At 54.0% G+C, this 57,671-nt stretch carries 54 protein-coding genes (1 of these 54 running past the window's edge); 24 read left to right on the top strand and 30 right to left on the bottom strand.

The genetic code is table 11. The features are described from left to right. From typA to OES20_12610, 4 genes are all read left to right on the top strand, one after another. A protein-coding gene (typA, locus tag OES20_12625; GenBank protein ID MDH3635534.1) for a translational GTPase TypA crosses the window boundary here: on the top strand, positions 1-934 show its 3' portion. Its footprint begins 914 nt before the window's first position; the window shows 934 of its 1,848 coding nt (coding positions 915-1,848); its start codon lies beyond the left edge, outside the window; its stop codon occupies positions 932-934. A 79-nt stretch (positions 935-1,013) separates the two neighbouring features. Further along, positions 1,014-1,556 (top strand): hypothetical protein, encoded by a 543-nt coding sequence (locus OES20_12620; protein MDH3635533.1) that lies wholly within the window; start codon positions 1,014-1,016, stop codon positions 1,554-1,556. Beyond that, on the top strand, positions 1,546-2,052 hold the full coding sequence (locus tag OES20_12615) for a gamma-glutamylcyclotransferase (protein MDH3635532.1): 507 nt from the start codon (positions 1,546-1,548) through the stop codon (positions 2,050-2,052). The genes OES20_12620 and OES20_12615 overlap by 11 nt, the downstream gene beginning before the upstream one ends. Then, the gene (locus tag OES20_12610; GenBank protein MDH3635531.1) at positions 2,049-2,771 is read left to right on the top strand and encodes a type 1 glutamine amidotransferase; all 723 of its coding nucleotides are present in this window, start codon (positions 2,049-2,051) and stop codon (positions 2,769-2,771) included. The genes OES20_12615 and OES20_12610 overlap by 4 nt, the downstream gene beginning before the upstream one ends. Here OES20_12610 and OES20_12605 read toward each other — a convergent pair. The 8 genes from OES20_12605 to OES20_12570 form a co-directional block, all read right to left on the bottom strand. Further along, a complete protein-coding gene (locus tag OES20_12605; GenBank protein MDH3635530.1) occupies positions 2,766-3,293 on the bottom strand; it encodes a hypothetical protein in 528 nt (175 codons plus the stop codon). The genes OES20_12610 and OES20_12605 overlap by 6 nt on opposite strands. Positions 3,294-3,332: 39 nt before the next feature. Beyond that, positions 3,333-5,006: a formate--tetrahydrofolate ligase gene (locus OES20_12600; protein ID MDH3635529.1), complete on the bottom strand. Its 1,674-nt coding sequence runs from the start codon at positions 5,004-5,006 to the stop codon at positions 3,333-3,335. Positions 5,007-5,179: 173 nt separating this feature from the next. Then, positions 5,180-6,088: a DMT family transporter gene (locus OES20_12595; GenBank protein ID MDH3635528.1), complete on the bottom strand. Its 909-nt coding sequence runs from the start codon at positions 6,086-6,088 to the stop codon at positions 5,180-5,182. 35 nt (positions 6,089-6,123) lie between these two features. Then, positions 6,124-7,440 carry a type III glutamate--ammonia ligase gene (glnT, locus tag OES20_12590; protein MDH3635527.1) on the bottom strand — a complete coding sequence of 439 codons (1,317 nt, stop codon included), beginning with the start codon at positions 7,438-7,440 and terminating at the stop codon, positions 6,124-6,126. Positions 7,441-7,497: 57 nt separating this feature from the next. Beyond that, positions 7,498-10,014, bottom strand: coding sequence for an FAD-dependent oxidoreductase (locus tag OES20_12585; protein ID MDH3635526.1), 2,517 nt, complete (start codon positions 10,012-10,014; stop codon positions 7,498-7,500). Beyond that, positions 10,011-11,987, bottom strand: a complete 1,977-nt coding sequence (locus tag OES20_12580) for a glutamate synthase-related protein (GenBank protein ID MDH3635525.1) — start codon at positions 11,985-11,987, stop codon at positions 10,011-10,013. Before OES20_12580 ends, OES20_12585 begins: the two co-directional genes overlap by 4 nt. Continuing rightward, positions 11,969-12,877, bottom strand: coding sequence for a class II glutamine amidotransferase (locus OES20_12575; protein MDH3635524.1), 909 nt, complete (start codon positions 12,875-12,877; stop codon positions 11,969-11,971). Before OES20_12575 ends, OES20_12580 begins: the two co-directional genes overlap by 19 nt. A 101-nt stretch (positions 12,878-12,978) precedes the next feature. Next, positions 12,979-13,572, bottom strand: a complete 594-nt coding sequence (locus OES20_12570; protein ID MDH3635523.1) for an XRE family transcriptional regulator — start codon at positions 13,570-13,572, stop codon at positions 12,979-12,981. 250 nt (positions 13,573-13,822) lie between these two features. Between OES20_12570 and OES20_12565 the strand changes: the two genes are divergently transcribed. Next, the gene (locus tag OES20_12565) at positions 13,823-15,163 is read left to right on the top strand and encodes an NAD(P)/FAD-dependent oxidoreductase (protein MDH3635522.1); all 1,341 of its coding nucleotides are present in this window, start codon (positions 13,823-13,825) and stop codon (positions 15,161-15,163) included. A gap of 55 nt (positions 15,164-15,218) precedes the next feature. On the opposite strand, the gene OES20_12560 is transcribed toward OES20_12565, so the two are convergent. Then, complete coding sequence (locus tag OES20_12560; GenBank protein MDH3635521.1) at positions 15,219-16,115, bottom strand: hypothetical protein; 897 nt, start codon at positions 16,113-16,115, stop codon at positions 15,219-15,221. A 105-nt stretch (positions 16,116-16,220) separates the two neighbouring features. Here OES20_12560 and OES20_12555 point away from each other — a divergent pair, with 105 nt between their 5' ends. Continuing rightward, entirely contained in the window at positions 16,221-16,592 is a 372-nt protein-coding gene (locus OES20_12555; GenBank protein ID MDH3635520.1) for a cupin domain-containing protein, read from the top strand. Between the two features lie 170 nt (positions 16,593-16,762). Here OES20_12555 and OES20_12550 read toward each other — a convergent pair whose 3' ends face one another. The 12 genes from OES20_12550 to OES20_12495 all read right to left on the bottom strand — a co-directional run bounded on the left by OES20_12550 (position 16,763) and on the right by OES20_12495 (position 28,066). Next, positions 16,763-16,972: a hypothetical protein gene (locus OES20_12550; GenBank protein MDH3635519.1), complete on the bottom strand. Its 210-nt coding sequence runs from the start codon at positions 16,970-16,972 to the stop codon at positions 16,763-16,765. 11 nt (positions 16,973-16,983) lie between these two features. Then, positions 16,984-18,288 carry an ammonium transporter gene (locus OES20_12545; protein MDH3635518.1) on the bottom strand — a complete coding sequence of 435 codons (1,305 nt, stop codon included), beginning with the start codon at positions 18,286-18,288 and terminating at the stop codon, positions 16,984-16,986. A 462-nt stretch (positions 18,289-18,750) separates the two neighbouring features. Next, positions 18,751-19,221: a hypothetical protein gene (locus OES20_12540; protein MDH3635517.1), complete on the bottom strand. Its 471-nt coding sequence runs from the start codon at positions 19,219-19,221 to the stop codon at positions 18,751-18,753. 82 nt (positions 19,222-19,303) lie between these two features. Further along, positions 19,304-20,182 (bottom strand): bifunctional methylenetetrahydrofolate dehydrogenase/methenyltetrahydrofolate cyclohydrolase FolD, encoded by an 879-nt coding sequence (gene folD / locus OES20_12535; protein MDH3635516.1) that lies wholly within the window; start codon positions 20,180-20,182, stop codon positions 19,304-19,306. Between the two features lie 208 nt (positions 20,183-20,390). Beyond that, on the bottom strand, positions 20,391-20,891 hold the full coding sequence (locus OES20_12530; protein ID MDH3635515.1) for a hypothetical protein: 501 nt from the start codon (positions 20,889-20,891) through the stop codon (positions 20,391-20,393). Positions 20,892-21,008: 117 nt separating this feature from the next. Then, positions 21,009-21,257: a hypothetical protein gene (locus OES20_12525; protein ID MDH3635514.1), complete on the bottom strand. Its 249-nt coding sequence runs from the start codon at positions 21,255-21,257 to the stop codon at positions 21,009-21,011. Positions 21,258-21,308: 51 nt separating this feature from the next. Beyond that, positions 21,309-22,715: an ammonium transporter gene (locus tag OES20_12520; GenBank protein ID MDH3635513.1), complete on the bottom strand. Its 1,407-nt coding sequence runs from the start codon at positions 22,713-22,715 to the stop codon at positions 21,309-21,311. A gap of 247 nt (positions 22,716-22,962) precedes the next feature. Then, a complete protein-coding gene (locus tag OES20_12515) occupies positions 22,963-23,352 on the bottom strand; it encodes a hypothetical protein (GenBank protein MDH3635512.1) in 390 nt (129 codons plus the stop codon). A gap of 13 nt (positions 23,353-23,365) precedes the next feature. After that, complete coding sequence (locus OES20_12510) at positions 23,366-24,706, bottom strand: FMN-binding glutamate synthase family protein (protein MDH3635511.1); 1,341 nt, start codon at positions 24,704-24,706, stop codon at positions 23,366-23,368. Positions 24,707-24,734: 28 nt separating this feature from the next. Further along, the gene (locus tag OES20_12505; GenBank protein ID MDH3635510.1) at positions 24,735-25,571 is read right to left on the bottom strand and encodes a GXGXG motif-containing protein; all 837 of its coding nucleotides are present in this window, start codon (positions 25,569-25,571) and stop codon (positions 24,735-24,737) included. After that, complete coding sequence (locus OES20_12500) at positions 25,559-26,497, bottom strand: glutamine amidotransferase (GenBank protein ID MDH3635509.1); 939 nt, start codon at positions 26,495-26,497, stop codon at positions 25,559-25,561. The genes OES20_12505 and OES20_12500 overlap by 13 nt, the downstream gene beginning before the upstream one ends. Before the next feature lie 99 nt (positions 26,498-26,596). After that, a complete protein-coding gene (locus OES20_12495; GenBank protein ID MDH3635508.1) occupies positions 26,597-28,066 on the bottom strand; it encodes a glutamine synthetase family protein in 1,470 nt (489 codons plus the stop codon). Between the two features lie 545 nt (positions 28,067-28,611). Between OES20_12495 and OES20_12490 the strand changes: the two genes are divergently transcribed. Both OES20_12490 and OES20_12485 read left to right on the top strand, forming a co-directional pair. Further along, entirely contained in the window at positions 28,612-29,355 is a 744-nt protein-coding gene (locus OES20_12490) for a FadR family transcriptional regulator (protein ID MDH3635507.1), read from the top strand. Between the two features lie 3 nt (positions 29,356-29,358). Beyond that, positions 29,359-31,725 carry an aminomethyltransferase family protein gene (locus OES20_12485; protein MDH3635506.1) on the top strand — a complete coding sequence of 789 codons (2,367 nt, stop codon included), beginning with the start codon at positions 29,359-29,361 and terminating at the stop codon, positions 31,723-31,725. A 198-nt stretch (positions 31,726-31,923) separates the two neighbouring features. Here the strand turns inward: OES20_12485 and OES20_12480 are convergent, their stop codons facing one another. Then, a complete protein-coding gene (locus OES20_12480) occupies positions 31,924-32,367 on the bottom strand; it encodes a universal stress protein (protein ID MDH3635505.1) in 444 nt (147 codons plus the stop codon). Positions 32,368-32,533: 166 nt separating this feature from the next. Further along, the gene (locus OES20_12475) at positions 32,534-33,010 is read right to left on the bottom strand and encodes an Lrp/AsnC family transcriptional regulator (protein MDH3635504.1); all 477 of its coding nucleotides are present in this window, start codon (positions 33,008-33,010) and stop codon (positions 32,534-32,536) included. A 141-nt stretch (positions 33,011-33,151) separates the two neighbouring features. On the opposite strand from OES20_12475, the gene OES20_12470 reads away from it, so the two are divergent. Both OES20_12470 and OES20_12465 read left to right on the top strand, forming a co-directional pair. Continuing rightward, on the top strand, positions 33,152-36,631 hold the full coding sequence (locus OES20_12470; GenBank protein ID MDH3635503.1) for an indolepyruvate ferredoxin oxidoreductase family protein: 3,480 nt from the start codon (positions 33,152-33,154) through the stop codon (positions 36,629-36,631). Positions 36,632-36,695: 64 nt separating this feature from the next. After that, positions 36,696-38,486, top strand: a complete 1,791-nt coding sequence (locus OES20_12465) for a HAMP domain-containing protein (GenBank protein ID MDH3635502.1) — start codon at positions 36,696-36,698, stop codon at positions 38,484-38,486. On the opposite strand, the gene OES20_12460 is transcribed toward OES20_12465, so the two are convergent. Then, on the bottom strand, positions 38,480-39,133 hold the full coding sequence (locus OES20_12460) for a histidine phosphatase family protein (protein ID MDH3635501.1): 654 nt from the start codon (positions 39,131-39,133) through the stop codon (positions 38,480-38,482). The genes OES20_12465 and OES20_12460 overlap by 7 nt on opposite strands. A 26-nt stretch (positions 39,134-39,159) precedes the next feature. Beyond that, positions 39,160-39,882, bottom strand: coding sequence for an HAD hydrolase-like protein (locus OES20_12455; GenBank protein MDH3635500.1), 723 nt, complete (start codon positions 39,880-39,882; stop codon positions 39,160-39,162). A gap of 94 nt (positions 39,883-39,976) precedes the next feature. Between OES20_12455 and OES20_12450 the strand changes: the two genes are divergently transcribed. From OES20_12450 to OES20_12440, 3 genes are all read left to right on the top strand, one after another. Further along, positions 39,977-40,492: a hypothetical protein gene (locus OES20_12450; protein ID MDH3635499.1), complete on the top strand. Its 516-nt coding sequence runs from the start codon at positions 39,977-39,979 to the stop codon at positions 40,490-40,492. Positions 40,493-40,561: 69 nt separating this feature from the next. Further along, positions 40,562-41,878: an MFS transporter gene (locus OES20_12445; protein MDH3635498.1), complete on the top strand. Its 1,317-nt coding sequence runs from the start codon at positions 40,562-40,564 to the stop codon at positions 41,876-41,878. Further along, positions 41,871-42,806: an aldo/keto reductase gene (locus OES20_12440; GenBank protein MDH3635497.1), complete on the top strand. Its 936-nt coding sequence runs from the start codon at positions 41,871-41,873 to the stop codon at positions 42,804-42,806. The genes OES20_12445 and OES20_12440 overlap by 8 nt, the downstream gene beginning before the upstream one ends. A gap of 67 nt (positions 42,807-42,873) precedes the next feature. Here OES20_12440 and OES20_12435 read toward each other — a convergent pair whose 3' ends face one another. After that, complete coding sequence (locus tag OES20_12435; GenBank protein ID MDH3635496.1) at positions 42,874-43,494, bottom strand: cupin domain-containing protein; 621 nt, start codon at positions 43,492-43,494, stop codon at positions 42,874-42,876. Beyond that, positions 43,495-45,444: an FAD-dependent oxidoreductase gene (locus OES20_12430; protein MDH3635495.1), complete on the bottom strand. Its 1,950-nt coding sequence runs from the start codon at positions 45,442-45,444 to the stop codon at positions 43,495-43,497. A gap of 93 nt (positions 45,445-45,537) precedes the next feature. Here OES20_12430 and OES20_12425 point away from each other — a divergent pair, with 93 nt between their 5' ends. After that, positions 45,538-46,719: an aromatic ring-hydroxylating dioxygenase subunit alpha gene (locus OES20_12425; GenBank protein ID MDH3635494.1), complete on the top strand. Its 1,182-nt coding sequence runs from the start codon at positions 45,538-45,540 to the stop codon at positions 46,717-46,719. Positions 46,720-46,803: 84 nt separating this feature from the next. On the opposite strand, the gene OES20_12420 is transcribed toward OES20_12425, so the two are convergent. Together OES20_12420 and OES20_12415 are read right to left on the bottom strand one after the other, a co-directional pair. Continuing rightward, the gene (locus OES20_12420) at positions 46,804-47,586 is read right to left on the bottom strand and encodes an arginine deiminase family protein (protein MDH3635493.1); all 783 of its coding nucleotides are present in this window, start codon (positions 47,584-47,586) and stop codon (positions 46,804-46,806) included. Between the two features lie 99 nt (positions 47,587-47,685). Further along, positions 47,686-48,510: a 3-methyl-2-oxobutanoate hydroxymethyltransferase gene (locus OES20_12415; protein MDH3635492.1), complete on the bottom strand. Its 825-nt coding sequence runs from the start codon at positions 48,508-48,510 to the stop codon at positions 47,686-47,688. Between the two features lie 168 nt (positions 48,511-48,678). On the opposite strand from OES20_12415, the gene OES20_12410 reads away from it, so the two are divergent. From OES20_12410 to OES20_12370, 9 genes are all read left to right on the top strand, one after another. Further along, positions 48,679-49,017, top strand: a complete 339-nt coding sequence (locus OES20_12410; protein MDH3635491.1) for a GYD domain-containing protein — start codon at positions 48,679-48,681, stop codon at positions 49,015-49,017. A 285-nt stretch (positions 49,018-49,302) separates the two neighbouring features. Continuing rightward, positions 49,303-50,049 carry a TerC family protein gene (locus OES20_12405; GenBank protein MDH3635490.1) on the top strand — a complete coding sequence of 249 codons (747 nt, stop codon included), beginning with the start codon at positions 49,303-49,305 and terminating at the stop codon, positions 50,047-50,049. Positions 50,050-50,275: 226 nt separating this feature from the next. Further along, on the top strand, positions 50,276-50,878 hold the full coding sequence (locus OES20_12400; GenBank protein MDH3635489.1) for a hypothetical protein: 603 nt from the start codon (positions 50,276-50,278) through the stop codon (positions 50,876-50,878). A 507-nt stretch (positions 50,879-51,385) separates the two neighbouring features. Next, positions 51,386-52,231 carry an adenylyl-sulfate reductase gene (locus OES20_12395; protein MDH3635488.1) on the top strand — a complete coding sequence of 282 codons (846 nt, stop codon included), beginning with the start codon at positions 51,386-51,388 and terminating at the stop codon, positions 52,229-52,231. 38 nt (positions 52,232-52,269) lie between these two features. Further along, positions 52,270-52,752 carry an adenylyl-sulfate reductase subunit beta gene (gene aprB, locus OES20_12390; protein ID MDH3635487.1) on the top strand — a complete coding sequence of 161 codons (483 nt, stop codon included), beginning with the start codon at positions 52,270-52,272 and terminating at the stop codon, positions 52,750-52,752. Continuing rightward, positions 52,749-54,665: an adenylyl-sulfate reductase subunit alpha gene (aprA, locus tag OES20_12385; GenBank protein MDH3635486.1), complete on the top strand. Its 1,917-nt coding sequence runs from the start codon at positions 52,749-52,751 to the stop codon at positions 54,663-54,665. Before aprB ends, aprA begins: the two co-directional genes overlap by 4 nt. A gap of 230 nt (positions 54,666-54,895) precedes the next feature. Beyond that, the gene (locus OES20_12380; protein ID MDH3635485.1) at positions 54,896-55,246 is read left to right on the top strand and encodes a hypothetical protein; all 351 of its coding nucleotides are present in this window, start codon (positions 54,896-54,898) and stop codon (positions 55,244-55,246) included. Between the two features lie 11 nt (positions 55,247-55,257). Then, positions 55,258-55,773, top strand: coding sequence for a peptidylprolyl isomerase (locus tag OES20_12375; GenBank protein MDH3635484.1), 516 nt, complete (start codon positions 55,258-55,260; stop codon positions 55,771-55,773). 35 nt (positions 55,774-55,808) lie between these two features. Next, on the top strand, positions 55,809-56,225 hold the full coding sequence (locus tag OES20_12370) for an HIT family protein (GenBank protein MDH3635483.1): 417 nt from the start codon (positions 55,809-55,811) through the stop codon (positions 56,223-56,225). Positions 56,226-56,386: 161 nt separating this feature from the next. Here the strand turns inward: OES20_12370 and OES20_12365 are convergent, their stop codons facing one another. Next, positions 56,387-56,548 carry a hypothetical protein gene (locus tag OES20_12365; GenBank protein ID MDH3635482.1) on the bottom strand — a complete coding sequence of 54 codons (162 nt, stop codon included), beginning with the start codon at positions 56,546-56,548 and terminating at the stop codon, positions 56,387-56,389. 252 nt (positions 56,549-56,800) lie between these two features. On the opposite strand from OES20_12365, the gene OES20_12360 reads away from it, so the two are divergent. Then, positions 56,801-57,430: a hypothetical protein gene (locus OES20_12360; GenBank protein MDH3635481.1), complete on the top strand. Its 630-nt coding sequence runs from the start codon at positions 56,801-56,803 to the stop codon at positions 57,428-57,430. The last annotated feature ends 241 nt before the right edge of the window (positions 57,431-57,671 follow it).

Here is a 57,671-nt window from a genome sequence, read left to right as displayed (position 1 = left end):
CTTGCCACAACTGACGGTGGACGAACCGACTGTCAGCATGACCTTCAGCGTAAACAACTCACCATTTTCCGGTAAGGATGGAAAATTCCTGACTTCCCGGCAGATAGAGGAAAGATTGTGCCGCGAATGCCTGCACAATGTCGCGCTTCGCGTCGAGCAACTCGAAGATGCCGACCGGTTTCGCGTCAGTGGACGCGGTGAACTGCACCTCGGCATCCTTATTGAAAATATGCGGCGCGAGGGTTACGAGTTATCCGTCTCGCGTCCCGAGGTCATCATACGGGAAATCGAAGGCGTCGATTGCGAGCCCTACGAACAGCTGACGGTCGACGTCGAGGAACCCTACCAGGGAGCAGTCATGGAGGCGCTCGGCAAGCGCAAGGCTGACCTCAAGGATATACTGCCAGATGGTCGCGGGCGGGTTCGCCTGGACTACGTGATACCTTCGCGCGGATTGATCGGATTCCAGGCCGAGTTCATGACGCTGAGCTCGGGAACCGGGCTTATCTATCATATTTACGATCATTATGGTCCTCGCATCGAGGGCGCCATCGGCCAACGGCAGAATGGTGTCCTCATTTCAACCGCAACCGGTAAGGCGCTTGCGTACGCGTTGTTCAACCTGCAGGAACGCGGCCGCCTGATGATCGGGCATGCGGAGCCGGTTTACGAAGGCATGGTCGTCGGTATTCACAGCCGCGCCAATGACCTCGTGGTAAACCCGCTCAAGGCCAAGCAACTCACCAACATCCGGGCTGCCGGCACCGACGAAAACCTGGTCCTGACAAGGCCGGTGAAAATGACGCTCGAGCAGGCACTGGAATTCATCGACGACGATGAGCTGGTCGAAGTAACGCCGAAGAGCATTCGCATTCGTAAAAAACTGCTGCTCGAGCACGAGCGCAAGCGCGCTTCACGCAGTAGCGCCGCCTGAATCCCCTGAGTTAGTGTGCTTTTGTTGAAAAGCATGCCCCTTTATAATTGTGCGGTATCAAAAGACTGAAACTCCGCGCATGACATTTTTTCTCAAACTGCGCCACTGGGAACTGTTCCTGATGCTGGCGCTGCCGACCATCATGAGCCTGATGTTCGATATCCCGATGGAGCCCCTGGTAGTGGCCACTATCGGTTTGTTCATGATGCTGGTCCTGTTTGGCTGGATGTTCAGTGTTGGCGCCTGGTCGAACCGGCAGCTACCCGAGGCGCGTCAACGCAGCCCGTTACCCTGCGCGGCCGGTTTCGCGCTTCCGATCGTCTACCTGTTGATGTACATCTTCCTCTATATCCCGCAACTCCAGCACGGCGCGCCATCAAGGCCACCGATATGGCTGCTGCCGATGCACATGGTTTCAATGGTGGGCATCTTTTACGGTCTCTGGTACACCGCGCGCCAACTCAAATCGCTGCAGGAAAACGAGGACGCCGATTTCATGATCTTCAGCAGCACCTTTTTCCTGCTATTCATCTTCCCGCTCGGTATCTGGCTAATCCAGCCGAGCGTCAACCAGCTTTATTCCAGACGGGAACAGGCTGCGGCAGATACCAATGAAGATTAACTATTTCGCCTTCGGCTCCAATCTGTCGAGTACGCGCCTGCTGGAGCGAATTCCCGAGGCCACCAAGCATTGCGTCGCCATTTTACAGCAGCATCGGCTTTGCTGGCACAAGAAAGGCCAGGATCTATCGGGCAAGTGCGACATTGCCTTTACCGGCAACCCGGAAGATGCCGTCTACGGTGTGGTTTACCTGGTGACGCACGACGAAAAGCTGGAGCTCGATGCCTACGAAGGCGCCGGGATCGGCTACGAACGCAGAGAAATCCAGGTTACCGCGCTACATGGCGAAGTCATCGAAGTCTTTACCTACTATGGAATCGAAATCGATCAACGGCGACAGCCATATCACTGGTACAAGGAACACGTACTGCGCGGTGCGCTGGAACACGACTTGCCGCTACACTACGTCGAACATATTCGCGTGACGCCGTCGATCGATGATCACGATGCGGAACGTCACCATCGCGAGCTTGCAATCTATCCGGAGAACCCATGAAAAATATACTGGTGTTGCAACATATCGCAGTCGAGGATCCGGGCTACATCAAGGACTTGATGGAAGCTGATGGCTGGCAACTGACCCAGATAGAACTAGACGAAGGCGAAACCATACCGGCCGACCTGTCCGGGTTCGACGCGATGCTGTGCATGGGCGGTCCGATGGACACCTGGATGGAAGACGAACACCCGTGGCTCATCGAAGAGAAAAAACGCATCCATGAATGGGTCGTCGATATGGGTAAACCCTTCCTCGGGTTTTGTCTCGGCTGTCAGTTACTCGGAGAAGTCCTGGGTGGCAAGGTGGTCAAGTCCGAACCATCCGAAATCGGTGTACTGGATATCGACATGACCCCGGCGGCACGGCAGGACCTGCTGTTCGGTGGCTACCCCGAATCCATCAAGGCGGTACAGTGGCATTCCTACGAAGTGCGCGATCTCGAATCCAACACCGGGGTGACCGTGCTCGGTTCATCGGCCAGTACCCGGTACCAGATATTCAAGTATCGCAACCACGCCTACGCGGTACAGTTTCACGTCGAAGTGCGCGCCGACACGGTAATGCAGTGGGGCTGTATCCCGGAGTACAGGGCTGCGCTGGAAGACAGCCTCGGCGCCGACGCCCTCGAAGCATTCGACCAGACGGCCCGTGCCGAGATGCCGGAGATGAACCGGCTGGCGAAACTACTCTACGAAAACTTCAAGCAGATCTTATAAACGCGGCGAGAAAGCGAGCACCCGCACCTTGCCCGGCAGCGTCGGGTTGAACAGGTGATTATGCCAGTAGGTCGCCTGGAACAGTTCGTCGTTCCGGTCCAGCGACCTGACATCAAAATCGAAGGCATGCTCGATACTGGCCTCCGCAAACCGCAGTTGGCATCGACCCGCCTTGAGCAGCGCGTAAGCGATTGAAGAATCGTGACTGAACACGGCGGTCAATTCATTCACGAACTGATCGGTTTCGTGGTAGTGCAGTTCGGCGAGTATACGCAGGCCATTCTTGACCCACTGGCTCGAATCGTGTGTTTTACGAATGATATGGCGGAACTCGCTGGTGCGATCGGCAGAATCTGCGCGATTGATCAGGAAGTTGATCCGCGCCTGCTCGTCACCACCCACGACCGCATGGATGCCGGCGCTCATGCCCGCACTGGGGCGACCATCCCGTTCGCGCATGGCGAGCTTCCGCAGCCGGCATTGCCAGGCGATAAAATTTTGATACTGTTCGTTGGCGTCCATAAATGAATACGTTCCAACTTCGGGGACAGTTTCGTCTAACTAGAACAATCCCTCGACCTGGCCATCCGCATTCAGATGAATATTGTCCGCCGACGGCACCCGTGGCAATCCTGGCATGGTCATGATGTCGCCACAGACCACGACGATGAACTCGGCCCCCGCCGACAGGCGAACTTCGCGGATCGGTACTTCGTGCCCGCTAGGCGCCCCCATCAGCGCAGGGTCGGTGGAAAAGCTGTACTGGGTCTTGGCCATGCAAACCGGGAAGTGACCATAACCATCGGCTTCAAATTTGGCAAACTGATCGCGGACTTTTTTGTCGGCGATAATATCGTCCGCGCCGTATAGCGAGCGTGCGATGTGACGTGCCTTGTCCCATAACGGCATCTTGTCATCGTACAACGTATGGAACTGCGCCTGGCCGGAATCGGCAACCTCGGCCACATGTTTGGAAAGTTCCTGGGTACCCTTGCTGCCCTCGCCCCAGTGGTTACAGTCAAAGGCCTTGACACCGAACTCGTCGCAAAACTCGCGGATTGCTTTTAGTTCACCCTCGGTGTCGGCGGAAAAACGATTGATCGCGACCGTTACCGGTACGCCGAACTGTTTCAGGTTGCGGATATGGCGACCCAGATTATCGCAACCCTTGACGATGGCCTCGACATTTTCACCTGCAAGCTGGTCCTTGGGGACACCACCGTGCATTTTGAGCGCTCGCGCAGTCGCAACCAGCACCACCGCATCCGGACTCAAACCTGCCTTGCGACACTTGATGTCGAAGAACTTTTCAGCACCCAGATCGGCACCAAACCCGGCCTCGGTAACGACGTAATCGGCCAGCTTGAGCGCGGTTTTAGTAGCAATTACCGAGTTACAACCGTGCGCGATATTGGCAAACGGGCCGCCGTGGATGAAGGCTGGATTATTTTCGAGCGTCTGCACCAGGTTCGGCATGAATGCATCCTTGAGCAACACGGTCATCGCGCCCGGGGCATTGACGTCACGTGCATGTACCGGTTTCTGATCACGCGTGTAGCCGACAACAATATTGCCGATGCGGCGTCCGAGATCGTCGAGATCGGTGGCGAGACAGAAAATAGCCATGATTTCGGAGGCAACCGTGATATCGAAACCACTCTCGCGCGGGGTACCGTTGCCGGGACCACCGAGGCCAATGGTGATGTCACGCAACGTACGGTCGTTCATATCCATGACGCGCTTCCAGGTGATACGGCGTGGATCAATCCCCGATTTATTATCCCACTGGACATGGTTATCAACCAGCGCCGACAGCAGGTTATGCGCCGCGCCGATGGCATGAAAATCCCCGGTGAAATGCAGGTTGATATCTTCCATCGGCACGACCTGGGCATATCCTCCGCCCGCGGCGCCACCTTTCATTCCGAAGCAGGGGCCCAGGCTCGGTTCGCGCAGACACATCACGGCTTTCTTGCCGATGCTGTTAAGCCCGTCACCCAGTCCGACCGTGGTCGTGGTTTTGCCCTCGCCTGCCGGAGTCGGAGAAATCGCGGTAACCAGAATCAACTTGCCGTCCTTTTTTCCCTGCAATGAATTAATAAATTCTGAAGTCAATTTCGCCTTGTCGTGTCCGAAGGGCTTGCAAGCTTCGGGTGGAATATCGAGCTTTTGCGCAATTTCGGTAATCGGTTTCAGGGTTGCTTCACGTGCAATTTCGATATCGCTTTTTGCCATTATTTTCTCCAAATCATGGAAACAAACGGGTCGATGCAGCACTGTGCACCGACATGCCTCAATCCCAGAAAGCTGATGGCTCACTGGATTTCAGGACGCAATATCATAGGGGCTGGCAAGATGCGAAAGTATCTCGAAAGCGACATATCAGAGGCAAATCGCGTGCCGATTAGCTAGCTATCGCGCCATAACGCCCGGCGCATCGGCGTATAGATAAATTCACTCAAGCCCGCAAGCGTGATTAACCCGATTCCAGTCAGTTCGCGCACGCCGAGCGGTTCGTTGGCCCATATCGCAGCGGTAATCCCACCCACGCTGAGTTCCGTCATGAACAGTAAACCAACTACTCCGGGGTTCAAGTGCGGCGCACCCCAGAAAGCCGCGTAAGCACCGGGAATTACGATAACTGCGATTGGCAATGCCCAGGGCAGGACATCGACAACGACAGACCAGTCTGGCATCTCGATTTCACCGGCCATCGGTGATATCGCCATTACAATCGCGGCGATGACGCCGTAGAAAAAATAGACCGAACATATTTCCATGCTGCGACTGCCATCATCCTTGCGCAGCAATACCGCCGCTACCGCCCAACCGACGGCGCCAATCAACGCCATCCAGTCACCTGTGTTTCTCGGCCACGGAAAACCGACATCAATCCCGAACATTACCAGCATGCCGGCCAAACCAAATGCAATGGCCAGAACCCGCGGTGCGGTTATCGTTTCCCCAAGTACGATACGGGCCAGTAACAACGACCAGACCGGGGTCGTGTAATACAGCACCAACCCCCGAATGACCTCGGTATAGAGTAGCGCGTTGGAGTAAAACGCAAGCGCAACCCCGGTTGTGATACCGATGAAATGCAGCTGCCAGCCACAGCTGGTAATGCGTCGCCAGTTCCTGAATATCCACGGAGAAAACAATAGCAACGGTATACCGTAGAACAGCACCGTGGCCCAGGCATCGGTCACCCCGGCGTTGTCCATGCCCCGTAGCGGAATCCAGAAAAGACCCCAGGCGACGCCGCTATAGGCACAGGCCAGGCTGGCCCGTGCTTTCAGGCTCAGACTGGTAAACATCAGGCTTTTGAAAACGAGTGTCTAGAATAATGCGCTTAGCAATCGAGCGTGTTTTCGCGTTCCCAGCTACTCAGGTGCGTTGCATAGCTATCCCAGGCCTGCATCTTGAGTTTGACGTAGGCATCGACCAGCTCATCGCCAAGACCTTCGCGGACGACCTTGTTTTTATCGAATTGCCTGATCGCATCGAGCAGGTTCAGCGGCAGCATGCGCGGACTCTTGGCGCGATGGCCTTCTTCGTACATATTGAGATGCGTCGGCTCTCCCGGATCGCGCTTGTTGTCGATACCATCGAGTACCGCCATCAGCACGCCCGCCTGCAACAGGTAAGGATTTGCCGCACCATCCATCAGGCGCAGCTCGAAACGTCCGTCCTCAGGTACGCGGATCATGTGGGTACGGTTGTTGCCGGCATAGGTGACGGCGTTCGGCGACCAGGTCGCGCCGGACATGGTGCGCGGTGCATTGATACGTTTGTAGCTGTTTACGGTCGGGTTGAAAATCGCGGCCAGGTCAGAGGCAGAATGCATGATACCGCCGAGCGCCTTGTAGGCCAGTGGCGACAAGCCCAGCCCGCGCGGGTCCTTGCGATTGGTCTCGAACAGGTTTTTCTTGCCGGCGCGATCCCACAACGACACGTGCGCATGACAGCCGTTACCGGTCAGGTGCTTGAACGGCTTGGGCATGAAGGTCGCGCGCATGCCGTGCTCTTCGGCAATCGATTTGACCATGAACTTGAAGAACACGTGCTTGTCGGCAGTTTTCAGGGCATCGTCGTAATCCCAGTTCATTTCGAACTGGCCATTGGCGTCCTCGTGATCATTCTGATACGGATTCCAGCCGAGTTTGAGCATACAGTCGCAGATATGGCCAACCACCGGGTACTGACGCATCAATGCGAGCTGGTCGTAACAGGGTTTGGGCTGGGTGTCATGGCTGTCGGCAATGTTTTCGCCATCGGGCGTGATCAAGTGATACTCGCATTCAACCCCGGTTTTCATACGGTATCCCTTGCGGCTAGCCTTGGCCAGCTGACGCTTGAGCGCGACGCGCGGCGAAGCCTCTACTTCCTTGCCGTCCATCCACAGATCCCCTGCAACCCAGCCAATTTCAGGCTTCCAGGGCAACTGGATCAGGCTGTCAGGATCGGGAACCGCAAACATGTCCGGATGTGCCGGCGTCATATCGAGCCATGCGGCAAATCCGGCAAACCCGGCGCCGTCCTTCTGCATGCCCTTGATGGCGCGTGCCGGTACCAACTTGGCGCGCAACACACCAAACAGGTCAACCCAGCTCACCAGGAAATATTTTATTTTTTTGGATTTCGCAATCGCTTCTAGATCTTTAGCCACTTTTTAGCCCCCTTCGGATATTATGGTTATGTCTTGGCCGGTAATTCTAATGACAGATCAATGCTGATTCAAACTTCCCGCCATGGGCACGCCCGCCGCTTGCGATACCGCGATCGTGATCGCGCGCAGATCCTCGGGCTCGAGGTTGTGTACGTTGGTTTTGCCGGTGCAGCGCGCCATCATCGCGGCTTCCGCATTGAATGCCTGCAGCAGGTTGTAACTGCGCTCCTCGCGATCATCCCGCTTCAGGTCGGCATTGAAGAGCGGCTCACCGGCGGCAATATCGGCGCCGAGTGCGATCGCCGCAGCCGCACCGATGACCACGGTATTGGCGCCCAACGCAAGCATCTTGGCGCTATCGGTGCCGGTGCGCAGACCGCCGAAATAAACCAGGTCGATATCTTCTTCCCGGTTCATCGCCCGCAGCTGGCTGACCGCGTGGTTTAAAATCGAAATATCGGGTGCGCTGGTCAGTTCGGAAGCAATTTCCGGCAGGCCGTCACCCGCATCGAGCACCAGAAAATCGAGTTCCTGCAACAGCGCAAACGGCAGCGCCTGTGCGAGGTTGTGGCTGTCGACCAGCAGGCCGGTCGGTTGAGCTTCCACTGCCCTGGTTACCTTGCCTGCCTTCAGCGCCGGGTCAGCCCTGAACACGACCGCGTCGGCCGCGGCATCGGCGTCGCCGTCGGCAATCTGTATCCACCGGGCATCCCCGCCGAGCGGTGCAACTCCAATATAGGCGGCGCCATGTTGCGCTATGGCGCTGGCATAGGCATCGCGGATTTCATCCGGGGCATGATCGAGACCAGTGACCGCAAATGGAATATCGAGCTGCAGGCTGTTGATTGCACCCAGGTCGGTCGCGGTTTTACAGTCCTCGCGGTAGGGATCGATCACCAGGCGCGACAGGTTCGCCGGCAGAAATACCAGGTCATCGAGCGTGGCCTCGTGATCTTCGCCAAACGGATTGTCGCGGTTTTCCAGGCGCCCCTGCAGGATACTGGCTTCTAGCTCGACGTCTTTTGGTGTGACGCGCGACATCGCGAAAATCGACTCGCGGCTGGTCACGGTGTAATCCGCTGACCCGGTTTCGGCATCGCAGCGGAAACAGCGCGCGGCTTCGAACTTCGCCTCGTCGGCGGTATAGGTTGATTCGATCTCGGGAAACTCGATCGGAATCTGACCGAGTCCATGAAATTTCTGGTCGACCCGGGGATTCAGTTCCCAGGCCGGATCGTTGCAAATCGGCACCCGCCGCGTGCGGTACGGGGTGCGGTATGGCAGTGGCTTGTCGTTACCCTCGAGATGGGCTTTGATGTAATAGGCGGCGCGATGGCCCTGGTACATGGCCTCGACGATGGTCGAGCCGCCAAAAGCGCCGTCACCGGCCGCAAACACCTTTGCATCCGTGGTTTGCATGCCCTCGAGCTCGGTTCTGACGCGATCCCAGTCCATCATTCCGAGGGCGTCGAGTTCGTCGTTTTCGGCCTTCTGTCCGACCGCGGCGATCACCAGTCCGCACTCGATATCGTGCTCGGAACCCGCGATATTAATCGGTCGGCGACGACCGTCCTCATCGGGCTCGCCCAGCTCGGTGCGCACGCAACGCAGCGCCTTGCCGTCGATGACCTCGACTGGCTGCGTGTTGTATACCACCTCGATGCCTTCGTCGATTGCGCCGTGCAGTTCCTCGCGCCGCGCCGGCATGGCTTCGAAGTCGCGACGGTAGATAACCTTGACCTGCTTGACACCCGGCAGGCGTTTGGCTACGCGGCAGGCATCCATCGCGACATCACCACCACCAATGACGAGCACGGTTTCCGGCAAGGTCGGGCGCTCACCGTCATTCACGCGGTATAAAAAGCTGACGCCGTCTTCGACGAAGGGTGCTTTTTCACCGGGAATACCCATCGGCTTGCCGACGAAAGCGCCGATCGATAACAGCACCGCGTCATGCTTTTGCTTCAGTTCATCGAGCGATACCTGTTCGCCGAGCGCGCTGTTGAGATGAATCTTGATGCCGGGGCAATGCGCCAGCATGCGATCGATATCCTGCTGCATGGCCGACTCAGGTAGGCGAAAGCGCGGAATACCCCAGTACATCATGCCGCCGAGCTTGTCGGTGGCCTCGTAAACGTGCACCTCGTAGCCGGCTTCGGCAATGTCATGCGCGGCGGTCAGTCCGGCCGGGCCGGCGCCGACGATGGCAACGGACTTGTCCTGGGTAACCTCGACCGGTGGCAGCGCAAATCCGGGACCGAGAGCTTCGAGCACGTAACGCTTGAGGTTGCGGATCGCGATTGCACCGTCGCTATCGGCACGGCGGCAGGCAGGCTCACAGGGCGCATCGCATACACGGCCGCAGATCGCGCTGAACGGGTTGGTCGCGGTAATGGCTTCCAGCGCTTCCTCGTTCTTGCCTTCCCAGATGTAGGCAATGTAGGACGGCGCATCGGTGCCGATCGGGCAGGCCACCTGGCACGGTGCCGGCACGAAATGGATATCGTTGGTATCGTCATCGAGATCCGGTGTCGCGGTGATCGAGAACTGGTAGTCAGCGTCGTTCAGTTTCATCCGGCTTTCCGGTCCAGTAGTTCGAGACCGGTCAGCGGTCGCCGGGTTTCCTTGTGTTCGGGCGCATACGGCAGGCTGGTGATATCAGCTGCCTCCGGTGTCAGTGCGACCAGGTCGCCGCGGTTTACCCGGTGCACGTCATCGTAACCGAGCGCCTTCGTGATCGCGGCAATTTGCCAGCGTAGCGATTCGAGGTAACGGTGGATATTCATCGCCTGGCGATCGAGGTCGTAGCGTGCCTCGTGCACCGGATCCTGGGTGGCAATGCCAACCGGGCAGGTACCCACGTGGCACTGCATGCAGGCGATACAGCCGCCAGCGATAATCGCCGCGGTGCCGACTGAGGTACAATCGGCGCCCAGCGCCAGCATCTTGATCACGTCGACGCCATCCTTGATACCACCCATCATGACCAGGTTCATGTCGTCGCCGGCATTAATTTCATTGAGGCCGTCGACCGCTTCCTGCACCGCAGACAGGGTCGGGATGCCAACGTTTTCGAGCACCTCGGTGCTGGCGGCGCCGGTGGACCCCTGCAGGCCATCGAGTTCAACGAAGTCGAAACCATCCTTGTAGGCGATCTTGATATCGTCGTTGACGCGGCCCGCACCCATCTTGATGCCGATCGGCACCTTGTGAAAAGTCGCTTCGCGAAATTCCTGCAGCTTGATGACGAGGTCATCGGCACCGAGCACGTCCGGGTGGCGCGACGGTGAACGCAGGTCGATACCCACCGGGATACCGCGAATCGCCGCCAGTTCCGGGGTAACCTTCTTCGCCATCAACTGGCCGCCGAGACCCGGCTTGGCACCCTGCGAAATATAAATCTCGATTGCATCGGCGCGCTGCATGTCCTTGACGTTCCAGCCGAGCCGGCCTGACAGGCACTGGAAGATCAACTGGTCGGCCTCGGCGCGTTGCTCGTCGAGCATACCGCCCTCGCCGGTATTTTCCGAAATGCCGGACAAGCGCGAGGCGCGTGCGAGTGCGATCTTGACCTTGCGGCTCAGTGCACCGAAACTCATCGGCGCAATCATGACCGGCATCGACAGGCTCAGCGGCCTGGCGCCGAAGCGCCCGCCGACCGTTGTTTTGAGGTTGATGTCGGTTAATTCATCGGGATTCGGCGCAACCGTGGAAATGTCCCTGGTAAAAGCGATGTCATTCAGATGCGGTACCGGCTTGGATGCGCCGTAACCGCGAATGCGGTAGCGCCCGACCTCGCCCTTGATCCAGATATCTTCCTGCACTTTAGAATTCCAATAGTTGCTGGACTTCGACGAGACGAAGAAAGGTTGCGGCCGGGAGCGCGGTTCGACATTGGCATAACGCAGTTTCTTGCCGGCATTGACTACCTTGGTGAAGTCACCGTTAAATTTAAGCTTGTAGCGCTCGAGGAATTCCATGAGGTCATCGCGTTCGTGGGATTCCATGTCGACGATCATGGTGTCGTTGCCGAGGCTTTCGATCTTGCCACCGACGAAAATTTCACCCGCGCTCATGTCCTGTCCCACCTTGGCAGCGGCGTCACCGAGAATGATGATGCGCCCTCCATACATCATGTAACCCGACATGAAGGCAGCGTTACCACCACAGCACAACGTGCCGGCCTTCATGACCTGCCCGGCACGGCTGCCCATGTTGCCGCGCACGACAATTTCTGCGCCGCGGATCGCGACCCCGGGGATCGCGCCGGCGTTACCACCGACTACGACCGAGCCGGAGTAAATATTGTCGCCCACGGCCCAGCCCACATTGTGCTCGATCTCGTAATGCGCGCCGTCAGACAGGCCACCACAAAAATAGCCGGCGGAGCCCTTAACGTGCACCGTGATCGGTTCGACCAGGCCAACGCCGATATTGTGGCGCGCATCGGGATTTATGATTTCAACATCGAGGCGATCGCGCCCGTAGGCGCAGATCTGCTCGTTTGCCTCGGTGATGCTGACCTGGCTTAAATCGATCGTGACCATGTCTGGTGGGTCCCCGGCGCCGGTTCGGTGGAATTGATGGATTGGCCGGGAAACAGCCGGTTCAGGCTGACTTCCTCGGAGGCGATTGCGATCATGTCATCGGTTTCGTACAACACCATCGGTTTTGCCGCCAGATTGTCCTTGGCATAACCGATTTCATTCGGAGTCGATACCAGGAATGAAAAGGTGCCGTCGAGATCATCGATCGCGGTTTTAAGCACGCTGTCCAGGGTCTCGCCCTGTTCAAGCTTGTCGGCGAGATAAACCGCGACCAGCTCGCTATCGTTGTCGGTATGAAAGGTGAAACCCCGGCGTTCCAGGCGACGGCGCATCTTCCAGTAATTGGTAATCTGGCCATTGTGTACGATCGCGATATCCTCGAAACCGGTCGCCCAGAACGGGTGTGCAGCCTCGGGCCGCACCGCCGACTCGGTGGCGAGGCGCACGTGACCGATGCCGTGGGTACCCCTGACATCGCCAACCTGGTAAATCTCGTCGAGTTCGTGCGCGGTGCCGTCATCCTTGATGATATCGAGCGTGTGGCCCACCGAAACCAGCTTGGCGTGTTCCTCTATATGCTTGGTGAAATCAAGCAAATCACCTTCGAAATTGACCGCGATCTGATAAGAGCAGCCAACCGATTGTTCAGATTCTATGGTCGCATCGTAACGTGCCAGCAACGAAGCAATATTATCGATCGCCTTCTGTCGCGCTGCCGTCTCAGTCGGAACGATAAAACGCAGTTGAAGTTGGTCCTTCTCTTCACCATACAATGCGAAACCCGTGCTGTCCGGGCCGCGATGCTGGCAACCGTCGAGCATGTCGAGCAGCGTTTTGCCAATTTCATGGGTGCCCGCCTGCTTGTATAAAATACCCGCTATACCGCACATGTCATACACTCCTGGACCAGGATTTATCAACCGATTGAGCTTACTGAAGCGGGCTTAAGCTGTCAACTGAAATGAAATTTTGTTTCCTACCAGGAAACAATTTAGATGCTTGTTGCCTCCGAAACGATAATCGAAAGGTAGCGACAGGGTAATTTTTGTATCTCATCCGGACCATGCGAGGCCTCGGCATCGAAGAAAAGGGTGTCACCCGGCTCGAGTGTGTAGGTTTTGTTGGCGTGGCGGTAAGTAACCCGGCCTTCCAGCATGTAAATCAGCTCGGTTCCGGCGTGTTGAAACACAGGAAACACTTCCGACTCATCGTCGATCGTAATCAGGTAGGGTTCAATATTATAGGGCTTGCCAATAGTGTGCCCGAGCAGCTGGTACTGGTGCCCGGCACCCGAACCACGACGCTCGATCGACAAACCTTCGCCGGCCTTGATGTAGGTTACGTCGCGTTGTTCCTCGTAACCACGAAAGAACGAAGTCACTGGCACCTGCAGCGCATTGGCGAGTGAAGTCAGCGTCGCCAGCGACGGCGATGTCTGACCGTTTTCAATCTTTGACAGCATCCCGGTCGATAGTTGCGCCTGCTTGGCGAGCGCGGCCACGGTCAGGTTAAGTCGCTTGCGCGACGTGCGCACCTGTTTGCCAATCGCAACTTCCAGCGCGTCAACACTGTGTTGCTGCTGCATCAAATCGTACTTAGATTGCTGGTTATCCTGATCAGGCATCGACTTTCGTTACGGTCCATGGCGGGAGACATATCAAACCTCACCGGGCATCCGAATGCAAATCGGCTTTAGTGCATGTCCGGTTAAAATTGATATTGAATACCTGTCATTTGGTTGACCATCGCACCGTTATTCCCTAACCTTGACGGCTAGCAATTACAACCGTTTTCGAATAATAATATTTATCAAAATCAATTAGTTGGAGGATTAGATGAGCAAGCGCGTTGCAGTGATAGGAGCCGGTCCCAGCGGCCTGGCTCAGTTAAGAGCCTTCCAGTCGGCGAAGGAAAAGGGAGCTGATATTCCCGATATCGTCTGTTTCGAGAAGCAGGACAACTGGGGCGGCTTGTGGAATTACACTTGGCGCACCGGCCTCGATCAATACGGCGAACCGGTTCACGGCAGCATGTATCGGTACCTCTGGTCTAACGGACCGAAGGAAGGCCTGGAATTTGCCGATTATTCGTTCGAAGAACACTTCGGTCGTCCGATCGCCTCTTACCCACCCCGTGCGGTGCTGTACGATTATATCGAGGGGCGCGTGAAGAAAGCTGGGGTACGAGACTGGATACGATTTAACTCGCCGGTGCGTCATGTGGCCTACGACGAGCATGAAGGCATGTTTCACGTTACTGTCCAGGACGAAAAAAAGGACGTCGAGTACACCGAGGAATTCGATCATGTCATCGTTGCAAGCGGTCACTTCTCGACTCCGAACGTGCCCGAGTTTCCCGGGTTCGACAGCTTTAACGGGCGTGTACTGCATGCGCATGACTTCCGTGATGCCATGGAATTCAAGAATAAGGATATCCTGATTATCGGCACTTCCTATTCGGCCGAAGACATCGGATCGCAGTGCTGGAAGTACGGCTGCAAATCGGTCACAGTGTCGCATCGTACCGCGCCGATGGGGTACAAGTGGCCCGATAACTGGCAGGAAGTGCCTCTACTGGAAAAGGTCGAAAAGAATACCGCCACCTTTAAGGACGGCAGCACCGCCGAGGTCGACGCGATTATTCTATGCACCGGCTACCTGCATCACTTCCCGTTCATGGCAGAGAATCTGAAGCTCAAGACCAACAATCGACTCTATCCCGTCAATCTCTATAATGGCGTGGTCTGGGAATACAACCCCAAACTGATGTACCTCGGGATGCAGGACCAGTGGTATACCTTCAATATGTTCGACGCCCAGGCCTGGTATGCACGCGACGTGATCCTTGGACGGCTCGATGTTCCTTCGCAGGCTGAGATGCACGCGGATATCGACAAGTGGCGCGAGACCGAAGATAACCTGCCCGACGATTACGCCTGCATTGAGTTCCAGGGCAAGTACACCATGGACCTGATGGCGCTGACCGATTACCCCGAGTTTGATTGTGCCGGTGCGAATGAAGCCTTCTTCCAGTGGAAAAAACACAAGAAGGAAAACATCATGACCTTCCGTGATAACGGCTATAAGTCAGCCCTGACCGGCACCATGGCGCCGGCACATCACACGCCATGGAAAGACGCGCTCGACGATTCGCTGGAGAGTTACCTGCAAACCTGACGAACGCTGTCAGGATCAACTAATAAAAAGCGCGGCCCAGGGGTCGCGCTTTTTATTACATCCCGGGATACCAGAACACCGACTTGCCGGTTGCACTGCGACCCGAGTACATTCCGCCGGCAGCCGTACCGCGGGCACCGTAGGTCGAATCATAGCCATGTGTCACCGAGCCGCCAATCCCGTCCGATTGCGCTGCCTGCGAAGCTTGCAGGATATTGACGATCGCCGGGCCACCGACATAACCCAAATTGCCCTGTGAATCCATCCAGAAATCACCCTGGTACGTGACCCCGAATAGTTGATACAGTGCCTGCTGATCGAGTGGATGTATTTCTCGTCCATTGATGAAGATCCCGGTGCCGCCTCCGGAGATATCAGGCGGCATCGGTGTTGGTAACGGCAGACCCGGATAAATCAGCCCGGCGGTTGGCCCACCCTCTACACCCCAGGCACCCGTGTCGATGTCATACCAGTAACGACCATCGGCAATCGGCAGGTCGTTGTGTGCTTCGAGTTCCTGCAGTGAGAACAAATCCAGCTGCACGCGATTGACGTAAACCAGCCGCTTTGCCTGGGCGTCGCTAGCGGCCCGATCGGATCCAGCGTCATTGCCACTATCGATATCACGTTGAAATGTAATCGATACACCTTCTTCATCCTCGAAAATCAACGCACTACCCTGCAAATTCGCGACGAAGCCGAAACTCTCATCTGCTCCTCCGATCTGACCAGCAATTCGATCACCGAAACGTCGGGCATTGAGTAACAGCACAACACCGGCAACCTGCAGTTCGCCCTGATATTGACCAGTTTCGTTCTGCGAGATTGAAAGCTGGTATTCCTCACCCTCCAGCCAGCCACTGAAAGTTCCGGTATAGGCATCCGCTATAGCGGATTCGACGGACAGCAAGACCAGTAACAGGTAACCCAACCTCGCCAGTTTTCTGTTCATTTCCCGCCTCCCTTATGCCTGAATATGCAGGAGCGAATGTGTTATTGTGCGCCTCGCAAATTACAAATAAAAGTGTGTCAGTTCACCGAGCGAGGTCAAATATTTATGTTAGATACCAGGCTGCGAGAGATAATCAGCACCGACGCCGACGCGTTCAAGCCCTACAACCGTTATGGCGAACCGATCCCGGGCATGTCATGGATTACCCTGAGCGGAGAACTGCTAAACGGCGAATTCGAGTGCTTCATGTTGCGCATGGAGGCCGGCGCACAATCCAGGCCACACGAACACATGGGCTTTGAAGAATTCCTGATCATGGAGGGAGAATTGATCGACTGCGATGGTACCACTTACCGCAGTGGCGATTTCGTGCGCCTGTTGCCGGGTTCGAAGCACGGTTCACACACACCAGATGGCTGTGTCCTGCTGGTGATGTTGCGGGGCAACAACCGATCCCTAAACGACGACGAGCTCTAAGCCTAGAGTCACCATTCCTGGATCCCGGCTCGAAGGTCGGGATGACGGAATTGCACCCGGCACGAAGAAACACATTGGCTCCTCTGGCAAGACACAAATTCGCTGCCTACAGAATAAAAAAGGCTCCACCTGTCGCCAGACGGAGCCTTATAGAGTTACCCCCGCTTGCGCTATCTTTGTACGCCGTGGGTGCTGTCGGTATCATCACTCCTGAACTTGTGTATATTTTCGTGATGGTTTTCAGTCTTCAGGGTTACGAACAACGGAACAATGCACAATAGCACCGCAATCCAGAACCAGAAATCAGTCATTCCAGTTTGAGCGAAAGAGTAGAAAACGCCTGCGCCATCCCAGCTTTCAATTGGACTTGAATTAAACATTTTGATACTCCTCAATTAATAGTCTTGATGTCTTCAGGATAGGCCATGGCTTCGATCTCGACGTCCATACCCACTTCCTGAACCCCGTCACTGGCGCGCAGAATACCCATCACCTTGAACAACCAGGCGAATACGAAACCGGGAACAAAACCCAGCAGGATCATGACGATCATGCCCTTGAACTGACCACCGAAAGTGATGGTCGGGACGTTATCGGCAAACTGCGGGTAGCCGCCCAGGAAGATACCGGCAAACAGCAGGCCGAGCATGCCGCAGAAACCGTGTACCGAGACCGCGCCAACGGCATCGTCGATGCCCATCTTTTCGATCAACTGAGCCGCCATCGGCCCAAGAACACCACCGACAAATGCGAGCGTAAAGGTGAGGCCCGGATAGTAGAGATCCATGCCTGCCGCAACCGAGATGACACCACAGAGTGCGCCCGACATCATCCAGAATGGATCACGGGTCTTGGTATAGGCGCCGATCATGCCACCGGCAACACCCATCAGGGTGTTAAAACAGATCGTCGACAGGGTTGTCGGCATACCGTAGATGTTGGTCCACTGGCCGATACCGGCCGGGCCACCACCGCCATAGAACAGGCAGCCACCAAGAAAACCGAAGAAGCCGGTCACGATCAGCATCAATCCAACCATCGTCATCGGCAGGCTGTGCCCGCGAATCACGTTGGCCGAACCATCGGCGTTGAACTTGCCAATACGCGGGCCGAGATGGATTAATACACCGAGCGCGAAGAAACCGGAAATGATATGGACCACGCCGGATGCACCGAAATCATGGTAACCCCATTCGACCACCATCCAGCCGGCATAGTGCCAGCCCCAGGCTGCCGAGAGAATCCACGCAACCGAGCCGAGGATAACCGCGAGGATGATGAACGCGGTCATACGGATGCGCTCGATTACCGCTCCAGACATGATCGATGCCGTGGTACAGGCGAACAGCGTGAACGCGCCATAGAAAACGCCGGAGGCATTATCCTGCAGGTTCGGTCCCATGCTTTCGCCCCAGGGTACGCCACCGGCACCCGCTTCCCAGTCGGGCGTGAATCCGTTGTACATAGCCAGGTAGATCCACCATCCGAACATCCAGAAGGTCGGAATCATGTAGGCAAAAGCAAGGACATTTTTAGTTCCGGCTGCCAACGTATGCTTGACTCGAGACGCTCCCATCTCGTACATCATGAAGCCCGCGTGAATCAGGATCATGATGGCCGTACACCAGTAATAATAAACCTCCAGGTTTATCGTGTTGGCCCACGTTAACGCGGCCTCTAGTTCTGCAGGTGTCATTGTTGATCTCCCCCTTAGAGTTAGTTAGAAAACCCCTGTTTCTCCAACAGTATTTCAAACTACGTCCTGTGGTTATGACTCGTTTCCTTAATTATTATCCCCGAACATCCGGGAGCTGCAGTTAGTCCCTGGGTCGCATTTTTATCTGGTTTCATCTACTTGTGGATGAAATCATGCCCAATCATAACCAATCTCTAAAACGATAGCTATGCTCCTGTTTTATAAGAAACTTCTGCACCAACTTAGTGCTTTTTGAATTTTGCCTCAGCGACTTGCCGTGGTTATCGGGCCATTAAATTGAAGTTAGCCGGTGGCTTTATAAGCATGGTTTGCGTGGTAAATGCTAAATAAATCAACATAATGCTACTCGCCATCAGTTGATCGATGTCTCTCAATTACGCCCACCAATTAGTGGCTGCGGCGGAAGCTGGTTAGCCCTGATTTGATCGGTTTTGGACGGCTTTAATTGGCTGTCTGCTGGTCGGCGAAAACTTCGGAGTGAATACCGAAATGCTGGATATAGTATGATTTTCCGTCGACGACGAGATTTATCTTGATAGTTGCGGGACCAGAATCGAATTCCAACGGTACCTGGTAGCCGATAATCTCGATATCTCCCAACGACTTGCTGGTGGCGGAACGATCCCACAGATATTTTGGTTTACCCGTCGATTTCAACTGCCCGAGTCGGCTGAGAGATTGATAAGCCTGCTGGACCTTTTCGTTTTCAAATTCAAGCCGCGCTGTGGGCGATAACAATGGCCTGAGCTGCTCAAATTGCCAGCTGGTCACGATCGGCAGGGTCGATTCCAGATAGGGTACGGCGGTATCATCGTAACGATCCGCCCTCATGCCGAACCATAGCGCATAGATTAACAGCCCGGCCGCCAACAGGGTGATAAATATCAGGCTACGTCGCAGAATCAAGGGCATAATCAGCCTGGCTCGAGTCAGACAGGCGGCGAAATTATCACGTTCGCCACCTCAAACAAACTCGAACGAATGTAATCTCGCTTTATTCCGGTATCTCGACATGGTTCAGGCGACAGGCTTGCTGCAAAGTGTTGTGCAACAGGCAAGCGATTGTCATTGGCCCTACCCCTCCCGGCACCGGTGTGATTGCACCGGCCACGTCGGCAGCGCTACTAAATTCAACATCACCCACCAGCCGCGTGGTGCCATCTTCTTTCTCGATGCGGTTAATACCGACATCGATGACGGTAGCGCCCGGCTTGATCCAGTCGCCCTTGACCATTTCGGGGCGTCCTACCGCTGCGACCACGATATCCGCCTGGCGGCATTCACCCGGCAGATCGCGGGTGCGCGAATGCGCGATAGTGACAGTGCAGCTCTCTTTCAATAGCAATGCAGCCATTGGCTTGCCGACGATATTGGAACGGCCAACGACGATCGCCTTCATGCCGGAAAGATCGCCAAGATGATCCTTGAGCATCATCAGTGAACCCAGCGGCGTGCAGGGCACGATACCTTCGGCACCGATCGAGAGACGGCCGACATTGGACAAATGAAAACCATCGACGTCCTTATCGACCGAAATCGAGTTAATCACCGCTTCTTCGTCGATGTGATCAGGTAACGGCAGCTGCACCAGGATACCGTGAACATCGGGATCATTATTTAATTGGTCGATCAACGCCAGCAAGTCATCCTGACTGGTACTCGCGTCGAGTTTATGCTCGTAGGAATTCATGCCCGCTTCCTGGGTTTGCTTGCCCTTGCTACGCACGTATACCTGGCTGGCAGGGTCCTCTCCCACCAGCACCACGGCCAAACCAGGCGTTATCGAGTGCGTCTCTTTTAAAACCGCGACCTGGCGCGCTATTTCGCCGCGCAGGTTTGCCGAAAATGCCTTACCGTCAATAATCGTGGCCATTCTTAATACTCCCAACAATTAGATAACCAGGCCACCCGCTTTCCCCCGGAGTTCGGGCAGGCCTGTTCGAAAAAACTCATTTTACAAATAACCGGACTGCGATATATCAGTAATACTACACCCATTTACCCACTCGCTAGAACTAGCCGCAAGTCCCGGGTGGACTCTCGTTGCGGATGCGGTTGGTTTACCGCATCCCCATACTCGACTATTCCGGATTGTTCAAAGTCAGCTTTACGCCACCGCTATGGTCGGGATTCGCCCCGATACTAAACACTGCAGCCTGCGGGGACAAACTGGCATCAGCACCGTGAAATGCGACTTCGTCATCACGCAATTCCTGGTAATTGACTATTGCTCCCCTGCGGACAAATATCAGTACCGTCAGTAGTCCGGAAGCGATCAGCGAGTCGCGTTCACCGCGAGGCCAGTTCCAGTCGAAGGGACATTCGCTGCCGCTCGCTTCGGGTTTGAAATTGGTGACGACCCTGACCCTGTCCCAGCCAAAATCCGTAGCATCCGCCAACCGGAATTGCCCAGAAACATCCGTTGCAACCAGCAACTCGTTTAGCGAGGCACGAAACTGCTTATTGCCCCTGCACTTGGCATATATATCCCCGTAATAAAACGACATCACCAGTATCACGATCGCGGGCACGATATACACGATCGGCCGTGTCGGCATAACCGAGAGTGCATTTTTAATCATCGCAAACTCCTGTCGGAAATCGTCGCAATACGCGCATTTGGCGGTAGCAATGAAAAACCCCTTCGATCAGGAATCGAAGGGGCTTCCGCAACATACCGCAAAGGATACTACCGGCAATTAGCTCCCGATAGAATCCTTCGCTTCCCTGCTGCCTTCATCATCGAGGACCTTTCCGGGACCTCCCTGCTTAGTGATGTTTTCGATATCACCCTTGAATTCGGTGGATTCCTTTTGGTGTTGCCAGACGTGCCAGCCAAACCAGAAAATCAATCCCAGTATGGTCAGAAATCCTTCCGATCCAACGAAAGGATAGATCGCACCGAATGTATCAAGATTGAGCCAGTTATCAACTAGACCTGTAGACATAGTATTTTCTCCAAATGTAATTCAGTTATCGACATATGAAATCAGGAGCCTCTACCCGGCTTCTTCACGAATCGCTCGCGCTACTTCTGCGGCATCCACCGCTCTCTGCGTTTCGTAGTTGATATCAAGACCTACTAATTCAATTTCACGCGGGATGCGCAGCTTGCCCATGGCGTGCAGGATCTTCGACACAATCAGTGCCGGAAAGAAACCCAGTACGAAGAACATGATCAAGGCCCCCAGGAAGTTACCCCAGGGTGTAATGGGCGCATATCCCTCAAACGGTGAGGAAGGATAACCCCACAGCATGAAACCGGCCACGACGATACCGTAAAAACCAGCATAACCATGCACCGCAACCGCACCGACGGCGTCGTCGATCTTGAACTTGCGCTCTACCCAGAAATGCATCTTGTAAGCCAGGATTGCACCGCCAGCGCCAATCAGCATGGCCTGGATGGGGTGGTACAGGTCGTTACCCGACGAGGCGCCGATGATACCCGCCAGACCACCGGAGTAGGTCCAGAACGCGTCACCATCCGAAATCAGGTAGGCCGCCATCAAACCGCCCGACAGCGACATCAGGAAGTTAAAGGTAATTGCAGACAAAGTGGTTGGCTGCAGGTAGATATTGGTGGCACTGAAGAAGGTCTTGTCAGGCACATCCAGCATCGCGGGACCATAGACATCGATAATCGGGATATTACAGGCCACGTAGAAGCCCCAAAAACCGGTATAGATGAGGAACAGTCCTATGGTTACCAGCCAGGGATTATGCGGATTAATATTCCTTGGCGTACCGTCAGCGGCGAATTTGCCGATGCGTGGACCCAGCACCAGTAGTACACCCAGGGCGAAACCGCCGGCTATCGCGTGGATTACACCCGACGCGTAGGCATCGTGATAGCCCAGTTTTTGTACCATCCAGCCGTTCCAGGACCAGCCCCAGGAAGCATCGATGATCCAGGTAAATGAACCGATGACCACGGCCAGTACCCAGAAAGCGCTGGGACGGATACGCTCGATTACGGCGCCGGAGACGATGGAAGCGGCAGTCCACGAGAACAGCAGGAATGCGGCCCAGAACACGCCGTTAATACGCGCCCAGAAGGCGGTATCGTCGGCAGTCAGGACACCACCTTCTTGCGGTGCACCACCCATATGCGTGCCCATCAGTTCGCTCCACGGCGTGGCAAAGGGTGCATCGACCAGGGGACCGATGATCCAGGGACCATTGACAAACGCAAAATAAATCCACCAGCCGAAGAAGAAGAAGGTGACGGTTACCAGCGGGATAACCATGGTGTTCTTCATCAGGGTGTGCGTGTGGTTTTTGTAGCGTGAGGCGCCCACCTCATAAACACAGAAACCGACGTGAATCAGGAACATAAACACGACGGTGACCCAATAATAAAACTCGGTAAATATTATCCCGAGCGCGGTTAGCTCGTTATCCATTTTCTCCCCCTTTTAGTTATGAGAATTGTAAAATTTAGACAGGCATCCTGCCGGCATATCACGCAATGACTTTCAAACAGCCTGTAAATTCAAAGGAAAAATTAACTACCCGTATGAAAATCCTCACCATTAATATTTTTACTAAAGATCCGTATAAATAACATATAAAGACTTCATGATCAAAATGGCAAAAAGGATTACCGGTATCTTAAAATAATCCTTTTGGCTTCGTTTTACGTACCTTATCTCAGGTAAACTTTTCGTATGCCTTGCGCAGATCGACCATCGGATGTCCTTTCGCCATCTGAAACTTGATCAACAATTCACGTGCGATCATGTCCCGATCCTGCTGGTTATCCGGTAATTTAATATTTTCGGGAATGGTCACCCAGCCATTGATATTGCGATCGAACACCGCCGGGTTGCCTTCCTCGTAACCCATGTGCACGTCTTCAAGCCAGTTCAGGTCGCTCCAGCCCATAATTTCCATGTATTTTTGTAAAAAAGGTGTACAACGCTCCATGTCGGGCACCAGGTTTACGTCATAACGATAACCGATGTGTTGACCAATGATTTTTTCACGCTCGGTGTCAACGCCATCGCCTTCGAGGAAATGATTAATACTTAGTTCGGTCATTTTCGCGCCCCCCTTAATAACGTGTCATGTCGGGACGACCGACAGTGTGTTGCGTACCCGCCATTGGCACCTGCGCACAGGCAGACGCTTCCATCGTCAATGCAGCCAGGTCTTCCGGCTCCAGCGAATGGATGTTGGTCTTGCCGCAAGCCCGCGCGAACAACTGCGCTTCGATGGTGAGTGTATGCAGAAAGTTGTAAACCCGCTCCGCCGCCGAATCAGGATCGAGACGTTTGCGCAGGATCGGATCCTGGGTCGCGACACCTACCGGGCAACGCCCAGTGTGACAGTGATAGCAGTAGCCTGGTTCAACACCCATTTCATTTGGGAAATCGGCTTCCGGAATATCCTTGTTACAGTTCAGCGCGATCAAGGCCGAGTGGCCAATTGCAACCGCGTCAGCACCGAGCGCAATCGCTTTCGCAAGGTCGGCACCGTTACGGATACCACCCGCATAAACCAGGGTTATTTCACCTGACATACCGACATCATCGAGCGCCTGTCTGGCCTGGCGAATCGCGGCAATACCGGGAACACCGGTATCCTCGGTCGCAAGATGCGGACCAGCTCCGGTACCACCTTCCATACCGTCGATATAAATCGAATCAGGGCCGGTCTTGGCGGCCATTCGCACGTCGTCGTATACCCGCGCCGCACCCAGTTTCAACTGAATCGGAATCTGCCCATCGGTGGCTTCACGCACTTCCTGGATCTTGAGCGCCAGGTCGTCCGGTCCCATCCAGTCGGGATGACGCGCCGGTGAACGCTGATCGATACCGGCGGGTAATGAACGCATTTCAGCCACCTGGTCGGTGACCTTCTGCCCCATCAGGTGACCACCGAGACCAACCTTGCAGCCCTGGCCGATAAAGAACTCGACTGCATCGGCAAGACGCAGGTGATTCGGATTGAAGCCATAGCGCGACTGGATACACTGGTAAAACCATTTTGACGAGTAGCGACGCTCGTCCGGAATCATGCCACCCTCACCGGAACAGGTCGCGGTACCTGCCATGGTGGCACCACGTGCCAACGCGGTCTTGGCCTCATAACTTAAGGCGCCGAAAGACATACCGGTGATATAAACCGGGATATCGAGTTCTAACGGAATCTTGGCATTGGGACCAATGATGGTCTTGGTTAAACATTTTTCGCGATAACCCTCGATTACAAAACGCGTCAGCGTACCCGGCATGAATGTCAGGTCGTCCCAGGTTGGAATTTTCTTGAACAGCGAAAAGCCACGCATGCGGTACCGACCGAGCTCGGCCTTGATGTGAATATCGTTCATCACTTCGGGCGGAAAAATAAAACTGTTTCCAAGGTGATAGGGATCTATTTTTTTATCAGACATCTTTATTCTCCAGGATCAAAACCCGTGCCTAAAGCACCAGTTTCTTTTCCGTTGGTTCGAGGTTGTCGTAATTCCACAATTGCTTGCCGGATGTCAGCTTGATCATGCTGTCGACACCGTTGGGAGCCGACATGTCGTATTGCGATAACTTGCCTTCGAGATAACGCTTGTCGAGATCGGTCAATTCGGTTTCGACACAGTCGACGCCAAGGCTCGCGATCTTGCCACCAACGTAAATCGTGCCGTCGTACATCGAATCACCGAGGTTATCGCCGGCATCGCCGAGGATAATCATGCGGCCGCGCTGCATCATGAAACCGGTAAAGGCACCGACACTGTCACCGACGATAATGGTTCCGCCCTTTTGATCTATGCCGACGCGCGCGCCTGCCTGTCCCCTACAGACAAGGTCACCACCGCGAATCGCGGCGCCGAACAAAGAACCCGCATTCTTTTCGATGACCACCTTACCCGCCATCATGTTTTCTGCGCATGACCAGCCCACACGACCACTAATACGGATATTGGGGCCATCGATCAATCCACAACCAAAGTAGCCGAGGCTACCTTCGAAGTTCAGATTCAGACGATTCAGGATTCCGACACCGAGCGAGTGCTTGGCGCGCGGATTTTTCACCGTAATCGTACCAACCCCGGACTTCATCAAATCACGAATCTTGATGTTGATCTCCGAAATTTCCATTTCCGCGGCGTCAAATTCGGCTACTTTCTCGAAATCAACTTCGTAAGCCCATGGATAGGTAAAATTCTCTTCCTCTGTGGCCGAGAAAAACCGCTGCTGAGTACGACCCGCGAGCTGCTCCTCGTGCAGCCCCATGTCATGGGATGTTGTTACGCTGCCCATACTTTTACCTCCCCTTGATAAGGATCCCAGGTGTCGATTTCACGTGGGAAAATACTGCGAATGGCAACTTCTTCCGAAGCCAGGCCGACAAACTCATCGCTCTCGTAGAGCACCATGGGTTTGGCACCCATGACGTCTTTTGCCATGCCCAGCTGATTGCCGGTTGCAACCAGGTAGGTGAACACACCGTCGATAACATCGATGGTTCTGCGCATTGCACCTTCAAGCTCGTCACCCCGGTCGATTCGATCGGCAATGTAAACCGCAATCAGTTCGGAGTCACAGTTCGACATGAAGCGATGACCACGGCGCTCGAGGTCGCGACGCATGGTCCAGTAGTTGGTCAACTGGCCATTGTGAACCACCGAAACATCATTGAACGGGTAAGCCCAGTAGGGATGCGCCGAACGAATATCGACGTCCGACTCGGTCGCCATACGTGTATGGCCGATCGCGTGGGTGCCGACGAAGCCTTTCAATCCATACTGCTCGGAAACCACGGTTGCATCGCCTAAGTCCTTGATCAATTCAAGCGCTTTACCGACCGACAGGATTTCAACACCATCGAGGTCTTCGATGAAATCGATTAAACGTTTCAAATCACCGTCAAATTTGAAGTGATAGCGAAACGCGTACTCGGTGGCATCTTCTCTTTCGATGACTTCGGCACCCAGTTCTGCCATGCGTGTATCAACCGCGGCCTTGCGCTCGATAACCAGCCGATGAATATCGAAACCGGTCTTCATGTCTTCCTGCTCGGCCACCTTGAAGCGCAGCACGTACACGCCTTCCTCGCCCTTACCATAGAGCGCAAAACCGGTAGAGTCGGGTCCGCGGTGCTTCAACGCCTGAAGCATCTGGGTCATCTCGCTACCGATATCACTGGTCACGCCACCTTTCCAGATAAGTCCAGCAATACCACACATAAGATTATCCTCTTAGAGTTAAAGATTAGGCTGCCGGGGCTGCCTTAAATCTAAATCCCGGTGCAGAGCAAGCCCGCACCGGAATAATTTGAAACAAGCCTACGGCAGACAGTCGAGATAAGTTTCGACATCCCAATCGGTAACCGTATGATTAAAACGCTCCCACTCGTCACGTTTGTAATGCTCGAAAACCTTGAACATTTCGCCCGGCATGGCTGATTTGATGACTTCATCGGCACGCAATTCATCGAGTGCTTCGCCAAGTGACATCGGTAATTTCTTGACGTCTTTACCTGCATCGATCGCTTCATAGATGTTGCGTTCTTCCGCTTCACCTGGATCGAGATTGTTGTCGATACCATCATCGAAAGCTTTCAACAGTGCAGCCCCCATCAAGTAAGGATTCACCATCGAGTCTACCGAACGGTATTCGAAACGACCCGGAGCGGATACCCGTAACGCACAGGTGCGGTTCTGGTATCCCCAGTCAGCAAAGATCGGCGCCCAGAAACCGGTATCCCACAGACGACGGTATGAGTTAACGGTTGAAGACCCAATCGAGGTCAGCGCGCCCAGGTGCTGGATAACACCACCTATCGATTGCAATCCGATCGTGCCTGGCGCTCGCTCGTCAATTGAAGGATCAGGCATGAAGGTGTTTTCACCGCCAACCCGGTAACTGAAAGCGCCCTCCATACCCGGAAGAGATTCCATGCCAAGTTTATTAACCACATCTTCGCCACCGCGCCATAGCGACATGTTGTGGTGGCAACCGGAAGCCGAGACACCCATGAACGGCTTGGACATGAAACAGGCAATCAAATTGTCTTCTCGCGCTACCTGGGCACATATTTGCCGGTAGGTAGTCAGGCGATCGGCATTACGCAACACATCGTCGAACTGGGTATTCAGTTCGAGCTGGCCCGGCGCGTCTTCGTGGTCGCCCTGGATGATGTCGAGCCCCATTTGAATCGAGTATTCGATAACTTTCATAAAGGACGGACGCAGTTCTTCGAACTGGTCGATGTGGTAGCAGTTCGGCTTGGTAACACCACCGCTCATCTTGCCGTCTTCACCACGCTTTAACCACATCATTTCGGGCTCGGTGCCACAGCGCATGTCGAGGCCATGCTTGTCCTGAAATTCATTGTGGATACGACGCAAATTACCCCGACAATCTGAAGTCAATGCGCCACCCGGATTCTCGCGTTCTTCGCGGTTACGGAACAAGGTACAGAATACCCGACCGATGCGCTTGTCCCAGGGCAATTGACAGAAGGTCTCAGGATCGGGAATGCCGACCAGTTCCGATGATTCGGGACCGTAACCGATGTAGTCACCATGGCGATCGACGAACAGGTTAGCCGTAGAACCGTATACCAACTGAAAGCCTTTCTCGGCCAGACGCTCCCAGTGCATGGCAGGAATACCCTTACCGACAATACGCCCAGTAACGGAAATAAACTGGTAGTAAATGTAGTCGACCCCAGTTTCCTTAATTTTTTCGCTTACCTGCTTTACCAGTTCAGCGCGTCCCGGCGCTTCAACATGTGCTTGTAAATCGGTCATAATTACCCTCCAAACGGTTAAGGACTTATATTTTTTGCTCTTCGGTTCTGCGAAAAAGCCGCCGATTAAACACTTTTTACAACCGGAAACCTGTTTTTTTCGCTGCCCAGGAGATGCTTCGGGTGAACTCGACAGACCGCAATGTTATACCTATCGGGTGGCACAAAACAAGACCTCTTATAGCTTTTTTTGGACAATTCTTGCTTAAAGTGCTAGGTTTAATAGACCAATTTCTCGAGCAGTGATTGAAATTTATCATTATCCAGATCTGGTCGAATCCATGAGTAATCCTGGAGCAACATAAATAATTCTTCATAGTCCAATTATTTCAATAGCTTAATGTTAGTTTCATAATCCGTTTTCATTTCTCTGCGTATTTTTCGAACATGACAGGAGCTGCACCGACTCGGTGCCAATTTAACGATCATAGTGCCAATTTCAACGATATTTAAGCTTAGAAAGGCTTGATTTAGCGCAAAAATTGGCGCATTATTGTACCAATTTACTGGACCATATTTAGACAGCAATTAGAGGAATCTAGCGGCGTGAAAGCACTAAATAGCAGCGCTCTGTTAGCTGCAGATGGAGACCTTAAACCGGTGCACAAAAGGCCCGGCACTCGCGTTGGTGTCACCACCAGTAATGTCGCTGCGCAATTGCGCCGCCGTATCCTCGAGGGCAAATATGCTTACGAGGAACGCCTCCCGGCAGAACGGAACCTGGCCGAAGAGTTCGGCGTTTCACGAGGCACGATCCGCTCGGTACTCGAAATTCTGGAGCAACAGCACCTGGTTACGCGACAAATCGGCAGCGGCACCTATGTAACGCACCGGGAAATTACCAACCAGCAGGAAATATCGAGCGTAACCAGCCCGCTGGAAATGAACGAGGTGCGTATTGCAATCGAACCGCAAATGGTGCGCCTGGCGATAGCCAACGCGAGCTCACGTGATCTCGATGAGTTGCGCGACGCACTACGCCAGTGTGAAGATTGCGGTGGGGACCCGGAAAAATTTGCGCGCGGGGATGCCGCTTTTCACCTGGCATTGGCGCATTGTTCACGCAACAAGCTGATGTACTGGCTGTACGAGCGCATCAGCGAGGTGCGCCGACATTCACAGTGGCGCACGATGAAAGCCAAACTGCTAACCTCCGATCGCATTGACTACTACAACAACCAGCATCACGCTCTATACGAGGCCATTGCCGCGCGCGATACGGCCAGTGCTGTTCGACTGATCAAGGATCATCTCTACGGGGTGCATGATGATTTGCTCGAGACCGACTAAACGATGAATGCACCCCTGTTTATCTCACCAGTCAGGGTACGCGAGCCGGGAATTAACGCGCTTCCGCCGAATACCGAACGCTACCGGGTACGCGGTGGCGGCAGTGTAGCGTTGAACTTACAGGCCGGCGACGAACTCCAGCTGGTCAGCCCGGAAGGATTGCAACCGGGTGAAATCACCGTGTTCGATGCCGGTGGTCGCAGCGATTCGGCACTTATCGGCGCTCGTAATAATGGAAGCGCCGAGACGCTTAAACAGATCCTGGACAGTTCCGAGCCCAGCGCCATCGAATTAAAGGAGGCGCTGAACAGGCTTGGTATTTCAATCGAGGAAGCCCGCAGCTGCGTCGTATTCAGCAATTACTCTCCTGCTGGCGATTCGGTTCGATTTATCGCCGCTCAACCCGCCACCTGTCTCGTCGCCGCGCCGGGTAGTGACATGCGTGCCGACCAGCAGGACACGGTAACCGACCTGGTGGCATTTGTTCATCGACATCCGATCGGAGTGACTGAAACAGAAATCCGGCTGCCCGATCCATTAGCGGATCCGCTTGAAGATGTGCGCATCGAGGCGCGCACCGCGTTTGCCTACGAGGTTAAGGCTGGCGATTTCATTCAGATCATCGACGTCGAGGGGCGTGAATGTTCCGACTTTCAGTGCTTCGACTCCTCGATGCTGGAGCGAGGTGTCGAGCGCAGCCTCGATGCTACCGCGACCCGCCACGTGGTCGGGGCCGCCTATCCGGCGCCCGGGTTGTATGCCAAGTTCTACGATCAGAATTTTGAGCCAATGATTGAGGTGGTGCAGGATACCTGCGGTCGACACGACAGCTTTGGCACCGCATGTACCGCAAAGTACTACGAAGAAATGGGTTATCCCGGGCACGTCAATTGCTCCGACAATTTCAGTCAGGCACTGCAACCCTACGGGGTAGAGGCACGCAAGGGCTGGATGGCAATCAACCTGTTTTTCAACACCTCAATTGATAACAGCAACCAGATGTACTTCGACGAGCCCTGGTCACGTCCCGGTGACTATGTGCTGATGCGGGCACTCAAGGACATGGTATGCGTATCTTCCGCCTGCCCATGTGATGTCGATCCGGCAAACGGCTGGAATCCGACCGATATTCACATGCGAATTTATGCAGGCACGAATTCATTTAACAAAGCGACGGCATTCAGAATGACAGCAGATGCAGACAAAGAATTGACCCAGGAGACCGGTTTTCACAGCCGTACCTCGGAACACACACGCAATTTTACCGAGTACGCGGGCTACTGGCTGGCAAACAGTTATACCAATCACGGTGCGCTCGACGAATACTGGGCCTGCCGTGAAGGCGCGGTGGTGATCGATTTATCGCCGTTGCGTAAATACGAAGTTACCGGTCCCGATGCCGAGCTGCTATTACAGACCTGCGTCACGCGTGATATCCGCCGCCTTGCGGTCGGCCAGGTGGTTTACACGGCGATGTGTTATGAAAACGGCGGCATGATTGACGATGGCACGGTGTTTCGACTCGGTCAGAATAATTTCCGCTGGATCGGGGGCAGCGATGAAAGCGGTATCTGGTTACGCGAACAGGCCGAGGCACTCGGACTGCAGGCCTGGGTGCGCAACTCGACCGATCAGTTGCATAACCTGCAGGTGCAGGGTCCAAAAAGCCGCGATGTTTTAAAACAGATTATCTGGACGCGACCCGATCAGGCGACGCTGGAAGAACTTGAATGGTTTCGCTTTTCGATCGCGCGCATTGGCGACGAGCAGGGAATTCCGCTCGTGGTTTCGCGCACCGGCTATACCGGTGAACTCGGCTACGAGGTATTTTGCCATCCGAATGATGCGCCCGAGGTTTGGGACGCAATCTGGGAAGCGGGTGAAGCCTACGACCTGACACCGCTCGGGCTTGAAGCCCTGGACATGCTGCGCATCGAAGCCGGGCTGATCTTCGCCGGTTATGAATTCAGCGATCAGACCGACCCGTTCGAAGCCGGAATTCCGTTTACCGTGCCGCTCAGTACCAAGCAGGACGATTTCGTTGGTAAGGCAGCACTGATCAAGCGCAAGGAAAATCCCCAGCGGGTGCTGGTTGGTCTCGAGCTTACCGGTGATGAATTGGCCGCAAATGGGGACGGCGTTGAAATCGGCCGTAACCAGGTCGGTGAAATCACCAGCGCAGTGCGCTCCCCGATACTAGGTAAAAATGTTGCACTGTGCCGAATGCAGTTAGAACACGCCGTCCCCGGCACCGAAGTCGAAGTCGGCAAACTCGACGGCAAGCAGAAGCGCCTGCCGGCAAAGGTTGTCGGATTTCCGTTTTACGATCCGACCAAGTCGAGAGTGCGCGACGTCCCATCACCCGAGTAGAAGATTTTTTACCTGCCATCTCGCGGCTTTCATACTGTCATCCCGCGTCTTGACTGCGGGATCCTGTCCTAAAATATCGCGCGCAGCGCGAACATCTAAAATACGGTCTGCGAGCGTGATGATTTAACTGGGTCCCGCCGGTCCGACGCATCGGGTCAAGCTGCGGGATGACAGCGTGGACCGATGGCTTTCAGGGGTTTAGCGGATTACGAGGCAGTTGACGTCGGAGAGATCCAGTAATTTCCGGGAAACGCTGCCCATCGCGGCTGCCTTTATTTTGCTCAAACCACGGGTACCGACAACGATCAGGTCGATTTTACGGCGGCGCGCGAATCCGGCTACGCTGCTGGCCGGGTCACCGCTACCAATAGCGGTTTGAATGTTCCGGGCGCCTTCTTTTTTAGCCTTTTGCTTTGCAGTCTTCAGGATCTGCTCCGCAGCATGTCGCATCAGGTCATCGCGAGCATTGAGGAAGGATTCGAATTCGGGCGCATCCTTCAGTTCTTCCGGCAATTGCATATCCCGAATGACGTTCAAAATCAGCAACTCGGCCTCGTGCTGCACCGACAACCGTGCTGCGAAACTGACCGCGCGACCTGAGGCTGCAGACGCATCGGTAGCAACCAAAATCTTTTTGATCATCTATCAAAGGCACCACTTAAGCCCCGGAAAGTGCGTATTAAGCCTTTTAGCTATTCATTTCGCAAGCATTTGTAACAGGTCTGTAACATCAGGCTGGTTGATTGAATCAGAACACTGGCTGCGCAAATCTGATACGAAGCTCGTCGAGAGACTAACTGAACCCGGGTCAGGTCTTTAGTTGGGTTTCAAGCGGTAACCCCGTGCTGTACTTGACCTGGGTCACGGCAACATTCGAATTAACATCCCTGACATGTGGTATCTGCAATAAATGGCGGCGTAAAAACTGATCGTAGCGCTTGATGTCGCGGGTAATTATTTTCAGAAAATAGTCCGCTGAACCGGTTACCGTGTAACACTCCACCACTTCCGGGTACTGACGCACTTGTTCCTCGAAGGCATGTAATGAGGCTTCATCATTTTGCGAAAGACTGATACGCGCAAAAATCACCATCCCGATTCCGAGTTTCTCGGGATTCAGCAGCGCCACTTTTTTATCGATGATTCCCTCTTTTTCAAGGCGGCTGATACGACGCCAGCAGGGCGATACTGACAGATTCACCCGCTCTGCGATCTCGGCCGCGGTCAGTGAAGCGTCTTGCTGCAGCAGCCCGAGAATCTTGATATCGATTGCGGAAAGGCTCATTGATTTGAAAATTTATTCCAAAATAATGCATAATTATAGAATTAAAAATCTATTAATTGCAATCAAGTAGAAAAAATGCAACAAAACATCGTGTTTGGGGCACTAAAATTACAATGTTTATCATGCTGATCTGGTGAAGCCATGAAAGTCTCTCTCGACGACAAGTACTCTCTCGATAAGGGCAAGGCGTTTATGACCGGCATCGAGGCTCTGGTCAGGTTACCGATCTTGCAGCACCAGCGTGACCTGGAACAGGGACTCAACACAGCCTGCTTCATTTCAGGCTATCGCGGTTCACCCATCGGCGGCCTCGACCAGGCGCTATGGAGAGCCGAACAATTTACCGAAGCACACAACATTCACTTTTTGCCCGGGATTAACGAAGACCTGGCAATGACCTCGGTGTGGGGCAGCCAGCAGGTCGGACTGTTTCCGGGCGCCAGGTACGACGGTGTGTTCGGGATGTGGTACGGCAAGGGACCCGGGCTCGATCGCAGCATGGATGTGCTCAAACATGCCAATGCCTTCGGTACGTCACCCCATGGTGGCGTGCTCGCCGTCGTCGGTGATGACCACGCCTGCAAGTCTTCGACCTTGCCGCATCAGAGTGACCATATGTTTATCGGTGCCACCGCTCCGGTGTTAAATCCTACCGGGGTGCAGGAGGTACTCGACCTGGGCATCTTCGGCTGGGAGTTATCACGTTACAGCGGGTGCTGGGTTGGATTGAAGGCAATCACCGAAAACATGGATGCTGCGATCTCGGCTGAAATCGATCCCAGCCGGGTCAACGTCGTCATCCCCGACGATTACGAACTGCCCGCAGACGGCGTTCATACGCGCTGGCCGGATACACCGATGGCGCAGGAAGAACGCCTGCAGCGCCACAAGATCTACGCGGCGAGGGCCTTCGCGCGCGCCAATAATCTGAACCGCATCGAACTCGACAGCGACAACGCGCGGCTCGGTATTATCACGACCGGTAAATCCTACCTCGATACGCTGCAGGCGCTGAGTGATCTCGGCATCGACGAAAAACTCGCGGCGAAAATCGGAATCCGGTTATACAAGGTCGGCATGAGCTGGCCGCTGGAACCGGTGGTGACTCACCAGTTCGCCGACGGGCTTGAAGAAATCCTCGTGGTCGAAGAGAAGCGCAGCGTGATTGAAGACCAGCTCACGGGTCAATTGTACAACTGGCCGGTTAGCCGACGTCCCAGCGTGGTCGGTGAATACGATGAAGATCGCAACCTGCTGGTCACCAATCTCGGCGAGCTGACGCCGGCGATGATTGCGCGCGTGATCGCCGCACGTATCTCCCGGTTTTTCGACAGTAAATCGATACAGAAACGTCTCGAATTCCTCGAGACCAAGGAGGCAGCCCTCGCCAAACCGCGCAGGCTCGCAGAGCGTAAACCCTGGTATTGTTCAGGTTGCCCGCACAATACCTCGACCGTGGTACCGGAAGGTAGCAGGGCTTACGGCGGTATCGGTTGTCACTACATGGCAACCTGGATGGACCGCGGCACCGAAACCTTTACCCAGATGGGCGGTGAAGGTGCGACCTGGCTGGGCCAGGCACCATTTACCGAAACCAGACACGTGTTTCAAAACCTCGGCGATGGCACTTACTTTCATTCGGGCTTGCTCGCAATTCGTGCCGCGGTTGCCGCAGGCGTCAACATTACCTACAAGATTCTCTACAACGATGCAGTCGCCATGACCGGTGGACAAGCCCTGGATGGCAAGCTTTCAGTTGCACAATTAATCGAGCAACTGCGCGCCGAAGGAGTTAAGCGGATCGCCGTGGTATCCGATCAACCGCAGGAATACCGCAACAGCCCGTTTTCAAATTATGACGGGATCTCGATCTCGCATCGACGACAGCTGGATTCGATACAGCGCGAATTACGTGATACCGAGGGCTGCACCGCACTGATATACGCGCAAACCTGTGCCGCCGAAAAGCGGCGGCGGCGTAAGAAGGGCATTCTCGAAGATCCGCCCAAGCGGGTCTTCATCAATGACGCGGTTTGCGAGGGCTGCGGCGACTGCGGTGTGCAATCCAACTGCCTTTCCATCATCCCCAAGCCGACACTGCTGGGTCGCAAAAGAGCCATCGACCAAAGCGCCTGTAACAAGGATTATTCCTGTGTCAGGGGATTCTGTCCGAGTTTTGTTACCGTGCACGGTGGGCAACTTCGCAAACGCCAGGCAATGGCTGAAACAACCGGCTGGCCTGCACCCGAAGAACCGCAAAGAATTTCGATCGATGGGCCATTCAACATCCTCATTACCGGCATCGGCGGTACCGGGATACTGACGGTTGGATCGGTTATGGGCATGGCCGCACATATCGAGCAAAAGGGTGTATCGGTGCTCAATCAAACAGGGCTCGCGCAAAAGTTCGGCGCGGTGACCGGGCATGTGCGGGTCGCCGATTACCAGCATCAGATTTACTCGGTGCGAATCCCCGCCGGCGAGGCACATCTGTTACTGGGTGCCGATCTCGTGGTATCGGCAGCCGATGATGCGCTGGCCAAGTTGAATCGAAAGCATTCGTATGCTGTTATTAACAGTCACCTGTCTCCTACCGCCGAGTTTACGCATGACCCGGATGCCGTATTTCCAATCGAGGATATGGAGCAGGCAATCGCGGGTGAACTGGAAACCGGGCACAGTCATTTCATCCGCGCGACCGCGCTTTCAACACGCCTGCTGGGTGATGCAATCTACTCCAATTTCCTGTTGCTGGGAGCCGCCTATCAAAAAGGTTTGATACCGATCAGTGCTGAGGCTATCGATGAAGCCATCGCACTGAATGGTGTCGCGATCGAGCAAAATCAGCAGGCTTTCCTGTGGGGGCGTCGCTACGTTATCGACCCAACTGCCGTACTTGACGAGGCAGGCCTCGCCAACGAGTACAAGCCCGCGGAACCCGAAGCAACCCTGGACGACGTCATCGCGTATCGCAGTGCTTACCTCGCCGATTACCAGGACCAGGATTATGCCAAACGCTACCAGCGCCTGGTGGAACGCGTGCACACCTCGGAACGCGAACTTCATCTGCCAGGCGAAAATGCCGAACTGCTGCTGACCGATGCGGTGGCACGCAGCTACTTCAACCTGCTTGCCTACAAGGACGAATACGAAGTTGCAAGACTCTACAGCAACGGCGACTTCGAGCAGGCACTGGCGACACAGTTCGAAGGCGATTACCGGTTGCGTTTTCACCTGGCTCCGCCGCTGCTGGCGAAACGGGACCCTCATTCTGGCAAACTATTAAAGCGTGAATTTGGAGGCTGGGTAATGCCCTTGTTCCGTTTGCTCGCGCGTTTTAAAAAGCTGCGCGGAAGCGCACTTGATATCTTCGGCTACACCGCTGAACGCAAAATGGAACGCGCACTGATAGCGGATTACGAACGCGATATCGAACAAATTCTTGCCGAGATTATTCCGCAAAACCACGAGATCGCTGTTGAAATCGCAAGTTTGCCGCTCGATATGCGTGGTTTCGGGCATGTGAAGCAGGCGAATATCGAAAACACCAACCGGCGCCGTGATCTCTTATTGCGAAAACTTTCCGGCAGGGATCTCGCGGTCGAACTTTTCAATCCTTGACCTGTTGCTGCCAGAAGCCCTAAGTTAGGGCCTTGCCGGATTCTGCAGGAAACGGGGCACGAAAATGACAGCCAGGTATCGCATCCCGATCACCGCGATTACCGTGTTCGGCGCGAGCAGCCTGCTTGCGCTGAGCGTGGGCATCGTGCTCTACCTCGGCTTCAACCAGGCGGCGGAAAGCACTCGCCAGCTGTGGGCTGACCAGGGCAAAACGCTGATCGACGCGATGGAGCTAAGCCTGGATGAACGCCTTAAGCCAATTGCCGACCAGGCGCGGTGGGTCGCCCGTGATATCAAGGATCTGACAGACCTGTCTTCCTTCGATGACTATATTTACGGTTCACTCGCGGCGACACCACAGGTGGCCGGAGTTGCAATAATCGCGGCTAATGGCAACGGCCGGCGCTGGCATCGTGAGGAGCGGGTTGCGATAACCGGAGACTGGTCGAAAAATCCCTGGTTCCAGGACTATCTAAACCAGGTTAAAGCAGCAGCGTCGACCGCGTGGCGCGAACCGATCTTCACCGATACAATAAACTCGTCAACCCTGCTGCACGATATACCCTTGCATAATGCCGACGACGAATTCATCGGTATTTTTGCGCAGATCGTAACCGTGCATGAACTATCCGCTTTTCTCGCCCGGGATCATGCCGACACCGGCGTAACACCATTCGTTTTATACAACCGCGAATATGTTCTTGCTCATCCAGCCATTATCAGCGGCAGCGAACAACAGCCGCTGCTTCACCTCGACGAACTAGGCGACCTGATATTAAAACGCATCTGGTCACCCGACGAGGAAGCAGCATTTATCTCGGCCGCACTCGAGGACACTCAGGCCAGCGGCATATTCTGGGGCGATAATTTCTATCTTTATCTTTATCGCGATATCGAACGTTATGGCCCAGCGCCGTGGACCATCGGCGTCTACCTGAACACCAGCCTGCACTCCCATGGTCAGATCGAAAATTTACTCAGGTCACTGGCTGCCGGCCTCGCAGTTCTGGTGTTCGCGATCATCGCCTCGATCATTGTCGGCCGCCAGGTTAGCAGGCCGATCAAGGAAATCGTAAGCGCTGCGAATACGGTCGATGCGGGTGGTCTGGACGATGTTGAGCCGATGGGCGGCAGCTATATTCGCGAACTCGACGATGCCAGCAAGGCGTTCAACAACATGGTCCATGGGTTACGCGAGCGGAAGGTAATTCGCGATACGCTGGGACGTTTCGTGCCGGAAAAGGTGGCCAGTTCACTATTGGCCGGGGGCGGCGCGATTCCGGTGCAGCAAACCGAGGCCACAATCCTGTTTTGCGATATCGAATCCTTCACCCAACTCACCGAAACGCTGGGGCCGGTTAAGATAGTCGATGTTCTCAATGCCTATTTTTCGGCCATGGTGGAAATACTCGAGCAAAATGGGGGCGTGGTTACTCAGTTCCAGGGCGATGCAATACTCGCGACTTTCAACGTCCCGATAGCCGACGACAACCATGCCCACAACGCGGTTCACGCCGCACTGGAAATGTTGAACCGGATTGCCTCCGACAAGTACGAAGGCGAAAAGCTGAACATTCGAATTGGTATCAATACCGGCCCGGTGGTTGCCGGGGCCATCGGCGCCAGGGGGCGCCTGAACTACACGGTTCACGGCGACGCGGTAAACCTCGCGGCCCGTCTCGAGGCATTGAACAAGGAGTACGGAACCCGATTAATGATCTCGGAATCGAGCGCCGCCTCGGTCAATGATGTCGAGCTGTCACGGGTCGGCGAAGTTACAGCAAGAGGCCAGACACGATCAATCAACATTTATACCGTCGAGGTTCCGATCACCAACCATCAATCGAGCTATTGATACGCAAGTTTTAAAAGCCGGGGCCAGTCCGTCGGGCTGATTCGGCCGACCAGCTGAAAACCACCCTTGCCGTCTGGCTGGAACACTACGCCCTCGCCTTCGGCGGGGTACACCGGCGTGGACGCCTGCGCTACGTTACCATGCGCAACGATGACGCGGTTGGTACCGGGAGCGGGTGGCGTTGCCAGCAGCGCCCGTGCAGTGGCGACAATAGCCGTGCGTCCGCCGAAATAGTCGGCGGCAAGCAGATTCATCACTGCGGTCGAGGATTTGACCGCTCCAATATTCATCAAATCTGCGGTCTCAATCGTGCGGCAATACGGGCTCGCCTGGACTTCACCTACCGGAATATCGAGCTTGCGAATGGCGTTGCCTATGGCCACTGCATCTGCACGCCCTGCCTCCGACAGCTGGCGCATTTGCGCCGGGTCACAGTTCAACCAGTCATCCGCCTGACGCAAGTCATCCGATTGCGACCAGTCGGTTGCAACATGTCGAAAATACAGGTTGTAGCCCCCGGCGCGCAGGGCATTGACCAGCGCAACACCGGTCAACAGGGTCGGGGTCGCGGCTAACGCGGGATTCGGCGCTGCAACCAAAATGCAGAGCAGTAGTACCAGCAGGTATCGAGAAGTTCGGATGGCCATCGTTCCAGGTTTTCGGTACGCAGGGCCTATTCGGTTTCCTGTTGATGGGCTTTTACAAAGTCGGCCATGCTGTTGAATTCCCACTCGATCGTGTATTTCCCTTCGGGCGGAGCAGTGGCGCCGTAGCCCTCGGCATCATGGCGACGGTTGATCCACACTTTGGTCATGCCCATGCTGGTCGCCGGCACCATATCGTGCGTCAGGGATTGGGCAACGTGTAAAATTTCGTGCGGCAAGATGCCCAGATCACGTCTCGCCTGTTCAAACATGTACTCGAAATTACGCAGATTGGGCTTGTAACAACCGACATCCTGCGCGGTATATATGGCATCCCATTCGATTTCTAGCCGGGCATTACTGCCCATGTAGCTGATGCGGTCGCAATTGGTCACGGTTGCCATCAGGTAATGCTGGCGCAAGTATTTAAGGCTTTCGGCCGAGTCAGCAAACTCGGGCCAGTGCTTGACCGAGCGGCCGAAGCTTCGCGCCTCGTCGTCGCTGATCTTGATCTGCCATTTATTCGCGATCGATTGGCATACCTCGGCCAATAACGAGCTGTAGACCAGGGTTGGCGTATCAGCCTGGTGTTGCATTTCGAACTCGGCGAATAATTCCAGCACTTCATCTCGACTCAACTTGAGCGGCAGTTTATCCAACAGCGGCTCCAGTGCATTGTAAATCCCGCTTTCCCAGTCGATCAGGGTACCGTAGGTGTCAAAGGCCAGCATTTTGAAATCAGATAACTTCATGGCTACTCCATTGTTGCCAGCTGCATTCACAGCGTTCAATAACTATGTTAAATAATATCTACGCGATCATCTAGACAAATGAGGAATAATAGCGTTGAGCGATACTCTGCCCAAGATACGAGCATTTCTCGAGCAAGCTGGCCACCCGTTCGAGGTCTGGCCCTGTGATCCTAAACTTGCTGACACGGCTATGTTCTGCGAACACTATGGAGTGGCACTCGAAAATTCAGCCAACGCGATTCTGGTGCGCTCCAAAACCGGGGATCGGAAATTCGTGGTCTGCGTACTGCTTGCCACCGATCGCTTGAATACCAACCACACCGTGCGCAAGAAGCTCGGCGCACGCAAGGTATCGTTTGCATCGGCTGACGAAACCCGCGAAATGACCGCTATGGAAATTGGCGGCGTCACTCCGTTATGTCTGCCCGATAACCTTCCCATATGGATCGACGATGCCGTCATGCAATGCGATTATGTCGTACTCGGCGGTGGCAATCGCGAATCAAAGTTGAAAGTCGATCCGAGAGTACTGATCCAGCAGCCCTCGGCTGAAGTCGTCGCTGGCCTCGCCAAACAAGCACCACACGAGTTAGCAGCAGATTCAAGATAACCAACAGGTGCAGTGACCTGCAGCCGGCTTAGGTTATACTGTCGCATATCAAAATTCTTACACCTCCGCATGCCCGGCTCGTTCCAAATTTTCATTAACAAACTGCTCAAGGTGGAATCACGGGAACTGTCGACGGCATCGATGTCATTCCTGTTTGTTTTTTTGCTGATGGCCGCTTATTACGTGCTCAGACCGGTGCGTGATGCGATGTCGAGCGACTGGACCGACGCCGAATTGAGCTGGCTGTGGACACTGACTTTTTTTATCAGCACCGGCGCCGTACTGATGTATGGATTTGTTGTATCACGAGTCAAGCTGAAGCGGTTGGTACCGGGTGTTTATATCTTTTTTGCGGGCTCCTTCCTGCTATTTTATTTCGGTGCAAGCTGGTTTGAAGACTCCCGAATCATCGATAAAGCATTCTACGTTTGGGTCAGTTTCTTTGCCCTGTTCCACGTATCGGTATTCTGGAGTTTCATGTCCGATATCTATTCCAGATCGCAATCAAGGCGCCTGTTTGGCCTGTTCGGCGCGGGTGCAAGTATTGGAGCGGTTGTAGGGCCCTCCATTCCGGTTTTCCTGGGCGGAATTCTCGGAGTTTATAATCTGTTGTTGATCGCGGCCCTGACGCTGCTGCTGATTGTACCGATTATTTTTTTCCTCGATAAAGCCAGGACTGTTACCGAAAGCAAGCCGGTAACCGGCACTGTCACCGTAAAATCAATTGGTGGGGAATTTTTTGATGGTTTTGTCGACTTGCTCAGTCATCGGTTTTTGCTCGGCATCGGCCTGTTCATATTACTGTACACGATAATGAGCAGCTTCGTTTACTTCGAGCTGAAGAACGTCATGGTCGAATACGACCGCGCTACCCGCTCGCAGTACTGGGGGATGATGGACCTGGCCGTAAACACGCTGGCCATCTTGACCGCGCTGTTCGCCACCAGCCGCCTGGCAACCAGATTCGGCCTGGCCGTAACCCTGGCACTGGTACCGGTGGTGCTGGTATTCGGCTGGATCGCAGTTGCGATCGCACCGGGGCTTGCGCTATTGATAGGACTGCAGATCGTCCGCCGCGCGGGAAACTATGCAATTACGCGACCGGGGCGAGAAATGCTGTTTACCAGCGTGCCCCGCGAAACGCGTTTCAAAACCAAACCGGTGATTGATATCGTGGTCTATCGGGGCGGTGACGTGCTCGCCGGCTGGACCTATACCGGGCTTGCGCAGGGTATCGGGCTTGGCCTCGGCGCGATCGCAATGGTTGCTGCCCTGTTCGCGATGATCTGGACCCTGGTCGCGATCTTTCTCGGAACCCGTTTCGACAAAAATAGCATCAGCGCAGAATCACCTGGCACTGTGCTTGCGGAGACATTAAATGAATAAACCAAATTCCAGTTTTACCCGCCGCCACTTTTTAAAATCGACTGGCGCCGCTTCGCTGCTGTACGCGCTTGCTCCGAGCTACCTGTCTGCAGCAAAATCCACGGTAATCAAGAAAACCATCCCATCCACGGGTGAACGTTTGTCCGTCATCGGGCTTGGCACTTCCCGAACTTTCGATGTTGAAAGCACCACCGCGGCGCATTCGCAGTTGCTCGACGTGATGCAGGCATTTTTTGATAACGGCGGGCAACTGATCGATTCATCGCCGATGTATGGCAGCGCCGAAGCGGTAACCGGTGCCCTGCTGAGCCAGGTCAATAACAAACAGAATCTTTTTACGGCGACTAAGGTATGGACCTACGGTAAACGCGAAGGCATCAATCAAATGGAGCGTTCGCTGCAACGCATGGGCGTAGACAAGATTGACCTGATGCAGATTCACAACCTGCGCGACTGGAAGACCCACATCGATACCCTGGTTGAGTGGAAGGCCCTGGGAAAAATACGCTACATCGGCATCACGACCTCGCATGGTCGCTCTCACAATGAACTCGAACAGATACTGCAACAGCTACCGCTCGATTTTGTGCAGTTCAGCTACAACATACTGGACCGCGAAGTAGAACAGCGCCTGCTGCCTATAGCAAGTGAACGCGGAATCGCCACGCTGATCAACCGTCCTTACCAACGCGGTGCGCTGTTTCGCAAGGTCCGCGGCGAGCCTTTACCCGATTGGGTATCCGAGTTCGATTGTGCCAGTTGGGGACAGTTTTTCCTTAAATTTATTGCAGCTCACCCCGCGGTAACCTGCATCATTCCCGCCACATCAAAGCTCAAGCACATGGTAGATAACATGGCTGCGGGATTCGGGCGTCTGCCGGATGAGCCAACCCGGCGGCGCATGATTGAATACCTCGAGTGGCTGTAAACTTCGAAAAAACGGCGTGAGTCCATTCTCGTGTTGTCGCTGCGAATAGCCATCTTTTATCCTCAGGTTATTTTCGCAGGGTTATCGGCGTATTCGCCCAGACCACCACGGTATCCTCGGTGGGAGAAGGATTAACATAGCGATGCCTCAAATGACTCTTGAAGGAAAAACTGTCGCCGGCATCAAGCACAAACTGCCGCCCATCGATGCTTAGCTCGAGCGTGCCCGACAACACCAGCCCGGCTTCTTCGCCATCGTGATCGTAACTGTCATCACCGGTCGAAGCGCCGGGTTCATAGCGGGATATACCCAGTGCAAGCTCTCCGTTCAGATTAGCCGACAGCAACGAGTCGTGCAGGCCCAGGTACTCGGTACCGCTGAGTTCTGTATAGGTGAGACGCCGCCGATTCTGCCGCCGCACGATAAATTCGCGCTCCTCGGGTGTGCCCGTCGAATCTTCAGGAAAGAACCAGCCGATATGTACCGACAACGCCTCCGAAATATCCTGCAGTGCCGCGACCGAGGGTCGGGTCAGATTACGCTCGACCTGGCTCAGAAATCCTACCGACTTGCCGGTCGCCAGGGCCAGTTGTTGCAGGGTAATACCGCGTACCTTGCGCAATTGCCTGATGTCGTTACCGAGATCGGCTAACGCGTGATCCGACGAAAGTGCCGTATTTGCAGCCATTTATATACTTCGACCCAGTTGCAGTCCTTCGAGTACGGCTTCCTCGACCGTACGTGGCGAGACTGCGTCTCCAATGCGCGATACCGTCAATCCGTCAATATCTGCAATCCAGTCACAGTCACGGTTGGCCTGTGGCGCGTAGCAGCTGACAACCGTGTCGACATCCTCGCAAACCATGGCTTCACCACCGGTCATATGCTGAAAAAAAGCACTGCCGTCGATGGCGCCACAGAAACGCGCGTAGGGGATCATCTCAACGCCGAGCTGGTGCAATACACCAACCCAGTGGTCACGCACAATTGCCTGGATCGATTCGCCGGCAACACAGCCACCCGATAACAGGCGCACGTAATGCCCCTCTCGCGCGAGCTTTTCGGCCACTCCGAGTCCCGCCCAGTCGCAGGACCAATCCGCTATTACCACGTTATTGCCGGGTCGCAGATCACCGCGAATGACCGACCAGGCGTCGACCAATTCGACGTTCTCCACTTCGACCTCAGGTAAACGGGTATTGGCGCCGGTCGCAATAACGACATGATCCGGGCCGATATCATGCAGTGCGGAATCCTCGATCTGCGAATTCAAGATCACACGAACACCCGTCTGCCTGAGCTCCTGCTCCAGGTTGGTGGTGACACCACCGAACTCGGAACGCCCCGGCAAGGCCTCAGCCAGGTTTACCTGCCCACCGAGACGGGCGCCAATTTCGTGCAATTCAACCTGGTGTCCACGTTCGGCAGCAATTACCGCTGCTTTCATGCCGGCCGGACCGCCACCGATAACAAGAATCTTTTTGCGCACTTTCGCCGGTATGAATTCGCCCATGGTGCGCTCGCGGCCACTCACCGGATTCTGGATACAGGACACCGGAAAATGCGCCAGGCGATGCCCCACACAGGCCTGGTTACAGCCGACGCAGGCACGGATATCGTCAGTCCTGCCGCTGGCCATCTTGTTGACAAATTCAGGATCGGCGATTAACGCACGCCCGAGACCTACCATGTCTGCCTTGCCCGCGGTCAGAACTTCATCAGCCAGCTGTGGCTGGTTAATCCTGCCTGCCACCAGTACCGGTTTGGCCACCGCCTGTTTCAGCTGCGCGGCATCATCCGCGACAAAACCAGCTGCCACGGACATCGGCGGAAACACGTGAATCCACCCGTCAGGTGCAGACGATGATCCGGCGATCACGCTGAAGTAATCGATATATCCATCGGCTTCCAGGGTCCGGCAAATGTCAATCATATCCGGGGCCGGGAATCCCTTGTCGATTTTCTCATCAAGGGTTACGCGCACGCCCAGCGTCTTGTGTGGACCAATGCGCGCGCGACTTCGAGATATAACTTCGCGCAGGAAACGCATGCGTCCCTCGGCGTCGCCACCGAATTCATCACTACGACGATTCGTCTCCGGATTAAGAAACTGGGGGATCAGGTAACCCATACTGGCCAGTATTTCGACACCATCCAGGTCTGCCTCGGCAAGCCGCCCAGCAGCATCGGCATAACTCTCGATAAATTCCCACACCATTTCGTTCGGCATCGGCACCGGCACCACTCGGTAACGTTCGTCCGGCACGTCGGAGGCCGAGTAACTCAGCGGTCGTGATCCATCGTGGCTGAGCCGGACGCCCCGCCCGGCGTGAAATAGCTGTCCGAACACGGGTGTACCCTCCGCGCGGCAGCAGGTGCCAAGCCGGCTCAGTCCTTCAATGATTCGATCACTGCCGGCATACAGAAACGAAGCTTCGAAGCCGTAACTGGGATGCACCGTCATCCCTTCCATAATGATCAAGCCGGCGCCGCCACGCGCTCGACTGGTGTGGTAGGCAATCAGGTCATCGGTCACGACACCCTGGTGACTCAACGAAGTTCCATGGGGCGGGTTGAATATCCGGTTGCGCACCCGGGTCGGGCCCAGGTCCAGCGGTTGTAGCAATTGCTCGTACATTTAAACCGGCTCGAATAGAAATCGCTTGATAAAATGAAAAATTAGCATTAAATTTTCATTATTGCAAAATAACTATCCAGAATTTTCACACCAATGACCAGATTGAGCTCAGCGCTGCAACAGGTTCGGCATGAATTTTTACAGCAGGTACAGGATGGCCGCCTCGACAAGCCGGTTGCAGAAGCTTCGGGATTACCCAACCTGGCCTATACCTGCCCCGACTTTTATGCGCTCGAGCAGCAGACGCTGTTTCGTGATAACTGGATATTTGTCGGGTTCACACATCAGCTTACCCGGGTCGGCGACATGCTGCCGGCCGAGGTCGCTGGGCAACCAGTGGTGCTGGTGCTGACCGGGGACAAGCGTATTCGAGCCTTTCATAATGTCTGTCGTCATCGCGGTTCGAAGCTGGTGACTGAACCCTGCAACAGCAAAAAGTTCGTCTGTCCGAATCACGCCTGGAGTTATAGCCTGTCTGGCAAGTTGATAGCGCGCCCGCATTTTCTTGGCGGCGAGCAGCACGACGTCAACTCGTCGAATTGCCACCGCGCTGACCTGGTCGAAGTTCGTTGCGTCACTTGGCACGACTGGATCTTTGTCAACCTGAGCGGAGACGCCGGGGATTTCGCCACTACTATCGAGTCGATTACTCAAAAACTTGACGGTTACGACTTAAGCGCAATGCGGTTTTGCGAAACGCTCGAGTTTGATATCAACGCCAACTGGAAACTCCCGATCGAGAATTTCATCGAACCCTATCACGTGTTCTCCTGCCATCCATGGTTAAATGACTTCGTCGGCATGGATGAACGCGAGGCGCCAAGCTTTGACAAAAAAGTTTTGCTATGCGGCTACGAATTTCAACAGGCTGATCCGGCTCGTGGCGGCGAACTGCCCTGGTTCCCTGACCTGCCGATTGAGAAGCAAAATCGTGGTGACTGGTTTGTACTCTTCCCCAACTTTGCCTTCGAGATATTTCCGGACCAGGTCGACGTATTCATAGCCTGGCCGCGGGGAGCATTAAAATGCCGCGAAACCATTACGCTGTATTTTATCGGTGACGGTGCGACCGCAGATAAATACGGTGCGGCTCGTGAACATGTAGTTAACAACTGGAACGATCTCAATCAGGAAGACATCGGCATTATCGAGCGTATGCAAAGCGGTCGCTGCTCGGAAGGATTTGACGGCGGTGTGTTATCGCCTTACTGGGATCCGGTACAGCAGCATTTTGCAAAACTGATTACCGAATCCATCGATGCTCCCGAATTTTAAAGGAGTTGACTTTAGCCGTTGCTTAAAAAGCGCCTGTCAGACTCATCGGCTTAAGCAATAAACGGCGTGTACTTATCGAACTCGTTAGAATCTCAGTGAAAGACAGGACATGCCACCGTCCAGCCTGGCGCATTCGCTATTGTTAATTTCACGCACTTCGTAACCTTCGTTCAACAGCAAGTCACGAGTTTGGGGAAACCCGGCTGGCATCAATACCAACTGATTAAAACGAATCGAGTTTGCGGCTGCCTCTTCGCCATCATAGGTATGGATTACGCGATATTTTGTAAAACACCCTGTGGCATCCAGTCGTTTAGTCGAGAGGATGGTTTCCGCATCCAGTAGCGAACAGTCCGTCTTGAAATGCAGAACACCCGGGGGTGTTACAACCTGGCGCAACTTGTAGCCCCATTGGCTGATAATCTCCGCAAGTTCGGCGACGCCTGCCTTATCGGTTCGGGAAGAGAGACCTACCAGAATTTCCTTTGCGGTCACTAAAATGTCGCCTCCCTCGATAAAACCAGGTCCCTCGATTTCAAGCACCTGGTCATAAACGTCCCGCAACACAGGCGCCATTTCATTGACTTCGCCAAGTCGGGACGGTGCGCCCGGGCGCATCAGGATGGCGACTTCGGGCAGGCAAAGCGCAATGTCTTCGACAAAGACCGAATCCGGGTAAGCATCAAGCGCCGGAAGTTCAGTGACACTGGCCCCAGTTTCCTTAAGCGTTGAAACATAATGCACATGATCCTTCAGCATTTGATCATGATCCGGGTTACCCAGGTCCTCTGCCCTCAGTCCATGCACAATACTCGGTGCCGGCAGGCGGGTGATCGCGCGCGTAAACTCGTATGAAAGTTCAGTCAAGATTTATTCTCCAGCATGGTTAATTTAATCCCTCAGGCTTGACTGGAAAATGCCGGTTACAAATTATCAACATGAAACGAATAATTACCATTTAACAGGTTAAAGCTTGTCCAGCGCTTCCAGTAATTTTTCTTCTTCCCCCGCGTGCATCGAAATCGATTGCTCGGCATAGGGAAAGCGCATCGCGCTGGATTCCTCGTGAAACTTTGTCAATGCGTCCACCCGTTGCTCGTACATTTGTCGATGCAGCGGCGCGAGTTTCCCAAATGCATAAGCATGTTTGGGTGGCGCTTCGGACTCACCGCAAATATCGGACATGAACAGAAAAATAGCGTCCCCTGCATTTCCCGACCCCAGGGAAAAAGTGACGATCGATGTTTTCTCATTCAGGTGCCGTAGCGTTTCTTCGGCAACACACTCGATTTCAACCGCGAAACAACCCGCATCTTCATAGCGCTTGAAGGTTTTATATATCTCCAGAGCTTCATCAGCAGTACGTCCGAATGCCCGCAGACCTCCCGACCAGATACTGACCGATGGAACCAGTCCCATGTGGCCCTGCACCGGAATTCCCTCCCTGGCCAGCATTTCCACGATGTCGAAACTGCGCAGGGTGTAGTACATGTCAGCACCCTGCTCCATGCAGCGAATGGCTGCCCGCAGAATCTCGTCGGGTCTCGCATACTGTCCCCAGGTCATCGCGGTTCCCATGAAATGGGTCGGCGCCAGTTCCCGGGCAATCTCCATCTGGTTGTCCCACACGGTCAGCAAATCGATTCCGGCATCGACGCAGGCCTTTATTTCAACCTCGTTGCCCGGATTGCACATGGTCAACCGTTTGCCCGAGCCTTTCAGGGCGCGCAGGTCATCAATCGTGTAGTTTCGCTGTGCCGGTTTTCGGCCAAAAGTATAAATATTTTTCATTGTAAAACCTGTCGTCGTCGAGTCGCCTCAGGCGCGGAAACTCCCTAACCCACTGCTGAACATTCAGGCCATCCAGGGCCGTTCGTGTTAATATTGCCGGTTGCCGGGACCCAAATTCCGGTTGTATGCAAGTCTCTTATAACGATTAGTGAAAAAGGGGGCAATAAAATGACAATATTTATCACACAAGGCAACTATAGCGAAAGCGCTATCAAGGGAATGGTCGACAATCCCGAGGATCGAAAAGCCGCGGTAGCCGGCCTTTTGGAGTCGGTCGGAGCAAAACTGGTGGATTACTATGTGACCACCGGCGAATACGACTTCCTGGTTATATCGGAAGGGGATAACTTGGCGGATATGGTGGCCGGGATGATGATCGCAGGGTCTACCGGGGGTGTTACCAACCTCAAAACTATCCAGGCACTGACCACTCAGGAAGCGAAGGGCGCCATGGAAAAAGCCAAAAATGCCCGTGCCAGCTTCAAGCCGGCAGGTGCCAGCAGCTAGGATTCATATTTGTATCGGCAGTCGATTAGAGCTTTATCGGCTGCCGATGCATGCTTTTTCAAGTTAGGTCTTCTACTGACCGAATCCGGGAATATCATTCTTAAATACTTATCCCTCTCATAAAGAAAGCCTGCAGAACGATCCGCCTGGATTAGCTGTCATCATTCGAACTTAAAAATCTTCGCTTTATTTAGCTGGCACCCATAGATTCCAATCATTCTTACTCTCATACATCGCGAGTTCGGATTCAGTATACTTTGCCGCAACTAAAACAAGGAGAGCAGCATGTTCGAGTGGATAAGCAGCCCTGAAGCATGGATCGCGCTGGCCACCTTGACAGCACTGGAGATCGTGCTCGGCATCGACAACATCATATTTATATCCATCCTGGTGTCACGCCTGCCGGATCATCAGCGCGAATTCGGTCGCCGGGTTGGTCTTGCGCTGGCCATGTTAACCCGCCTGGCCCTGTTATTTTCCATCGCCTGGGTCATGGGCCTGAAGGACCCCTGGTTCACGATCTTCGCACAGGAGATATCCGGCAGGGATACGATACTGATCCTCGGTGGCTTGTTTCTACTCTATAAATCCACCCAGGAAATTCACCAGAGCATGGAGGGTGTCGAGGAAGAAACCAGTGTGCCGATAGCGGCCGGACTTGCCGGCGTGCTGGTTCAGATTGCCATCCTCGACATCGTTTTCTCACTCGACTCGGTAATCACCGCGGTCGGACTGGTTGACTATGTATCTATCATGGCGATCGCCATTATTATTGCCGTGGTCATTATGTTGATGGCGGCCAAACCCATCGGTGATTTCGTCGACCGGCATCCCACAATCAAGATACTCGCGCTGTCATTCCTGATACTGGTTGGTGTCACACTGATCGTCGAAGGTTTTGATGTACATGTACCGAAGGGGTATATCTACTTCGCGATGGCCTTCTCGGTCGGGGTGGAAATGCTCAACATTCGCATGCGCAAGAAAACCGCGGTGCCGGTGAAGTTGCATAAGCAGTATAACGAATCATAAATTGCCACAGGGGTGCAGCAAACCGGAAAATGACGATGCTCCCGTCCCGAATTGAATCCAGGTACTGTTCGCCAGTGCGAATCATGTGTTAAACGCCTATTTCTTATAAATCAATTACTTAAAAGGGAAATTTTCAAAAAACACTCCGATTAAACGCCTTTCAAAGAAGCGACAGGAATGACTTTGGTCTATTATTTAGACTAATGGTATGAGCCGGGAGATAACCATGCGCCATGATCCGACGCAAATACCCATCACGGAAACATCGCTTTCGAGTTATTTCAGCAAGCGCCTGACACGCTATGCCAGGCGCTTTCGCCCGCCACCCCACGAGGATACCTGCTGGTACCTGGGCAGCCTGCTGGAACGCCTCGGTCGAAGTGAGCAATTGTTTGCCTACCAGGATGGGCAAATGACGCTGCGACCCCTGGCACTGCTCTACAGCGATGCCATCGAAGCTGACAACTCCCGCGAGCGCTGCCTGATGCTGCAGCAACTGGGAGACATGGCACTATTTCTCGGCGCCTTGTTTCCGGAACGCTTTACCCGCCATGGTATTCTTCAGGACTACTTTATCGGCATGGGTGGCAGCGCCTACGACTATCTGGCCGACAATGCCAGGGAGAACCGGCACATCTTCGCCGAATTGGCCAACACCTTCACCCGCATGCTGGAGATGGTGGCCAACGCCTGCTCCCGCGGGCAGCGCCTGACCACCGAGGAGGTGCTGACCCTTTACCAACGCTGGCTCAACACCCGCGACCCGATGATCGAAAATCAGCTGCGCGCATTGGGGATCGAACTCGCAGGGAGTGGGCAGCTGCAGTAACAAGCTATGTGTTGCACTTGCCTGGCTGGATAAGCCATGCGGTTAACCTGACTTTATGCCCACGCCAAACGATGGCGATAGATTCAACAATACCGCTGGTGTTCAACAGATGAATCGTAAAAAAACAGGGCGATACGATTTATCGAACTGATGCTCCTGGAACTGGATCCCCGATTTATTTTCATTTTATTAATTTGAACAAATGAAAATGGAGCTGGCATGCGTCCGCTCGAATCCCGGATCTATTGATTACAGTTAGTTGCACAATCGTTACAAATCAACGACTTGGACCCTACCATTTTGTAAACTTTTACGAGTTCCTGGGGTATTTGTCGGGTATTTAGGCGATTATTTTTACCTGCCCAGGTATTGATTCAGTGATAAATATCAATAAACAATTTTTTGCATTGATTAATTTGACTAATCACCCAACAAAGAAACTTGATTTGTTATTCTAATGCGCATCATTAGCATAGACCTGCTGAAGTCATAGATACCGGAGTTCCCATGTTCGATACCAGCCCTTTTTACGATTTGTTAGGTTTCCTGACACCTGCCGTCATGCAGATTTATGTCGTTGCCATGTTCCTGGCGGTGGTTGTCGGTGTCATCATCGACGTCATTCACAAAAAGAGCGCCCAATACTTCTTTGAAAACGCTCAAAAAGCCCAGCAATCTGCGACACGTACCGTTACGGGTGGTGAAAAGGCCTCATTGGCTATTTCCACCCTGACCAACGAGGTACTGACTTCATCCGAGTTTTGCAATCCGCATCGCCGCATGTCGCACCTGTTGACGATGTACGGTTTTATCATTTTCGTTGTCACCACGGCGACGCTAATATTCGCTTACCCGACGCCTGCCGAAGCCGCTCCCGGGATGCTCGTGGTCCTGTGGCATATCGGCGCCCTGATGGTCTGTGTCGGTGGTTACTGGTTCTGGTTCTTCATCCGTGTCGATTTAAATTCGGAAGGCAATCCCTGGTATCGACTGGTGCCCGCCGACCTGTTTATCCTGTCGCTGCTGGCGACCACTACTTTCGCGTTGCTGTGGTCATTCGGGCAGGCGTATGTCTTCTGGGGCACGCTGTTCTTCTGCCTGTTCATCCTGTCCAGTACGATGCTGTTTTGCACCGTGCTGTGGTCAAAATTTGCCCACATGTTCTTCAAGCCGGCGGCCGCTTACCAGAAAAAAATCATCATGGCAGATGGTTCACGAGAGAATCTGCCCGAACTGGGTGAACTGACGGATGCTGATTTACAGACCAGGTATCCAGATATCCCGACATACATGGGTGAAAAACCACCCTACATGGGGCTTGGAATCAAGCGTGAATCTCCAAACCATTATTAAAACCGTGATTAACTGATTGATTTAGGAAGAGGAATATTATGCCTACATTTGTATATATGACTCGCTGCGATGGTTGTGGACAATGCGTTGATATCTGCCCTTCGGACATCATGCACATCGACCCGACCCTGCGCCGCGCATACAACATCGAGCCAAACATGTGCTGGGAGTGTTACTCCTGCGTCAAGGCCTGCCCGCACAATGCGATTGACGTTCGCGGCTACGCGGATTTCGCCCCGCTGGGCCACTCGGTACGAGTAATCCGTGATGAGGAAAAGGGTGTCATTGCGTGGCGGATCAAATCCCGCAACGGTGAAACCGACATGAATCTGCTGGCGCCGATCACGACCAAACCCTGGGGCAAGCACATCCCTCAACTGTCTGATGTGCCTGAACCCTCCCCGGAAATGCGTGACAGTCAATTGTTGTATAGCGAGCCGAAGTATATCCGCATGGATGACGGTGATATTCATACTTTGGAGTCTAACGGGCTCACGATGAAAGCTGGGGTTTACTACTGATGCCTAAGACTATCTTAGAAGACAATATCGATATCCTGGTCGCAGGTGCTGGCCTCGGCGGTACCGGTGCTGCTTTCGAAGCGCGCTACTGGGGTAAGGACAAGAAGATCGTGATCGCTGAAAAAGCCAACATCGACCGTTCCGGCGCTGTGGCACAGGGTCTGTACGCGATCAACTGCTACATGGGAACCCGTTTCGGTGAAAACAATCCTGAAGATCACGTCCGCTACGCGCGTATCGACCTGATGGGTATGGTTCGCGAAGACCTGTTGTTTGACATGGCGCGTCACGTCGATTCGACGGTACACCAGTTCGAGGAATGGGGTTTACCGATCATGCGTGATCCCAAGACCGGTACCTATCAGCGCGAGGGGCGTTGGCAGATCATGATTCACGGTGAGTCCTACAAGCCGATCGTGGCTGAAGCCGCAAAGAAGTCGGCTGACAAGGTGTTCAACCGTATCTGTGTCACCCATCTGCTGATGGACGATGCCAAGGAAAACCGCGTCGCCGGTGCCGTCGGTTTCAACGTACGGACCGGTGACTACCACGTATTCAAATCCAAGGCCGTTATCGTTGCTGCCGGCGGGGCATCGAACATCTTCAGGCCAAACTCGGTTGGTGAAGGTGCGGGTCGTGTCTGGTATGCGCCGTGGTCATCGGGCTCGGCCTATGGTTTGATGATCGAGGCCGGCGCGAAAATGACCCAGATGGAAAACCGTATCGTGCTGGCCCGATTCAAAGACGGTTACGGTCCGGTCGGTGCCTACTTCCTGCACCTGAAGACTTACACCCAGAACTGCAATGGTGAAGAGTACGAGTCAAAATGGTTCCCTGACCTGCAGAAAATGGTGGGCAAGGAATACCTGGATCCGGAATTATCGCACGCCACCCATCGCCCCATCCCGACCTGCCTGCGTAACCACGCACTTATCTCGGAGGTGAATGCCGGTCGCGGTCCGATCCACATGGTTACGATGGAAGCCTTCCAGGATCCGCATCTGGAAGAGATCGGCTGGCACAATTTCCTGGGCATGACCATTGGACAGGCCGTATTGTGGGCGGCAACCGATGTCAATCCGAAGTACGAGAACCCGGAGCTGACAACCTCAGAACCCTACGTCATGGGTTCACACGCGACCGGCAGTGGTGCCTGGTGTTCCGGCCCTGAAGACGTGTCTCCTCCCGAGTACTTCTGGGGCTACAACCGTATGACCACCGTCGAAGGTCTTTTCGGCGCCGGTGACGCTGTCGGCGGTACGCCGCATGCATTCTCTTCCGGTTCGTTTACCGAAGGTCGCCTGGCCGCCAAGGCCGCCTGTAAATACATTGACGACGGCAAAGCCGAGGGCATACGCGTTTCAGAGGAGCAAATCGATCGTCGCAAGACCGAGATCTTCAAGCCGATGGAGCACTACAAGGTTTACCGCAACGAGATCACTGCGGGTAGCGTTAATCCTAATTACATCAACCCACGCCAGGGTCTGGATCGCTTGCAGAAGTTGATGGATGAGTACGCCGGAGGTTCGACAGTTAACTACATGACCAACGACAAGCTTTTGAGTATCGGTCTGAAGAAGCTGAAGCTGCTGGAAGAGGATCTTGAGAAGGTTGCTGCCGAGAACATCCACGAACTGTTGCGCGCATGGGAACTGAAGCATCGGACGCTTGCTTCCGAGTCCGTCGTACAACACACGCTGTTTCGCAAGGAAACCCGCTGGCCGGGATACTACTACCGGGGTGATGCGATGAAACTGGATGATGAGAACTGGCATGTACTGACAGTTTCGCGCCGTGATCCAAAGACTGGTGAATACACCATGGAAAAGGCACCTTGCTACCACATCGTGGGCGATGACGAGCAACCCGCTAACGCGGAGGACGAGCAATCCTCCAGCGCGGAGGTTGCATAAGCATCCCGAGTGATGGCGCCAGGACGGTGGCGGCTGAACGCCAGGCTGGGCCTCAAGCAATATTCGCGCTAAGTCACCCGGGGAGGTGTCATCGACGCCTCCCCGAGCGAAAAAAAGATCAACATGACTGTTGATCTTTTTTTATTTGCAGCATTGCTGTCTAATAAAATCCCTGTCCCCGAAAGACGGGGATATCGGCAACTGACGGTTGATTGTTGTTGAGAGTTTGTATGAATATTATCGATAAAACAGATGAAGAGCTTCAGGAAATCGCTTTTCCATTTTGGGACGATCTGATCCTGTATTCCAATAAAGGACAGTACGGAAAATTCATCCGGAATTTTTCCTATGACCTGTTGCTTGGTCTCAATGAGGTCGAACTCGGTAAACAATTTGCCAAAAGCGAATTGACCCGAAACCTTTCGCCTGAATACGATTTTCTTGGTTTCATCCGTCGCGGGGAGCACGTAACTTGCCTGTTCAGGGTACGCAGTAACAAAAAAGAAGGTGAATGGCTGGGGCGCATGGTCATCGGTTTCGAGAGAGGTGAAGTTAAAATTTTTGCGGCTTCAATTTTTTGAAGGTGACGGATATGAGTGATGAAACGATTGCAGATGGCAAGTATGTTGAACTGACCTACAAGGTCATCGACCAGAAATCCGGCGGCGTGCTGACACAGGTGGAATACCCGCTGGGATATGTGCACGGCACCAACGAGATACTGGCACCGGCGGTCATGGCGGAGCTCGAGGGCAAAAAGACCGGTGAAGTGATCGAGGTCCCCATCGACTGCAACCAGCTGTATGGACCGCGTGACGAATCCCTGGTGATTACCGAACGGATTCAAGACGTTCCCGAAGAATACCGCGAAGTCGGAATGTCGATACTGATGGAGAACAACCATGGACAGACCAAGACTTTTCTGGTTACCCGTGTCGACAGAAGGTCGGTGACCATCGATGGCAACAACCCACTGTGTGGGCGTGAAGTTATCTTCCGCCTGGAGATACTGCTGGTTCGTGATGCGACCGAAGAAGAAATCGAGCATGGCGGCAAGGTAGAAGAAAGCCCCGATCTCGAAGGCGTCACCCAGGTGCCCATTAATTAACCAATCCCATTAGTCAATCCGATATCAACAGAGTCATGATTGAACAAACCGCGCTCGCCGAAGACGAAAAGTGTCGCTTCTGTCTATCCAAACCCGGACGTCGCATTATAATCGAGGGGAAATACGGTTATGCGGCCTGGGACCGGCATCCGACCAGCGAGGGGCATTTTCTCGTCATCCCATATCGGCATTTTGCCGATTACTTCGATATCAACGATGAGGAGCGCGAAGAACTGTGGCGGCTCGTTGCAGAAGGAAAGAAAATAGCCGACGAACAGTTTAACCCGGACGGTTACAATATCGGCATTAACATAGGCCTTTGGGCCGGGCAGTCGATTCCACACCTGCATATCCATGTTATCCCACGTTACAAGGGGGACGTGGAAAACCCGAAAGGCGGGGTACGCGGTGTCATTCCCCACAATAAACTCTACACATTCAAACCGGACTAACCCGCTTACCTCACCGATCTTCTACTGCGGACGCCGAGATGCCCACTGTGGCAGATTTTGAACAAAAAACCGGCGAGGATTCTAGTCCTCGCCGGTTTTCGCGTTAAGTTTATTTGAATCGGATCGCGCTCGAACTTTCGGATTAGCGCGACCGAACTGGGTCAGGGACGTTTAGGCGTCTCGTATTTAACTTCCTTTTGAAAGGGTTCCCAGATGGTTTCATAACCGACAAAGCCCTTTTCGTTGGCTTCCATCTGGCGGGTTACGACATAGCGTGCTTTACCCTCGGGAACCTTGGGTCGGGTTTTCTTTTGTTCGCTCATAAATCACCTTTACTCATCAACTAACTGCTGACATTCATCCGGGACACTCGATACTGGAGTTTGTCGCTCCAAACCATTCGGCGCCAATAAAACTTGAGAACGATAATTATACCAATAACGGGTAAGAAGGCCCATTACTCCTTTTTATACGTTGAACACTGTTTTGTATGGGTTATGCGAGTTGTACATTATATTTCAAACCGTCATAATTCCCAGAAATAGTAATAATTTCAATCAGATACAGTAGTGACCATGAAACTCGTTCAAAAGCAGCTGTTAAAGGGCACCAGAGAATTCGAAATTGTAGATGACGTGGTTAATTTTCGAATTAAAACCCCGCTCAAAGAAGAAAAATTGTCCATAGACCTGTCAATACTCAATCCCGAGCCCGCAGTGAACGAGCCGTTCCTCGAGTTTCACAGCCGCGTTAAATGCGGTCCGTTGCTGTCGCTGTTGATCGATAAACCTAATTCGCAAGAATTTAACGCCTTTGTCGAAGAACTCAAACAGCGAGCACGACAGGAATACAACGCGTTTGCCGGGCTCAAGGCCGGCTCTCTCCCTGAAGGACTTGCTGCGAATGTCTTTGAAGAGCCGCCGGAATTTGATGAGTCGGAGCAGGTTCGGATTGAAACAAAAGTAAAACCGGTTAGGGTCGCGGATATCGACATTGCAATCCAGATGTTGGGGCAGCACCTGGATGCCGAAGAGATCAAATCATTGCTTACTGCCCTGGAAGCGCTAAAAGCGGAGCCCGAAAATGAGTTGTGTTTTGGTCAATTGGCTAAGGAATTCGATGATATGGGTCCTCGGCAAGGCGCTGTTTTAACCTACGCACCCTATGTCGGCATTCTGCTGTCTGATGATCCGTTCGGGTTCTAATAACTTTAAACCCTTACCTGGAAAAGGCTCTGGTCGTCACTCGAAAACGGATAGTGAATTGACCTGTTATTAATCCAATAACGGACGCTCAAAATATATTCGCCAGAGTCTGCTAACGACGGTGACCTCAACTGATCGGCGCAACACTTTATCTTTAGAAGCAAAGGTGAGGTGTTGTAAATGTCACGAAGAAAACGAAGATGGTACACGGCGACAGAAAAGTCCGAAATGTGGGATCGCT

The organism is Gammaproteobacteria bacterium (genome assembly GCA_029862005.1).
Classification (GTDB): Bacteria; Pseudomonadota; Gammaproteobacteria.
Note: the sequence above shows the minus strand (reverse complement) of the source record. Positions and strands in the feature narration are given on the sequence as shown.

Coding starts and splice junctions, on each gene's coding strand:
- OES20_12600 (MDH3635529.1), bottom strand. CDS start 5,006: ATGGCAAAAAGCGATATCGAAATTGCACGTGAAGCAACCCTGAAACCG.
- OES20_12380 (MDH3635485.1), top strand. CDS start 54,896: ATGAATATTATCGATAAAACAGATGAAGAGCTTCAGGAAATCGCTTTT.
- OES20_12365 (MDH3635482.1), bottom strand. CDS start 56,548: ATGAGCGAACAAAAGAAAACCCGACCCAAGGTTCCCGAGGGTAAAGCA.
- OES20_12440 (MDH3635497.1), top strand. CDS start 41,871: ATGAATAAACCAAATTCCAGTTTTACCCGCCGCCACTTTTTAAAATCG.
- OES20_12580 (MDH3635525.1), bottom strand. CDS start 11,987: ATGGTCACGATCGATTTAAGCCAGGTCAGCATCACCGAGGCAAACGAG.
- OES20_12410 (MDH3635491.1), top strand. CDS start 48,679: ATGACAATATTTATCACACAAGGCAACTATAGCGAAAGCGCTATCAAG.
- OES20_12555 (MDH3635520.1), top strand. CDS start 16,221: ATGTTAGATACCAGGCTGCGAGAGATAATCAGCACCGACGCCGACGCG.
- OES20_12405 (MDH3635490.1), top strand. CDS start 49,303: ATGTTCGAGTGGATAAGCAGCCCTGAAGCATGGATCGCGCTGGCCACC.
- OES20_12415 (MDH3635492.1), bottom strand. CDS start 48,510: ATGAAAAATATTTATACTTTTGGCCGAAAACCGGCACAGCGAAACTAC.
- OES20_12455 (MDH3635500.1), bottom strand. CDS start 39,882: ATGAAGTTATCTGATTTCAAAATGCTGGCCTTTGACACCTACGGTACC.
- OES20_12360 (MDH3635481.1), top strand. CDS start 56,801: ATGAAACTCGTTCAAAAGCAGCTGTTAAAGGGCACCAGAGAATTCGAA.
- OES20_12575 (MDH3635524.1), bottom strand. CDS start 12,877: ATGTGCGGTATAGCGGGTATTTTATACAAGCAGGCGGGCACCCATGAA.
- OES20_12565 (MDH3635522.1), top strand. CDS start 13,823: ATGAGCAAGCGCGTTGCAGTGATAGGAGCCGGTCCCAGCGGCCTGGCT.
- OES20_12475 (MDH3635504.1), bottom strand. CDS start 33,010: ATGAGCCTTTCCGCAATCGATATCAAGATTCTCGGGCTGCTGCAGCAA.
- OES20_12505 (MDH3635510.1), bottom strand. CDS start 25,571: ATGGGCAGCGTAACAACATCCCATGACATGGGGCTGCACGAGGAGCAG.
- OES20_12585 (MDH3635526.1), bottom strand. CDS start 10,014: ATGAAACTGAACGACGCTGACTACCAGTTCTCGATCACCGCGACACCG.
- OES20_12500 (MDH3635509.1), bottom strand. CDS start 26,497: ATGTGTGGTATTGCTGGACTTATCTGGAAAGGTGGCGTGACCAGTGAT.
- OES20_12495 (MDH3635508.1), bottom strand. CDS start 28,066: ATGACCGATTTACAAGCACATGTTGAAGCGCCGGGACGCGCTGAACTG.
- OES20_12520 (MDH3635513.1), bottom strand. CDS start 22,715: ATGGATAACGAGCTAACCGCGCTCGGGATAATATTTACCGAGTTTTAT.
- OES20_12515 (MDH3635512.1), bottom strand. CDS start 23,352: ATGACCGAACTAAGTATTAATCATTTCCTCGAAGGCGATGGCGTTGAC.
- OES20_12445 (MDH3635498.1), top strand. CDS start 40,562: ATGCCCGGCTCGTTCCAAATTTTCATTAACAAACTGCTCAAGGTGGAA.
- OES20_12435 (MDH3635496.1), bottom strand. CDS start 43,494: ATGGCTGCAAATACGGCACTTTCGTCGGATCACGCGTTAGCCGATCTC.
- OES20_12530 (MDH3635515.1), bottom strand. CDS start 20,891: ATGATTAAAAATGCACTCTCGGTTATGCCGACACGGCCGATCGTGTAT.
- OES20_12545 (MDH3635518.1), bottom strand. CDS start 18,288: ATGACACCTGCAGAACTAGAGGCCGCGTTAACGTGGGCCAACACGATA.
- OES20_12525 (MDH3635514.1), bottom strand. CDS start 21,257: ATGTCTACAGGTCTAGTTGATAACTGGCTCAATCTTGATACATTCGGT.
- OES20_12425 (MDH3635494.1), top strand. CDS start 45,538: ATGACCAGATTGAGCTCAGCGCTGCAACAGGTTCGGCATGAATTTTTA.
- OES20_12550 (MDH3635519.1), bottom strand. CDS start 16,972: ATGTTTAATTCAAGTCCAATTGAAAGCTGGGATGGCGCAGGCGTTTTC.
- OES20_12480 (MDH3635505.1), bottom strand. CDS start 32,367: ATGATCAAAAAGATTTTGGTTGCTACCGATGCGTCTGCAGCCTCAGGT.
- OES20_12615 (MDH3635532.1), top strand. CDS start 1,546: ATGAAGATTAACTATTTCGCCTTCGGCTCCAATCTGTCGAGTACGCGC.
- OES20_12465 (MDH3635502.1), top strand. CDS start 36,696: ATGACAGCCAGGTATCGCATCCCGATCACCGCGATTACCGTGTTCGGC.
- OES20_12540 (MDH3635517.1), bottom strand. CDS start 19,221: ATGCCCTTGATTCTGCGACGTAGCCTGATATTTATCACCCTGTTGGCG.
- OES20_12570 (MDH3635523.1), bottom strand. CDS start 13,572: ATGCAGCAGCAACACAGTGTTGACGCGCTGGAAGTTGCGATTGGCAAA.
- OES20_12605 (MDH3635530.1), bottom strand. CDS start 3,293: ATGGACGCCAACGAACAGTATCAAAATTTTATCGCCTGGCAATGCCGG.
- OES20_12430 (MDH3635495.1), bottom strand. CDS start 45,444: ATGTACGAGCAATTGCTACAACCGCTGGACCTGGGCCCGACCCGGGTG.
- OES20_12470 (MDH3635503.1), top strand. CDS start 33,152: ATGAAAGTCTCTCTCGACGACAAGTACTCTCTCGATAAGGGCAAGGCG.
- OES20_12510 (MDH3635511.1), bottom strand. CDS start 24,706: ATGTCTGATAAAAAAATAGATCCCTATCACCTTGGAAACAGTTTTATT.
- folD (MDH3635516.1), bottom strand. CDS start 20,182: ATGGCCACGATTATTGACGGTAAGGCATTTTCGGCAAACCTGCGCGGC.
- OES20_12400 (MDH3635489.1), top strand. CDS start 50,276: ATGCGCCATGATCCGACGCAAATACCCATCACGGAAACATCGCTTTCG.
- aprB (MDH3635487.1), top strand. CDS start 52,270: ATGCCTACATTTGTATATATGACTCGCTGCGATGGTTGTGGACAATGC.
- OES20_12460 (MDH3635501.1), bottom strand. CDS start 39,133: ATGGCCATCCGAACTTCTCGATACCTGCTGGTACTACTGCTCTGCATT.
- OES20_12595 (MDH3635528.1), bottom strand. CDS start 6,088: ATGTTTACCAGTCTGAGCCTGAAAGCACGGGCCAGCCTGGCCTGTGCC.
- OES20_12610 (MDH3635531.1), top strand. CDS start 2,049: ATGAAAAATATACTGGTGTTGCAACATATCGCAGTCGAGGATCCGGGC.
- OES20_12375 (MDH3635484.1), top strand. CDS start 55,258: ATGAGTGATGAAACGATTGCAGATGGCAAGTATGTTGAACTGACCTAC.
- OES20_12485 (MDH3635506.1), top strand. CDS start 29,359: ATGAATGCACCCCTGTTTATCTCACCAGTCAGGGTACGCGAGCCGGGA.
- OES20_12370 (MDH3635483.1), top strand. CDS start 55,809: ATGATTGAACAAACCGCGCTCGCCGAAGACGAAAAGTGTCGCTTCTGT.
- OES20_12620 (MDH3635533.1), top strand. CDS start 1,014: ATGACATTTTTTCTCAAACTGCGCCACTGGGAACTGTTCCTGATGCTG.
- OES20_12395 (MDH3635488.1), top strand. CDS start 51,386: ATGTTCGATACCAGCCCTTTTTACGATTTGTTAGGTTTCCTGACACCT.
- OES20_12560 (MDH3635521.1), bottom strand. CDS start 16,115: ATGAACAGAAAACTGGCGAGGTTGGGTTACCTGTTACTGGTCTTGCTG.